Here is a 55292-nt window from a genome sequence, read left to right on the forward strand (position 1 = left end):
CACCCGCCAGCGCAACGGCGGCTTCGCCATCTGCGTCTCGAAGCCCGACGGCTCCGGCGAGCGCGTGCTCACCGAGGGCTTCCACAACGAGGGCCCGACCTTCGCGCCGAACGGCCAGTACGTGCTGTTCTTCCGCGATCCGGGCGGCCAGGGCGGCGGCAAGCTGTTCATGGTCGACATCACCGGCAAGGTGGAGCAGCCGGTCCCGACGCCCGCCTACGCGTCCGACCCGACCTGGTCGCCGCTGCTGTCGGGCCGCTGAGCGCGTCGCGGAGCCCGGCTCACGGGGCGGGCTCCGGGGCCGTTCCCGATTCTGGTGCAACGGTTCGGCAGGACGGCAGGTCCGGTCGAGAGAGCTGCGCCTTACCCCTCCCCCATACGGGAGAGGGGACCCGCGTTTCGTGCGGCGCCGGCTCGCGGCGCCACGATCGCCACGGCCGTCATCCGGGACGCGTCGCGTCCCGAGCCGCGCGAAGGCGCGCTATCCCTGCACCATCAGCCGGTCGCGGGCCCTCAGCGCCGGGAAGAGCCTGCCCCAGAGCAGCGCGACCCCGACCGTCGCGGCGCCGCCGACCACCACCGCCGGGACCGCGCCGATCGCGGCGGCGAGCAGCCCCGATTCGAACTCGCCGAGCTCGTTCGAGGCGCCGATGAACACCGTGTTCACCGCCGAGACGCGGCCGCGCATCGCGTCCGGCGTCTCGCCCTGCACGAAGGTCTGGCGCACGTAGACCGAGATCATGTCGGCGGCGCCCGTGACGAACAGGCAGGCCATCGACAGCGGCAGCGACGTCGACAGCCCGAACGCGACCGTGGCGGCCCCGAACACCGCGGCGGCGCGGAGCATGCGAACGCCCGCGTGGCGCCGCAGGGGGTAGTTCGCCAGCAGCACCGCCATGGCGACAGCCCCGAAGGCCGGCATGCTCCGGAGCGCGCCGAGGCCGAGCGGGCCGACGTGCAAGACCTCCGCGGCGTAGATCGGCAGCAGCGCCGTGGCGCCGCCGAGCAGCACCGTGAACAGGTCGAGGCTGATCGCCCCGAGCACCACCGGCTGGGAGCGGATGTAGTCGATCCCGGCCGAGAGCGCCGCCCAGGTGATCGGCGGCCGCTCGCTCACCGCCGCCGGCCGGTAGCGGATCAGCAGGGTCAGGGCGCTGGCCAGGGCGAAGCTGCCCCCTGCCCCACCGAACACGACGGCGGGTCCGAGGGCGTAGAGGAAGCCGCCGAGCGCTGGCCCCATCACCGACGCGCTCTGCCAGAGGGACGCGTTCCACGCGATCGCCGAGCCGAAAAGCGGCCCGGGCACCAGGGTCGGGAGCAGCGCCTGCAGGGCCGGGTTGGCGAAGGCCCGGGCCGTGCCGACGACGATGACCAGGGCGTAGATCGGCCAGACGGAGTGCACGCCCGCGAGGGCGCAGGCGAGGAGGCCGAGACTCGCCGCGCTCTGGAGCGCGAAGGCGGCGGCGCCGACGAGGCGCCGGTCGTAGGCGTCGGCGACGTGGCCGGTGATCAGCGCGCACAGCACCGCCGGCAGGAAGCCCGCGAGGCCCACGAGGCCCAGCGCCAGGGCGGAATGGGTCAGGTCGTAGACGTACCAGCCGATCGCCACCGCCTGCATCTGGTAGGCGAGGCCCGTGAGGAACCGGGCCGAGCCGAACAGGCGGAAGTCGCCGATGCCGAAGACGGCCCAGCCGGAACGATCATGCGCGGACATGCCTCCTGCTGCGCGGGACCGGCCGCGGAATCAAGCGCTACGGTGACGTTCGCCGGTCGGATGTCGGCGGCTCCGGTCTGCTCGACTGCAGCGTCAGGGTCGGCTTGCGCGGCGGCGGCGGCGGCGGCGGCGGCGGAGGCGGAGGCGGCGACAGGACGGGCGGCTCGGGTTCGAGCGGCGGCGCGCGCCGGCCCTCGCCCGCGAGGTCGGTGGGGAACGTGCAGGTGACGCGGGTGCCGCTGCCCGGCGCGGTCTCCAGCTGCACCCGTCCCCCGTGCAGCTCGACGAAGGAGCGCACGATCGACAGGCCGAGGCCGACGCCCCGGTGGCGGGTTCCGAGGGTGTGGCTCTCGAAGCGGTTGAACACCGAATCGGCGATCTCGGGGGGCATGCCCCGGCCGTGGTCGCGCACGCTGAGGAGAAGCTCCTGCGCGGTCCGGCGGGCATGGACCTCCACGCGCTGGCCGGCATCCGAGAAGCCGACGGCGTTCGAGAGCAGGTTGAACAGGATCTGGCGCACCCGCTTCCCGTCGGCGTGAACGCTGCCGATATCCTCCGGCACGTCGAGGGCGAGGGTGATGTGCGATTCGGCGAGCCGGTCCTCGATGCCGCGGACGGCGGCCTCGACGGTGGCCTGGACGTCGACCTCCTCCCGCTGCAGCTCCAGCGAGCCGGCGTCGATCGAGGCGAGGTCGAGGATGTCGTTGATGATGACGAGCAGCGCCGCCGAGGAGCGCATGATGTGGTCGGAATACTCGCGCTGGCGGTCGTTGAGCGCGCCGACGGTCTCGTCGCCGAGAAGCTGGGTGAAGCCGATGATGTTGGTGAGCGGGGAGCGCAGCTCGTAGGAGACGTGGTGCACGAAGGTGTCGCGCAGCTGCGCGGCCTTCTCCAGGGCATCGTTCTTCTCGGTGAGCGCCCGCTCGACGTTCACACTCGCCGTGACGTCGATCAGGGTCAGGAGCGTCGCGCCCTCCGGGAGCGGCTGCGCGGCGCAGTCGAGCACGGTGCCGTCGACCACCTCGAGGCGGCACGTCCGGGCCGTGCGCGATTCGAGGCCGACCACCGCGTCGCGGATGTCGAGCCACGGCTCCTCGACGGGGGCGAGCGCCCGGCAGGCGGCGATCACCGCGTCCACGTGCGGGCGCTCCTCGATCATCTCCGGGTCGAGCCGCCACACGGTGAAGAAGGCGCGGTTGGCGAGGGACAGGCGCCCGTCCGCGCCGAACACGGCCACCGGCTCGGCCAGCGTGTCCAGGGTCTCGGCCTGCAGGCGGCGCAGGGCGTTGTAGCGGGACTCGGCGTTCAGGCGGTCGGAGACGTCGTCGAACAGGTAGGTCAGGCCGCCCTGCGGGTTCGGGTCCGCGACCACGCGCAGGGTTCGGCCGTCGGGCAGGTACCACCAGGTCTGGTTCGCCTCCGCGGCCCGGTAGGCGGACAGCACGCCCTGCTTCCAGCCGCGGAAATCCGCGTGCTCCTCGAGCTTCCGCTCCGCCCGCAGGTGGTCGAGGATCTCGCCGTCGGAGGGACGCCCGTCGAGGAAGGCCTGATCGAGATCCCAGAGCTGCCGGTAGGCGGCGTTGTGGAAGATCAGCCGCTGCGAGACGTCGAACATCGCGACCGCGGTCGGCAGCTGGTCCAGGGTCCGCACGTTGGCGTTCATCTGCCGCTGCAGGTCGGCCCGGACGCTCTCGAGTTCCGACACGTCGATGGCGATGCCGACGCGGCCGGTTTCCAGCCCGGTCTCGAATACGTCGAGCATCCGCCGGTTCCCGGCCACGATGGCCGAGAGGCGCGGGACGCTCCGGGTCAGGCCGGCGAACCAGGCCGCCTCCTCGCGGGCGATCGTCTCGCGGGCCGGCCGGTCGAACAGCTCCAGGCCGGCGTCGAGGGCGGCCTCGCGGCTCTCCGCCTCGACCGCCGCCACGTAGGCGGCGTTGATCCAGCTCAGACCACCGTCGCGGTTGCGCCGCCAGACCGGCTGGGGGATCGCGTCGAGGAGCCCCGACAGGGCCGAGAGTCCCCGGCGGGTCTCGTCCAGGGTCGCGCGCAGGTCGGCGATCTCGCAGCGCTCCTGGCTGGTCTCGCGCAGGCGCAGGAGCGCCCGCCCCGCCACGGCCTGCCCGTGGGCCTCGATGTTGCGGCCGGTCTGGGTCCGCAGGCTCAGCGCGAAGCTGGTGCCGCGCGCCCGCAGGGTCTCGACGGCGGTCTCGACGGCGGCCGCGTCCGCGGCGACGAGCCACGTGCCGAAGGCCAGGACGCGGCGGGCGTAGCCGGAGGTCGGCCGCTCGCCGTGGATCGCGAGGCTGATGTCGCCCTCGACCACCGGCTCGCTGCGATGATCCCAGGTGACGATGATCTGCCGCTCGGCGTTGAGGAGCATCTCGGCCCGGTCATGGGCGCCGCGCAGGACGTCGAGGGTCGCGGCGAGCTCGCGCTCGCGGCGGGTCCACCGGCCGCGCTCGTAGAGGTGGAGGAGCGACAGGATCACCGCGAAGGCGACGAGGCCGCCGAAGATCGCCAGGGCGGCCACGCTGTGGATCTCCCGCGCGGGATGCGCGGCGGCGGCCTCCGGCAGCTCGGCGAAGGCCGCGCTCGCCGTCGTCAGCGCGAGCGCGCCCACGCCGATCCGAACGTGTGTCGCACGACCGACACCCATGGTTTGCCCCGCCCCCGTACCCGATGGCTGTCCGACCGGCGCGCGTCGCCGCGCGGCGCAGAAGGCACCGTTCCCGCGGCGATTCTCCCGAACCGCCGCAGCCCCATCGATCTAAGATTCGCCCGCACTCTAGGTGCGGCGGAATCGCCCCGGAAGGGGAACGAAGCGTGGCTTTGGGCAAAGTCGGCATAATCAGCCGTTAACGACACACAGAAGACACAGTTCGATTCGGCCGTCTGCGCTTGACAAACGAGAAGGCCCGGCGCAGCGCGCCGGGCCTCCAAATCTCTCCACCGGGCCGCGCCGCCGGATCGCGGCGGCGCGGTGCCGGCCCCGGAAACGAGGCCGTCCGCGCCACCGGCGATGCGGGCTCAGTAGCGGTAGTGCTCGGGCTTGAACGGGCCGCTCTCGGAGACGCCGATATAGGCGGCCTGATCGGGGCGGAGCTTCGAGAGCTTCACGCCGATCTTCTCCAGATGCAGGGCGGCGACCTTCTCGTCGAGGGTCTTCGGCAGGGTGTAGACCTGCTTCTGGTACTTGCCCGGGTTGGACCAGAGCTCGATCTGGGCCAGCGTCTGGTTGGTGAACGAGGCCGACATCACGAAGGACGGGTGACCGGTGGCGTTGCCGAGGTTCACCAGGCGACCCTCCGACAGGAGGATGATGCGGTGGCCGTCCGCGAAGGTGATCTCGTCCACCTGCGGCTTGATGTTCGACCACTTGAGGTTCTTCAGGCCGGCGACCTGAATCTCGTTGTCGAAGTGGCCGATGTTGCAGACGATCGCCCGGTCCTTCATCGCCCGCATGTGGTCGATGGTGATGATGTCCTTGTTGCCGGTGGCGGTGACGAAGATGTCGGCGCGCGGGGCCGCATCCTCCATGGTCACGACCTCGTAGCCCTCCATCGCGGCCTGGAGCGCGCAGATCGGGTCGATCTCCGACACGAGCACGCGGCAGCCGGCGTTGCGCAGGGACGCGGCCGAACCCTTGCCCACGTCGCCGAAGCCCGCGACCATCGCGACCTTGCCGGCCATCATCACGTCGGTGCCGCGGCGGATGCCGTCGACCAGCGACTCCTTGCAGCCGTACAGGTTGTCGAACTTCGACTTGGTGACCGAGTCGTTCACGTTGATCGCCGGGAAGAGCAGCTTGCCCTCCTTGGCCAGCACGTAGAGGCGGTGGACGCCCGTGGTGGTCTCCTCGGAGACGCCCTTGATGCTGTCGGCGAGACCGGCGAACCAGCCCTTCGGCTTCTCGGCGAGCTTGCGCTTGAGGAGCGCGAAGAAGACCTCCTCCTCCTCGCTCTCCGGCTTGTCGAGGAACGCGGTGTCGCCGTTCTCGGCACGCAGGCCGAGATGGACGAACATGGTCGCGTCGCCGCCGTCGTCGAGGATCATGTTCGGCATGCCGCCGTCGTGCCAGTCGAACAGGCGCGAGGTGTAGTCCCAGTACTCCTCCAGGGTCTCGCCCTTCACGGCGAAGACCGGGATGCCGGCGGCCGCGATGGCGGCGGCGGCGTGGTCCTGGGTCGAGTAGATGTTGCAGGAGACCCAGCGGATGTCGGCGCCGAGCGCCTTCAGGGTCTCGATCAGCACGGCGGTCTGGATCGTCATGTGGAGCGAGCCGGCGATCTTGGCGCCCTTCAGGGGCTGCGCAGCGCCGTACTCCTCGCGGACCGCCATCAGGCCCGGCATCTCCGTCTCGGCGATCGAGATCTCCTTCCGGCCGTAATCGGCCAGCCCGATATCCTTGACGATGTAATCCTTGGCCATGAGTCGATGGCTCCGTGTTCGCGTTGCGGGTCGGGGCAACCCCCTACCACCGCGCGGCCTACGAAGCAATCAAGACATAAAGATGTCTTTATGCGTTCTGATCGGCGGGGCGGCCGCGCGAACGCCCGCCCCGCCCCGGATCAGGTCCCGTCCGCCGCTCAGCGGGTCGGCCGCGCCAGCCACCCGAGGCCGAACGCGACGGCGGCCACCAGGGCGAGGGTCGTGCCGCGGTTCTCGTCCGCGCGCGCCGCGAGGGTGCGCCCGTGGCGCACGGCGCGGTCGCGGTAGTGCTGGCCGCGCTCGAGCGCCTCGTCCGCCAGGGCGTGCCCGCGCTCGCTGGCGTCGCGGAACCGGGCGCGCCCCTCCTCGACGAGGTGCTCGCCGCCGTCGCGCAGGTCGCGGACCGTATCCCGGGCCTCGCCGTAGGCGTACTGGGCAGCGCCGGCGGCCTGATCGTAGGCGCCGTCGAGCTGGTCGACGGCCCGGCCGCGCACTGCGCCCGCCGCCGTCTTGATCCGGCCGCGCAGATGGCGAACGCCGCCCTCGAGATGATCCCTGTTCATGCTGTCTCTCCATTCCGGCGCGCGCCCCGGGGGCGCGACGCCTGCGTCGGGGCGGAACGACGGCGGAAGGCTACGGTTCCCTGAGGAGCGGCGGAACGGCCTCAAGTTTCCGTGCATCGGCGAGCCGGCGCTGGAAACAGGTCCGGACCGGCGCAGCGTCCAGGGGCGCCACGGCGTCAATCGCCGGGATCAGATCGAGGCACATCGCGGCCGGGCGGGTGCCCCGATCTCTACGCACGACTCGGCCTGTTCTGGACCGCGCCGCCGCGGTGACTTGCCGGGCGGCGGGAATGTCTCGGGCCGAGGCTAGATCTCGATCTCGGTGCCGACCTCGACGACCTGCCGGGTCGGCACGCCGAAGAAGGCGCCGGTGCGCTCGGCGTTGCGCTGCATGAAGGCGAACAGGTTCTCCCGCCAGGGCGCCATGCCCCGCTTGTCCCGTCGCGGGATGATCGTCTCGTGCCCGACGAAGACGGTCATGTCGTCGAGGACGTGCGGCGGCAGGTGGCGCGATTCCACCGCGCAGGCCAGTCCCTCGGGGATCGAGGCCTCCTCCATGAAGCCGTAGCGGAGGATCACCCGGTAGAAATCCGGCGCCAGGATCGTCACGTGGGCGCGCCGGTCGCGCGGGACGGTGGGTGTCTCCTCGTAGAGCGCCGTGATGATCAGGATGCGCTCCATCAGGGCGTGGTTGCGCTCGACGAAGCGCGAGAGATGCAGAGGGATGCCGTGCTCGGCCGCCGAGAGGAACGCGGCCGTGCCCGGCAGCCGCAGCAGGTCACGGTGCTGGAGACCGCCGAGGAAGACGTCCTCCGGCAGGCGCAGGGCGGCCCTCGCCTCCTCGACCAGCTCGTTTCCCTTCTTCCAGGTCAGCATCATCGCGGCGACGAGCCCGGCGAGCAGCAGCGGAAACCAGCCGCCCTCGAACAGCTTCACGCTGTTGGCGGAGAAGAACACGAGGTCGATGGCGAGGAAGAAGCCGTTGACCGCGAGGACCAGGATCGGGTTGTAGCCCCAGCGGAGCGCGATCAGCGCGGCGAGCAGCGTGGTGATGCCCATCAGCATCGAGACCGCGATGCCGTAGGCGCCGGCCAGGGCGTCGGAGGAGCCGAAGACCACCACGGCCGTCAGGGTCGCCACGGCGAGCAGCCAGTTCACCGCCGGCACGTAGATCTGGCCGCGCTCCTCGTGCGCCGTCTGGACGATGCGCATGGCCGGCAGGAAGCCGAGCTGGACCGATTGCTGGGTCAGGGAGAACACGCCCGAGATGATCGCCTGCGAGGCGATGATGGTCGCCATCGTGGCGAGCGCGACCAGGGGCAGATGGCCCCAGTCGGGGCTGAGGCGGAAGAACGGGTTCTCCAGGGCGTCGGGCGCGGCGATCAGCAGGGCGCCCTGGCCGAAATAGTTGAGCACCAGCGCCGGCAGGACCAGCGCGAACCACGCGATGCGGATCGGCAGGGCGCCGAAATGGCCGAGATCGGCGTACATCGCCTCGCCGCCGGTCACCGCCAGGAAGGCCGCGCCGAGCATCGCGAAGCTGACGTGCCAGCCGGCATGGAGCATGAAATCGACGGCCCGGAACGGGTTGGCCGCCACCAAAATCTCGGGCTTGGCGACGATCCCGGCGATCCCGAGGAGCCCGAGGACGACGAACCAGACGAGCATGACCGGTCCGAACACCCGGCCGATGGCGGCGACGCCCTTGTGCTGGACCAGGAACAGACCGACCAGGATCACCAGCGTGATCGGCACGACGTACGGCCCGAGTGACGGCGCGTCGACCTTCAGGCCCTCGATCGCCGACAGCACCGAGATCGCCGGCGTGATCGCGCCGTCGCCGTAGAGCAGCGCCGCGCCCACCAGCCCGACCACCAGGAGCAGCGCCTTCCACGTGCCGGGCCGGGCCTGACGGGCGCCGAGCAGCGCCAGCATGGCGACGATGCCGCCCTCACCCCGGTTGTCGGCGCGCAGGATCAGCACCGCGTATTTCAGCGACACGATCAGGATCAGCGACCACAGGATCAGCGACACCGCGCCGGTGGCCGCCGCCGGCACCGAGGCGCCGCCGCTGGTCGCGGCCTTCACGGCCTCCTTGAACGCGTAGAGCGGGCTCGTGCCGATATCGCCGTACACGACACCCAGCGCGCCGAACACGAGGGCGGGCCGGAGCCTGTCGCGCGCCGCTTCCGCGTCGACCGCGCCGGTCTCGGATCGGGGACTCGCCGCCGGGGCAAGGGTCTGGCTCACCGCAGGATTCCCCCACGGCGCCACCCGGCCTCGACCATCCGGGCGCCGGGCGCGACGCCGTGGCGGTAAAGCTAGGGGCCACGGCCGCGCCGTCCAGCGACGCTCTCGCGGCGCTCAGATCGAGCCGGTCAGCTCCTCCGGGCAGGCGTCGCCACGGCGCAGACAGAATACGGGCGCGTCGGCATGACGGGCGATGGCCGCGGCCACGGTCGCGGCGGGCGCCGGCGCGCCCAGGCTCTCGCTGACCACCACCGCGCGCAGCGGCACATCGTGGAGCCGCAGGGTCTCGCAGGCCGTGAGCGCGTGGCTGATCGCCCCGAGATAGCTCCCCGAGACGAGGAGCGCCGGGACGCCGAGCGCGCGGAGCCAGTCCAGGCCGGTGGCGGCCTCGGTGACCGGGCTCATGAGCCCGCCGACACCCTCGATCAGCAGCGTGTCCTGGGTGCGGGCGATCTCAGCCTGGCACCAGCCGACGAGGTCGGCGAGGTCCAGGGAGCGCCCCTCCAGCACGGCGGCCTGATCCGGCGAGAGCGGTGCCGAGAACCGCCAGGGCGAGCAGGCCTCCACGGCCTCCTCGTCCAGGGCGAGCCCCTGCGCGTCCAGCAGCCGGGCGGTGTCGCTCTCGACGAAGCCGGGATCGCTGAGCGGCGGGACACCGCTGGCGAGCGGCTTCACCGTCCGGACCGCCCGGCCCTGCGCCCGCAGGCGGCGCGTCAGGGCGGCGGTAACGTAGGTCTTGCCGATCTCGGTCCCGGCCCCGGCGATGAACAGCGCCCGCGCGGGCATCCCCGCCTCAGGCCTGGAGGCTGCCGTGACAGTGCTTGTACTTCTTGCCCGAGCCGCACGGGCACGGCTCGTTGCGGCCGACGCGGCCCCAGGTGGCGGCGTCGGTCGGGTCGCGCTCCAGCACGGCGCCGTCCGCCGCGAGGCCCTGCGCCGCGAAGCCGTAGGCCGGTCCCCCGCCGCCGTCGCTGCCCGAGCCGAGACCGGCGTAGTCCATCTCGTTCTCGCCGGTGACCGGGTCGAGATGCTGGGCGAACATCGGCGGCAGCGCCGGACCGCCGGGCGGGTACTCCTCCTGCGGCTCCTGCATCATGATCTCGACCCGCGAGAGCTGCGCGGTCACCTGCTCGCGCAGGGCGGTCACGAGACCGTTGAACAGGTCGAAGGCCTCGGACTTGTACTCGTTCAGCGGGTCCCGCTGGGCGAAGCCGCGCCAGCCGATCACCTGCCGGAGGTGGTCCAGCGTCACGAGGTGCTCGCGCCAGAGATGGTCGAGCGTCTGCAGGAGGACCTGCTTCTCGATATAGGCCGTGACCTCGGCGCCGTTCTTCTCGGTTCGCTCGGCGTAGGCGGTCTCGGCCGCCTTGAGCAGGCGCTCGCGCATCTCCTCGTCGGCGATGCCCTCTTCCTTGGCCCAGTCCTCGACCGGCACGTCGAGGTTTAGGATCTCCTTCACCTGCTCGCGCAGGCCGGCGACGTCCCACTGCTCGGCGTAGGCGTTCTCCGGGATGTGGCGGGCGACGAGGTCGTCGATCACGCCCTCGCGCATCTCGTCCACGGTCTCGCGGACACTGTCCTGGCCCATGAAGTCGCGGCGCTGCTCGAACACGACCTTGCGCTGGTCGTTCATGACGTTGTCGTACTTGAGCACGTTCTTGCGCATGTCGAAGTTGCGCGCCTCGACCTTCTGCTGCGCCTTCTCGATGGCCTTGTTGATCCAGGGGTGGATGATCGCCTCGCCCTGCTCCAGGCCGAGCTTCTGCAGCATCCCGTCCATGCGGTCGGAGCCGAAGATGCGCATCAGGTCGTCCTGAAGCGACAGGTAGAACTTCGAGCGGCCGGGATCGCCCTGGCGTCCGGAGCGGCCGCGGAGCTGGTTGTCGATGCGCCGCGATTCGTGACGCTCGGTGCCGATGATGTAGAGGCCGCCGGGCAGCGCCTTCTTGCGGCCCGCCTCAGGATCGGCCTGCTCGCCCGAGGCCAGCACCTTGGTGCGGTTCTCGGCGATCTCCGCCTTGATCGCCGCGATGGCGGTGTCGCGCTCCGGACCGTCGGCGAGGTGGCCCAGCTCCTTCTCGATCCGCATCTCGAGGTTGCCGCCGAGTTTGATGTCGGTGCCGCGGCCGGCCATGTTGGTGGCGATGGTGATCGCGCCCGGCACGCCGGCCTCGGCCACGATGTAGGCCTCCTGCTCGTGGAAGCGGGCGTTGAGCACGGCGAAGCGCTTGGTCACCCGGCCCTCGCGGGCGGCGGCGTAGACGTCGGTCAGCGCGTTCGGGTCGGAGTAGTCGAGCAGGCTGTAGCCGGCCTTCTTGAGCATCTCGGCGAGGTGCTCCGACTTCTCGATCGAGCCGGTGCCGACCAGGATCGGCTGGTGGCGCGCATGCGCCTTGTCGATCTCGGCGATGATGCCCTCGTACTTCTCGCCGACGGTCCGGTAGACCTCGTCGTCCTCGTCGACGCGCTCGACCTCCTTGTTGGTCGGGATGTCGACCACGTCGAGTTTGTAGATCTCGGCGAACTCGTCGGCCTCGGTCGAGGCGGTTCCGGTCATGCCGGCGAGCTTCTTGTAGAGGCGGAAGTAGTTCTGGAAGGTGATCGAGGCGAGCGTCTGGTTCTCGGGCTGGATCGTGACCCGCTCCTTGGCCTCCAGCGCCTGGTGCAGACCTTCCGAGTAGCGCCGGCCCTGCATCATGCGGCCCGTGAACTCGTCGATGATCACCACTTCGTCGTTCTTGACGATGTAGTCCTTGTCGCGGGTGAACAGCGTGTGGGCGCGCAGGGCCTGGTTCACGTGGTGGACCAGCGTGACGTTGTGGGCGTCGTAGAGGTCGCCCTCCTTCAGGAGGCCGGCCTCGCGCATCGCCTCCTCGATAAACTCGTTGCCCTCCTCGGTCAGCGAGACCGTGCGCTGCTTCTCGTCGAGGTCGTAGAACTCCTTGCGCAGGCGCGGCATCAGCGCGTCGACCGCCACGTAGAGTTCCGACCGGTCATCCACCGGCCCTGAGATGATCAGCGGCGTGCGCGCCTCGTCGATCAGGATCGAATCGACCTCGTCGACGATCGCGAAGTTGTGCCCGCGCTGTGCCAGCTGGGACAGCTCGTACTTCATGTTGTCGCGCAGGTAGTCGAAGCCGTACTCGTTATTGGTGCCGTAGGTGATGTCGCAGGCGTAGGCCTCCTTGCGCTGCGCATCGTCGAGCCCATGCACGATCGTGCCGACGGAGAGGCCCAGGAACCGGTAGACCTGACCCATCCACTCGGCGTCGCGCGAGGCGAGGTAGTCGTTCACGGTGACGACGTGGACGCCCTTGCCCTCCAGGGCGTTGAGGTAGACCGGCAGCGTCGCCACCAGGGTCTTGCCCTCGCCGGTCTTCATCTCGGCGATGCCGCCCTCGTGGAGCACCATGCCGCCGATGAGCTGCACGTCGAAGTGGCGCTGGCCGAAGACGCGCTTGGCCGCCTCGCGCACCGTGGCGAAGGCCGGCACGAGGATGTCGTCGAGGCTCTTGCCGTTGGCGAGTTCGGCCTTCAGCATGTCGGTGCGGGCGCGCAGGGCCTCGTCCGAGAGGGCCTGGATCTCCGGTTCCAGCGCGTTGATCTGCGCGACGCGCGGGCGGTAGCCCTTGACGCGGCGGTCGTTCGAGGAGCCGAAAATCTTCTTGGCGATGGAGCCGAGCATCATAGACCTGCGGACGCGCGAGCCCGCCCACGGGTGAGCGTGGCGGGCCGGCCTGGACGGAGTTGGCCGGGCTTATAGAGGTAAACATCGCCCGGCGCACCTGGAAGGGGCAGCCCTCAACGCATGCCGGTACGGTCACGGTTCCGGCACCGGTGAAATGGCCGCGCTTGCCTTCTCGCCCGACGCGGGCCACCTGTGCCGCGGCGCGACGCCCGGCCGATCCGGCGCGGCGCCGAGACGTGAGCCGAGGACTTCGCCCGTATGCCGAACACCGCCCTTCTCCGGCGCGTCAGCGCGCTCGCCGTCATGGTCGCGATGCCGGGACTGGCACTGGCCCAGGCACCCCAGAAGGCCCCGACGCCGGCCGCCAACACGCCGGCCGCCGCCTCGCCCGCCGCGCCGGCCGCGGCGCCGAGCGCCGACGCGGTCGTGGCGAGCGTGAACGGCAAGCCGATCACGCAGGGCGACCTCGCCATCGCGGCCGATGACCCGGCCCTGTCGCTGCCCGGCGTCGACGAGGCCCAGAAGAAGAGCCTGCTCGTCGACTACATGGTCGACCTCCGCGTCGGCGCGCAGGCCGCCGAGGCCGCCAAGGTCGGCGACACGCCGGAATTCAAGCGCAAGCTCGCCTACTTCCGCGACAAGCTCCTGCTCGACGACTACCTGGAGCAGGAGGCCAAGCGCGCGGTCACGCCCGAGGCGGAGCACGCGATCTACGATCAGACCGTCAAGCTGATGAAGCCCGAGGAGGAGGTGCACGCGCGCCACATCCTGGTCGACAACGAGGCCGAGGCGAAGAAGATCGCCGCGCGCATCAAGGGCGGCGAGGACTTCGCCAAGGTCGCCGCCGAGGCGTCCAAGGACCCGGGCTCGAAGGCCGAGGGCGGCGATCTCGGCTGGTTCACCAAGGAGCGGATGGTGCCCGACTTCGCCAACGCCGCCTTCGCGATGAAGCCCGGCCAGGTCTCCGACCCGATCAAGACCCAGTTCGGCTGGCACCTGATCAAGGTCGAGGAGAAGCGGACCAAGCCGCAGCCGACCTTCGACGAGCTCAAGGAGCAGATCGACCAGCACCTGATCCGCAAGGCGCAGCAGGACATGATCCTGAAGCTCCGCTCGGAGGCCAAGATCGACCGCGCCGACGCGCCGCCGGCGGCTCAGGCCGCGCCCGAGCCGAAGAAGTGACGGTCCGGGGCTGACCGGCGCGGCCCTGCGGGGCCGCGCCGTGTCGTCAGTACGGCCGATCCGGGACGAGGTAGCTGGATCGCGCCGGGGCCGGCTGGGGCGTGATGCCGAGGGCCGAGAGTTCGGCGCCGCGGCGCCCCTCGGCGATCCTGTCGAGCACCGCGATCAGCAGCCACGGACACGCGATGCCGATGAAGAACGCCATGTGATCCTCCCGCGCCGAACCGATGGGCCCGTTCGGCTTAGGAAAATAATAGGCGGGCCGGGCCGCGCCGCAAGCGGCATCCCGGCCAGGATCTCAGATCCAGCCCTGGAGCTCGCGGCGCACGACGTGCTCGATCACCCGCATGCCGAGGTCGCTGTCGTTCAGGCAGGGGATGTAGGCGAAGCGCTCGCCGCCGTTCTCCTCGAAATAGTGCCGGTTCTCACCGTCGAGCTCCTCGAGGGTTTCTAGGCAGTCCGCCGTGAAGCCCGGGGCGACGATCGCCATCCGCTTCACGCCCGACTTCGCGAGTTCCATCACCGTCTCGTCGGTGTAGGGCTTCAGCCACTCCTCGTTGCCGAAGCGCGACTGGAAGGTGACCCGCATCTTCTCCGGAGACAGGCCGAGCGCCTCGCGGATCAGGCGCCCGGTCTTGTGGCACTGACAATGGTACGGGTCGCCTTTGAGCAGGTAGCTCCGCGGCACGCCGTGGAACGAGGTGAGGATCACCTCCGGCTCGAAGTCGAGCTTGGCCAGGCCCTCGCGGATCGAATCGGCCATGGCGGCGATGTAGACGGGGTCGTCGTGATAGGGCGGCGAGACCCGCACCGTGGGCTGCCAGCGCATGTCCATCAGCGCCCGGAAGGCCTGATCGCAGGCCGTGGCCGAGGTCGCGGCGGCGTATTGCGGGTAGAGCGGCACCAGCAGGATCCGGTCGCAGCCCTGGTCGAGCAGCGCCTGGATCCGGCCGGCGACCTCGGGCTTGCCGTAGCGCATCGCCCAGTCGACCACCACGGACTCGCCCATGGCCGCCTGGAGGCGCTCGCTCTGGCCGCGGGTGATCGTCTTCAGCGGCCCCTCGTTGAGCGCGTTGTTCCAGACGCTGGCGTAGTCGCGGCCCTTCGGCCCGGGGCGCTTCGTCAGGATGATCAGGTTGAGGAGCGGCCACCAGATCAGCCGCGGCACCTCGATCACCCGGCGGTCCGACAGGAACTCCTTGAGATACCGGCGCATCGGCCAGTAGGACGTGCCTTCGGGCGTCCCGAGATTCATCAGGAGCACGCCGACGCGGCCCCAGGCCACTTTCGGGTGGTCGGCCGGAAGGGTGCTCGCCGCGGGCTGCAGCGGTGCGAGGGGCCGGCCATTCGCCAGCGCGGCGGGTTCGACGCGTTCGTTCATGGCAGCGTTCCGGCGCCGCGCGCCGAGATCCTTCCTCTGGCTTCCGATATCCGGCGGCCGGCGCGTACGCCCTGGTACGCCTCGGCTTGGCCGGCGCTTAAACCCCGTCGGGTGCGCTTCCATGTAGGGTGCGAAGCCGCCCGGCGAAGGGCGGACGCGACATGCCGCACCGCGACAGGCCGCGCGCTCGACCCCCGTCCCTAAACACGGGCGGCTCCCGGCCGCAACCGCCGCGCCGATGACGGTGCGCGTCCGCCTCCTATCTCGGCGTGGAAACTGATCGCGAGAGACCATGGCCGCCACACCCGTCGCCGACGCCCTCACGGCCTTCCGCGCCTCCGGTTCGCCCTGGCTGAGCCTGCCGTTCTTCGCCGGCGGGGAGGCCGACGCCGTGGCGGCGCGGGTCGATGCCCGAATCGCCGCGGGCGCCCGCGTCCTGCCGGCACCGGACCGGATCTTCCGCGCCTTGGCCGAGACCCCGCTGCCGGACGTGCGGGCCGTGATCCTCGGGCAGGACCCCTACCCGACACCGGGCGACGCCAACGGCCTCGCCTTCTCGTTCGTGGGCTCCGGTCCCCTGCCCGCCTCGTTGAAGGTGATCCTGGCGGAGGCGGGATCCGACCGCGCCGCCGGCGGCGACCTGACGCCCTGGGCGCGGCAGGGCGTGCTCCTGCTCAACAGCGCGCTCACCGTCGAGGCCGGCAAGGCCGGGGCGCACCTGCGCTACGGCTGGGCCCCGCTGACCGATCAGGCCGTGAGCGCCGTCTCGGCCCGCGCGGAGCCCGCCGTGTTCCTGCTCTGGGGCGCCCAGGCGCGGGCCAGGGCCGCGCTCATCGACACGACCCGCCACGGCGTGTTCGAGAGCGGACACCCCTCGCCGCTCAACCGGGCCCGGGATTTTCCCGGCTCCGACCCGTTCGGCCGGGCCAACCGGTGGCTCGCCGCGCACGGGCGCCCGCCGATCGACTGGCGCCTCGGCTGAGGCCGGCGGCGATCCCGCGAATGGGCTATTGCGGCTTGGCGGGCTCGGCGGGCTTCGCCGGCGCGGCGGGGTCCTGGCCGGCGGGCAGGAGCACGTTCTTGGCCACCGTGCCCTCGGGCCCGTACTCGCCGGCCACCGCGAGGCAGGCCTGGTCGCGGTTCTGCGCCATCTGGTTCGACATCAGCGTGAACATGGTCTGCACCCGGTTGCCGAACGGTCCGCGCGGCTGGACGTCGCCGATCTGCACGTTCTGCTTCGCCAGCAGGGCCTCGAACTGGTCGCTGCCGATCCGGTAGCCGCAGACGTTCGAGGCCGCGAAGATGTAGGCGGCGAATTCCAGGGCCCGCGGCGACGGGGCGTTCCGGATCTGCGCCTGCGCCGGCAGGGCCGCGAGCGTGACGGCGGCGAGGAGTGTGATCCGGGTCGTAGTGGGGCGCATGCGCGGCGGTTCCTCGATCGGGGGCGGCCTCTCGCGGGCCGCCTCTGGCGGGCGGGACATAGGCCGGACCCGCGCGCGCGCCAATGCGACCGAAGATGCGACCCGAGATGTCGGCAATTCACCCGTCCCGGTTCACGGCCCGTTCGCCATAGGTCCAGTCGCCGGCCCGCGCGTCGACGAAAAGACGGTCGTTCTTCGACGGAACGCCCGGGTGAGAGAGAGTGTTAACCTGCTCGCGTCACGCCAGGACCTGCAGTGTGTCCAGATTCAGGCGGTCCGCATCGCATGTACGGCGTCCATCACCCGGCGGCCTCCATCCCACTCCCGGCTCGCGACGCCGACCGGCGCGCCCGGCCGGGTGCGCAAGGAGCCGCCAGCGCGGAGCGGCGCGGCGCGCCGGCGGTGCCGGTCGCGGCGGTCTGTCCGCACCGCGTCTCGCGCTGGGCCTGGGGCGAGGGCCTGTGGGCCGGGCAGGCCGTGGCGCTCCTGGTGCAGGATCTCGGGCAGGTCGAGGCCATGCGCCTCGGCCTCACCCGTCTCGGGCTGCGCGTCGTCTGCCTCGACTGCGCCGGCCGCGACCAAGCGCTGGCGGAAAGCCTCGCGCAGTCGGGCGCCGAGCTGGTCGTGGTCGATACCGCGCTCGCCGACGCCTATGCCGGCGTGATGGGCCGGCTCACCGCCTATCCGGCGGTGTGGTGGAACGGTCCGGGCGCCGACTACGCGAGCCTCGACCTCGCCCTCGCCGAGCACGCCTGACAACCGCCGCATCGCGGATCGCGCGCCGCGGCACCGTCGCGGACCTGAACCCTGCGTGCTACCGTCCGACGACGCGACCGGCCCCGTGCCAGGGAGGCCGGCGCCGGGAGACGTCGCCATGACCGCAGCCCTTGCCACGGCCCACGCCGCCAGCCCGGAGACGCCGGTGCTGTTGCGCATCGACGCCGACGGGGTCGCGACGCTGACGCTGAACCGGCCGCAGGCCCGCAACGCCCTGTCGATGGCCCTGATGGGCGCGCTCCAGGAGCAGCTCGATGCGATCCGCGCGGATCCGTCCGTGCGGGTGGTGATCCTGCAGGGGGCCGGCCCCGCCTTCTGCGCCGGGCACGACCTCAAGGAGATGCGCGCCGATCCGTCCCGCGAGGCGACCGAGGCGGTGTTCCGCACCTGCGCGCGGCTGATGCTGAGCCTCACGCGCCTGCCGCAGCCGGTGATCGCCCGGGTGCACGGGATCGCCACCGCCGCCGGCTGCCAGCTCGTCGCCACCTGCGATCTCGCCGTGTGCGCCGAGACCGCCCGCTTCGCCACGCCGGGGGTGCAGATCGGCCTGTTCTGCTCGACCCCGATGGTCGCCCTGTCGCGCGCCGTATCGCGCAAGGCCGCCCTGGAGATGCTGCTGGTCGGTGAGCCGATCGACGCCGCGGAGGCCCTGCGGATCGGGCTGGTCAACCGCGTCGTGCCGGAGGCGGAGCTCGACGCGGCGGTGGGCGCCCTGGCGGCCCGGATCGCCGGGAAGGCCCGGCGCGTCCTGGCGATCGGCAAGGAGGCGTTCGGCCGGCAGATCGAGATGGGCCTGGAGGACGCCTACGGCTACACCGCCGAGGTCATGACCCGGAACATGATGATGGCCGACGCGCAGGAGGGGATCGACGCCTTCCTGGGCAAGCGGCCGCCCCGCTGGGAGCCGTGAGCCGGCGTCCCGGTCCGCGCACTGGCGCGATACGACGCAGGCCCTCCGGCGCGACGCGCATAGGTGATGGCGCCGCCCTGCCCTAGGATGAGGGGCCTGTCCGACCCTGCCGGGCTCGGCGCCGCCACGCGGAACGGCTGATGAGCACCCTCGACCTGCTCGGTCTGACGCTGTCCTTCTACGGCACGATGCCGCCGCCGCGGCCCCCGCGGCCGAACCGCAACGGCGCCACCTGGGCCGCCGCCGTGATCTTCGGCGGCGTCTGCCTCGCGACGATCGGGCCGATGATCACCATCTGGAGCTTCCACCGGCCCTATGCCGAGGCCAAGGCGCGCTGCATCGCCTCCGGCGGCCGGGTCCTGTACGGGGCCCTCGACGGCAGCGGACCCTATCGCTGCGAGCGGCCCGCGGCCGCCGCGGCCGCCGCGCCCATTGCGCATCCGGCCAAGCCGGCGGATTAATCCGCCCGCCGCATGCGCTTCAGGTCGATCCGGCGCCTCCCGACGCGAACCCGGATAGCCTCACCTTGGAAAACGCGATCACCCGCTGGGTCCAGTCGACCGCCCTGATGCGGTCGGATGTCGAGGCCCTGATCGGCTTCGCGCTGGCGATCGGCGTCACCCTGCACGCCCTGCTGCGCAAGCGCCGGGTCAGCGTGGCGGTGGGCTGGATCGGGCTCGCGTGGCTGTCGCCGATCTTCGGCACCGCCCTGTACCTGACCTTCGGCATCAACCGGGTCTCGCGCCGCGCGCGGCGGCTGCGGACCAAGCCGTCCGACGCGACGCAGCTGCCCGACACCGACGACGCCGTGGTGCCGGAGGCGCTCTGGCCCCTCGACCGGGCGATCCGGCGGATCACGAGCCTGCCGGCCTTCGCGGGCAACACCGTGCAGATGTTCCGCAACGGCGACGCCGGCTATCCGCAGATGCTGGCGGCGATTCGCGAGGCGCGGTCCAGCATCGGCCTGTCGAGCTACATCTTCCGGGACGACGCCACCGGCCGCGAATTCTGCGACGCCCTCGTGGAGGCGAAGGCCCGGGGCGTGCAGGTCCGCGTCATCATCGACGGGATCGGCGGCGGCTATTTCCGCGCGCCGGTCTACCACCGCCTGACGGCCGCCGGGGTGCCGGCCGCCCTGTTCATGCACTCCGCCCTCCCCTGGCGGATGCCGTTCCTCAATCTGCGCTCGCACAAGAAGCTGCTGATCGTCGACGGGCGGATCGCCTTCACGGGCGGTCTCAACATCTCGCACCCGAACCGCGTCGCCCTGAAGCCCGAGCACCCGATCCGGGACACGCATTTCCGCCTGACCGGCCCCGTGGTCGAGCAGCTCGCCGCCGCGTTCGCGGCCGACTGGGCCTTCGTGGACGGCGAGATCCTCGACGGCCCCCCGTGGTTCGTCGACCTCGAGCCCTGCGGACCGAGCGTCGCCCGGGCGGTGACCTCCGGCCCGGACGCGGACGTCGAGAAGATCGAGCAGGTCATCCTCCAGGCGCTCGCCTGCGCGCGCCGGTCGGTGCGCTTCGTGACGCCCTACTTCCTTCCCGACGAGCTGGTGACCGGCGCGCTCGCCCAGGCCGCGACCCGGGGCATCACCGTCGACGTGATCATCCCGCGGGTCAGCGACCATCCCTACATCGACTGGGCGACCCGGGCGCATCTCGACCCGCTGCTGCGGGCTGGCGTGAACGTCTGGCTCGACGAGCCGCCCTTCGACCATTCCAAGGCGATGGTGGTCGACGACATCTGGTGCTTCGTCGGCAGCGCCAACTGGGACATGCGCAGCTTCCGGCTCAATTTCGAGCTGAACGTCGAGATCATCGACGCCGACCTCGCCGCCGACCTCGACCGGTTCATGCGCGGCAAGATGGAGGCGCGGCTCAGCCGGGAGGATCTCGCCGCGCGCGGCCTGCCGATCCGTCTGCGCGACGCAGGCGTGCGACTGCTGCTGCCATACCTTTGAACCGGGCGGGGGCGTGCGCCTCCGGCGCCGGGCCGAGATGGACGACAATCGGCCGGTGATCGGAGCGTCCCCGCGGCAGCACCGCGTGCGCGTGGCAGACGAGCCCGCGGGCGAGGCAGCGGTCGAGCCGCAGCGGCAGCACCTCGACCATCGCGTGGGTCGATTGCCGCGGTCCGACGTCGCGGAAGCCCGGGATCAGCGCCGGGCCGACGATGTTGTAGTCGCCGAGCACAGCCGCTCGCGGCGGCAGCTCGCCGACGATGCGCCGCAGCTGGCGCCGGTTCAGCATCTGTCCGTGCGACAGGTGGACGTTGGCCACGCCGAATTCGCCGAGATCGAGGATCTGGCAGACCCGGTGCACGAGGGCGCCGGAGGGGAGCGCGATGACCCGGGGCGGCGCCGCCCAGGGCTTCGGGCTCCACATGGCGAGCCCGTGGATCCGGCCCGGCAGGGGCGCCCAGGCGTAGTGGCCGCCGATCCGGTCCAGCAGGAAGCCGATGGCGCGCGTCGCCTCCTGCATCAGCAGCAGGTCGGGCTTCTCCTGCGCCACGAGGGCGGCGACGTCGTCCACCGCCGCGCCGGTGCGCCGCAGCAGGTTCCAGCTCACGATCTTGAAGGGCTGGTGCGGCCGCTCGGCGGGGCGGATCGGCGTGACGGGCGACGGTGCGGGGGTGGAGCGGGCCGGGCGTGCAGCAGGATTCATCGGGCCGGTCTCGTACCTCAACGCGCGGCGCTCCCGCCACCGCCACGCTCTAACGCGCCCGGAGCCGGGACGTTCGACCGCTTTCGCGCCGGGCCCGGGCGCGGTCCGACCTGGGCGCCCCACAGCCCATCGCCGGGCGCCGCTTGAGGCGGACCCGGTCGGCGGCCTAAGAGCCGGCATGGCGACGCCGGCCGCTCCGCGGATCGCCGCGCACCGCCATCCCACCGATCCCGTCCGGAGGCCATGACGGCGTTCAGCTTCATCCATGCCGCCGACCTGCATCTCGGCAGCCCGCTGTCGGGCCTCGCCGCGCGCGACGCGGAACTGGCCCGGCGCCTCGCCGCGGCGAGCCGGCAGGCCTTCGAGGATCTGGTGACCCAGGCGATCGAGCGGTCGGTCGCCTTCGTCGTTGTCGCGGGTGACGTCTACGACGGCGACTGGGCCGACACCACGATCGGCCTGTTCTTCGCCCGGCAGGTCGCGCGCCTCGACCGCGCCGGCATCCCGACGATCCTCGTGCGCGGCAACCACGACGCCGAGAGCGTCATCACGCGCTCGATCACGCTGCCGGCCTCCGTCCACGTCTTCCCGACCGCCCGCGCCGGCACCCTGCGCCTCGACGCGCTCCGCGTCGCGGTCCACGGCCGCAGCTTCCAGGGCCGGGCCGTGGAGGAGAACCTCGCGCTCACCTACCCGGCCGCCGTGCCGGGCTGGTTCAACCTCGGGGTCCTGCACACCTCCTGCACCGGCCACGCCGCCCACGAGACCTACGCCCCCTGCTCGGTCGCCGACCTCGCGGCCCGGGGCTACGAGTACTGGGCGCTGGGCCACATCCACGAGTACGCGGAGCTGTCCCGGGATCCCTGGATCGTGTTCCCCGGCAATCTCCAGGGCCGGAGCGTGCGCGAGTGCGGCGAGAAGGGCGCCGTCGTGGTCGACGTCGCCGACGGGCGGGTGACCGGCGTCAGCCGCCTGCCCCTCGACCGGGCGCGATTCGAGCAGATCACGGTCGACCTCGCGGCGGTGGCCGACGCGCGCGGCGCCGTCGAGGCCGTCGAGGCGGCGCTGAGGCCCCTGGCCGGGATCGCGGCGCGCCGGCTGCTCCTGGTCCGCGTCCACCTCGCCGGGACGACCCGGGCCCACGACGCCCTCGCGGCCGATCGCGAGTCCCTGACGGCCGAGATCCAGGCGGCCGCGCACCGGCTGCACGAGGACATCTGGCTGGAGCGCCTGAAGATCGAGACCCGCCGCCCGCGCGCCGCGGCGGAGCCGACCGGCGCCGCCATCGACCCCGCGGCCCTGCTCGCCGACCTCGACCGCGACCCCGAGTTCCGCGCCCGGGCGAAGGCGGCGCTGGCCGAGATCGGCGGCCGGATGCCGGGGACGGCCGCCGCCGAGGCCGACCTCGACGCGGAGTTCGACGCGCTCTGCGCCGAGGCCGAGGCCCTCGTCCTCGGACGCCTCGGCGGCCGGCACTGCTGAGGCGCGCGCCCATGGACCCCCGATGCGCCTGATCCGCCTCGCCTTGGAGCGCTACGGCGCCTTCACGGACCGCACCGTCGCGTTCCGGCCCGACGCGCGCCTGCACGTGGTGCTGGGCGCCAACGAGGCCGGCAAGAGCACCGCGCTGGCGGCGGTCACCGACCTGCTGTTCGGCTTCGGGAAGACGACGCCCTACGCCTTCCTGCACGACATGCCGCAGCTGCGCCTCGGCGCGGAGATCGCCGCCGCCGACGGACGCCGGCTGTCCTTCCGCCGCCGGAAGGGCAACAGCCGCACCCTCATCGACGCCGACGACGCGCCGCTCGCCGACGACGCGCTGGCCCCGTTCCTCGGCGGCCTGTCCCGGACGGTGTTCTGCCGGGCCTTCGGACTCGACGCGGCGAGCCTCCGGGCCGGGGGCCGCGAGATGGTCGACGTGGAGGGCGAGGTCGGCGCGAGCCTGTTCGCGGCGGGCTCGGGCCTGCGCGGCCTCACGGAGCTGCAGACGACGCTCGACGCGGAGGCCGACGCCATCTTCGCCCCGCGCCAGGCCAAGCACCGGACCTTCTACCAGGCGCTGGAGCGCCACGAGACGGCCCGGCGGGCGATCCGCGAGCGGGGCCTGCGCGCCGGCGACTGGCGCGCCCTGAACGACGAGATCGCCGCGGCGGCCGCGCAGCTCGAGGCGCTCCGGTCCGAGCAGAAGGCCGGGGCGGTCGCGCGCGCCCGGCTGGAACGGTTCAAGCGCGTCCGCCCGATCATCGCCGAGATCGACGCGCTGGAGCGGCGCATCGCCGCCGAGACCGACCTCGTCGACGCGGATTCCGCCTGGATCGCCCGCCTCGGGGCGGCCCTGGACGCGTGCCGCGCCGCGGACGCCGAGGCGGAGCGGGCCGAAACCGCGCGCGACCGGGCCCGCGGCGAGGCCGAATCGGTGCCGGTCGAGCCGGGGCTGACCCATCGGGCGGACGAGATCCTGGCGGCGTTCAGCGGTACTCGGGAGTTCGAGAAGGGTGGCACCGACCTGCCCCGCATCGAGGGCGACGCCCACAAGGTCGGGCTGGATCTGGAGCGGCTGCGCGCCCGGATCGGCGTGCCCGACCTCGCCGCGCTCGAGGCCCGCCAGCCCCCGGACGCCGCGCGGGCGCGGACCGAGCGGCTGATCCGCGACGGTCGGACCCTGGCGGCCGCCGAGGAGCAGATCGCCCGCGACCTCGCCGCCGCCCGCGCCGAGCGGGAACGCCTCGCCCGCGAGATGGAGGCGGCGGACGCGGCCCGGGACCCGACCCCGCTCCGCGAGGCGCTGAAACCCCTGGCCCGGCTGCACGAGTGGATCGCCGCCCGCGACACCCTCGAGGGCGCGATCCGCCGGGAGGCGGCGCTCCTGCGCAACCAGGCCGAGCGGCTGTCGCCGCCGGTCGCCGACCTCGCCGCCCTTGTCCGGACGCCCCTGCCCGCCCCCGACACGGTGGCGCGCTACCGTCAGCGCCTCGAGGCCAAGACCCGCGAGCACGAGCGGGCGGCCGACCGGTGCGACGCGGCCCGGCGCCAGGTCGCGGCCACCCGCGCGCGCCTGCGGGAGCGCGAGGCCGGCCGGCCCGTCGCCACCCGGGAGCGCCTCGAAGCCCTGCGGGCAGCGCGGGACGCGGCGCTCGCGCCGCTGCGCGAGGCTCTCGCGGCCGGCCGGCCGGCCGCCATCGCCGGGATCGCGGCCTTCGAGCGGGCGCTCCTCGAGGCCGACCGCGTCGCGGACGAGCGGGCCTCCGACGCGGCCCGGGTCGCCGCCCACGCGGCCGACCTGGAGCGGCTCGCCGCCGAGGAGGCGGAGGCCGCGCAGGCCGACGGCGTCCTCGCCGGTCTCGCGGCGGAGATCGCGGCGGGCGAGGCGGCGTGGCGCGAGGCCTGGCGGCCCGCCGGCCTCGTGCCCGGACCGCCGGCCGAGATGGCGGCCTGGCTCGCCGAGGTGGAGAGCCTGATCGAGGCCGAGCAGCGCCTCGCCGCGCAGCGGATCGAGGCCGACCGCCTCCTGGCGCGGATCGAGACCGCGCGGGGGCCCTTGGCCGACCTGCGCACCCGCGCCGGGCTCGACGCCGCACCGGACCTCGAGATCGCCGCCGCGCTGGACGGTCTCGAAGCGCGCATCGCCGCCCTGGCGAGCCGCTGGGAGGCCAATCTGCAGGCCGGTGGCCTGCTGCGCGCGGCCGGACTGTCCGTCGAGCGGCTGGAGGCGAGCCTCGCCGAGACCGCTGCCCGCCGCGCCGCGTGGCAGGCCGACTGGGCGGCGGCGCTCCTGCCCCTCGGCCTCGACGGTGCGGCCGGGCCCGAGGAGGCCGAGGGCGCGCTGGAGGCGTGGCGGAGCGTGCCGGACCGGCTGGCGGAGCGAGCCGCCCTGCAGCGCCGCTCGGCCGGGATCCGCCGGGATATGGAGGCGTTCCGCGACACGGCGGCCACGCTGGTCGAGGCCCTGGCCCCCGATCTCGCCGAGACGTCGCCCGCCGGCGCGATCCGGTCGCTCCACGGGCGCCTCGTCGCCGCGCAGGCCCGCGAGGCGCGGCGCGCCGAGCTCGACCGTCGCCGCGACGAGGCCGAGGCGGCCCATCGCGCCGCTGCCGAAGGGCGCGACGCGGCGCGGGCGATGCTCGTCCGGCAGGTCGCCGAGGTTATGCCGGACCTCGCCGCGGCACCGACGCCGGAGATCGATCGTCTGTTCGGCCGCCTCAGCGCTCGGGAAGCGCTGCGCGCCGAGCGTCTTCGGCTCCGCGGCAACCTCGCGGGTGCGGCCGACGGACTTCCCGAGGGGGAGCTGCGCGCCGGGCTGGAGACGTTGTCGCCCGAGGCGATCGAGGCGGAGCTGGCGCGTCTGGTCCTCGAGGCCGAGGAGCAGGCCGAGCGCGGGCAGGTCATCTTCGCGGACCGCGACCGGGCGGAGCGGCGGCGGGCGGAGCTCGAGGGCGGCACCGGCGCCGAGCTGGCCCTCGCGGAGCGCAAGGCCGCGGAGGCGGATCTCCAGGCGGCTTCCCGCTCCTGGGCCGTCTTGCGGCTCGCCGGGCTGATGCTCGGGCAGGCGGTCGCCCGCCACCGCGCGGGGCAGCAGGACCCGCTCGTCACCCGGGCGGGCGCGCTGTTCCAGGCTCTCACCGGCGGCGCGTTCTCCGGTCTGGCGCAGATCTACGACGAGGCCGACACGCCGAAGCTCGCCGGGCAGCGCGCCGGCGGCGGCACGGTCGCGATCGAGGGCATGAGCGAGGGCACCCGCGACCAGCTCTACCTCGCCCTGCGGCTGGCCTATCTGGAGGATTACGCCGGCCGCGCCGAGCCGGCCCCCTTCATCGGCGACGACCTGTTCTCGACCTTCGACGAGACCCGGACCGGCTACGGCCTCGATGCGCTCGCGGCGATCGGCGCCCGGGTCCAGCCGATCCTGTTCACGCACCACCGCCACGTCGCGGACATCGCTCGCGACCGGCTCGGCGACGCCGTCGACGTGGTGACGCTCTAGGCGTCGCCGGCGGAGGGGGCCGTTCCGTCCCCTCCCCGGCCACCGCGTCTCAGGCGCCCGCGCCCCCAAGGTAGCGCGCCTCCAGATGGGCCCGGAACGCCGCCGTGCCGAGCCTCGTCCCGGTGGCGCGGGTGAGGAGGTCGTCGGTCTCGAGCAGGCTCCCCACCGCGTGGACATGCGTGCGGAGCCAGTCCCGCAGGGGGCCGAAATCGCCCTGCGCGAGGCAGCCCGGCAGCGCCGGCTCGGCCGCGCGGGCCGCCCGGAACAGCTGCGCGGCCGCCAGGGCGCCGAGCGTGTAGGTCGGGAAATAGCCGAAGGCGCCGCTCGGCCAGTGGATGTCCTGCAGGCAGCCGACCCGGTCGTCGGGCACCGTGAGCCCGAGGAGGTCGCGCAGGCCGTCGTTGAACGCCCCCGGCAGGTCGCGCACCGCGAGGTCGCCCGCGATCATCGCGGTCTCCAGCCGGTAGCGCAGGAGGATATGGGCCGGGTAGGTCGCCTCATCGGCATCCACCCGGATGAAGCCGGGCGCGACCCGGGTGTTGAGCGCGTGCAGGTTCTCCGGCGACCATTCGGGCCCGGACCGCCCGAACGCCGCCTGCAGGAGCGGCGCCAGGAAGGTGAAGAACTCCCGGCTCCGGCAGGCCTGCATCTCGACGATGAGCGACTGGCTCTCGTGCAGGCTCATGCCCCGCGCCGCGCCGACCGGCTGGTTGCGCCACGCCGCCGGCCGGCCCTGCTCGTAGAGGGCGTGCCCGGTCTCGTGGAGAACGCCCATCAGCGCCCGGCCGAAATCGGCCGCGTCGTAGCGCGTCGTGATCCGCACGTCGTCGGTGGCACCGCCGCAGAACGGGTGCAGGCTGATGTCGAGCCGGCCGCGGGTGAAGTCGAAGCCGACCGCCGCCATCAGCTGCAGGCCGAGGTCGCGCTGCACCGCCACGTCGAACGGCCCGGCGAGCGGGAGCGGCGCCGGCCGGGACGCCTGGATCTCCCGGGCGCGGGCGATCAGGGCCGGCAGCCAGTCGGTCAGGTCCGCGAAGAGCGGGTCGATCGTCGCCCGGCGCATGCCGGGATCGTAGCTGTCGAGCAGCGCGTCGTAGGGATCGAGGCCGAGGGCCGCGCCCTTCGCCTGGCCGATCTCCCGCTGGAGCCGCAGCACCTCGGCGAGGTGGGGTTCGAGGCGGCCGAAGTCGGCGTCGCGCCGCGCCTCGCGCCAGACCATCTCCGAGCGGGACACGGCGCGGGAGCTGGCCTCGACGAGGTCGCGGGGGACCGCCGTGGCGTGTCCTTGCGCGCGGCGCATCTCCCGCAGGTTGGCGGCGGGCCAGGGCTCGAGGTCGCCGCCCTGCTCGGCTGCCGCCAGCTCCTCGGCGGCCTCGGGGGCGGTGAGCATCCCGTGGGCGAGCCCGCGCAGGATCGCGAGCTGGTCGCCGCGGGCCTCGGCGGCGCCGTCCGGCATCAGCGTCTGCGCGTCCCATCCGAGGATCCCGGCCGCGCCCTCCAGGGCGGCGAGCCGGGCGAAGCGCTGTTCGAGGGTCTGATAGGCGGTCATGCGGTCTCCGGTCGGGTACGTCTCGCGGCGCGATGCGGCGGGTCTCATCCCGCCTGAAGCATCTCCAGTTCCAGCCAGCGGTCCTCCGCCTGCGACAGCTCGGTCTCGGCCTGGGCCAGCATGGTCGAGGCCTTGTCGAACCGGGCGGGGTCGCGGGCGTAGAGCTCGGGGTCGGCGAGGATCGTGCGGAGCTGGGCGATCGCCGCCTCCAGCTTCTCGATGCGGGCCGGCAGGGTCTTCAATTCGTGCTGGTCCTTGAAGCCGAGCTTGGGCTTGCCCGACGGCTGGGCGGCCGGCGCGGCGGCGCGCTCGCGCGACTCCTTCGCCTTCGGCGCGACGGTCCGCGCCTCGACGCCCTGGCCGCGCTGGACCAGCATGTCGCTGTAGCCGCCGGCATACTCGACCCAGCGGCCGGCGCCCTCCGAGACCAGCACGCTGCCGGCCACGCGGTCGAGGAAGTCGCGGTCGTGGCTCACTAGGATCAGCGTGCCCTGGTAGTCGCCCAGCATCTCCTGGAGCAGGTCGAGGGTCTCGAGGTCGAGGTCGTTGGTGGGCTCGTCGAGGACGAGGAGGTTGGCCGGCTGGGCCAGGGCCCGGGCGATCAGCAGCCGGTTGCGCTCGCCGCCGGAGAGAACCGAGACCGGCGTGCGCGCCTGCTCGGGCGTGAACAGGAAGTCCTTGAGGTAGCCGATCACGTGGCGGCTCTGGCCGTTCACCGTGACGCTGTCGCCGCGGCCGCCGGTCAGCACGTCGGTGACGGTCATCCCGGGCTCCAGCACGGCGCGGGCCTGATCGAGCACCACCGGCAGCAGGTTGGTGCCGAGCACCACCTGCCCGGCATCCGGCGCGAGCCGGCCCATCAGCAGGTTGATCAGGGTACTCTTGCCCGCGCCGTTCGCCCCGACGATGCCGAGCCGGTCGCCCCGCATCACCCGCAGGGACAGCCCGTCGACGATCCTGCGCTCGCCGTAGCTCTTCGCGATGTCGCGGGCCTCGACGACGAGGCTCCCCGAAGATTCCGCGTCCGAGGCCTGCATGCTGACACTGCCCACCGGGCGACGCACCTCGCGGCGGTTCTGCCGGAGTTCGTGCAGGTTGCCGAGGCGGCGGACGTTGCGCTTGCGCCGCGCGGTGACGCCGTAGCGCAGCCAGTGCTCCTCGGCGGCGATCTTGCGGTCGAGCTTGTGCTGGTCCCGCTCCTCTTCCTCGAAGAAGGCGTCGCGCCACGCCTCGAAGCTGGAGAAGCCCTGGTCGATCCGGCGGGTCTCGCCGCGGTCGAGCCAGATCGTGGCCCGCGACAGGGCCGAGAGGAAGCGCCGGTCGTGGCTGATCAGCACGAGGGCCGCGCGGGTGCCCTTCAGCTCCGTCTCGAGCCACTCGATCGCCGGCAGGTCGAGATGGTTGGTGGGCTCGTCGAGGAGCAGCACGTCGGGCTCGGGGGCGAGCGCCTGCGCCAGCGCGGTGCGGCGCCCCTCGCCGCCGGAGAGCTTGCTCGGATCCTCCGCGCCGGTCAGGCCGAGGCTCTCCAGCAGGTAGCGCGCGCGGTGGGTCGATTCGCCCGGCGGCAGGCCGGCCTCGACGAAATCCAGGGTGGTGGCGAAGCCCGTGAAATCGGGTTCTTGCGCGAGGTAGCGGATCGTCGTGCCGGGCTGGACGAAGCGCCGTCCCCGGTCGGGCTCCGTGAGGCCCGCGGCGATCTTCATGAGCGTCGACTTCCCCGACCCGTTCCGGCCGACGAGGCAGGTGCGCTCGCCCGGCGCGATGGCGAGGCTTGCGCTCGTGATCAGCGGCGTACCGCCGAAGGTGAGCGCGACGTCCTGGAGGGTGAGGAGCGGGGGAGCGGCCATGGGCCGGCTTATGGCAGCGCGGGGCGGCCTGTTCAAACAGAGCCGCCCCCGTCGGTCGGCGCCCGGTCAGGCGATCGGGTTGGCCGGTCCCGTCGGCGGGCTGATCTCGGGCACGCCCGGATCGTTGACGGGGATCTCGGGCGGCTGGATGCCCGGCGCCTCCGCCGGGGTGTTCCCGGGGATCTCCGGCCCGGGCGGCTGGGTCGGCGCCTGCGGCGGATCGTAGGGGCGGTCCGGCACCGGCGTCGGCTGCGGCGGCACCTCGGGGACCTGCCCCGGGTCGGCGAGCGTGAAATCGGGCACCGTCATCCTCCGCGAGACCGGTGGTGCACAGCGGCACCGGTCCCGCAGAAACAGAGTGCGGCGGATCCGGTTCCGGAGGGCTACTTCTTCGTCAGCAGGAGGTTGCCCTCCTTGCTCGCCACCTTCTGGATCTTCTCGGCGAACAGGGCGAGGAGGAACGGCAGCTTCACCTCGAGGCGCACGCTCTCCGCGCCCACGTCGATCGTGCCGGCGATCTTCTGCGCCACCGCGGACACGCCGAAATCGAGCCGGTCGCCCGTCCAGGCGAGCTGGTCCACCGTGATTCCGCTCTTGGCCAGGAGGGCCCGCGCCTGATCCGTGCCGTGCTCCAGGCGCCGCTTGGCCTCGTCGCGGCCGAGGTCGTGCGGGATGTCGACGATGAGGGGCTTGGGCATGGGCGGGTGATCCGAGCTGAACCCGGCAGCAGATGGTGCGTCCGGGTCCGGCAGACAACGCCCCGGAGGCCGCCCCGCCCGCGCGGGGCGGAGGCGCGCCGGGGCGCTCGATGCCCGTGAAGGGTCAGTGCACGACCTGCAGCGACACGTAGCTGACGCCGCCCATGCCGAGGGCGCGGGCGGAGCCGCGCGACAGGTCGATGATGCGGCCGCGCACGAACGGACCGCGGTCGTTGATGCGCACGACGATCGAGCGGCCGGTCCGCTTGTTCTCGACGCGGACCCGGGTGCCGAACGGCAGGCTGCGATGGGCGGCGGTCAGTCCGTTGGGGTTGAAACGCTCGCCGTTGGCGGTGCGATGGCCGCTCCCGTACCAGGAGGCCGCTCCGCTCTGGGCGGCGGCCGGGAGGCTGGTTCCGACGACGGTGGACAGCATTCCAAGCGAGACAACGAGCTTACCGAAACCGAACGACATTCTCGACGCATTCCCATTGTTTTTGTCGGGGCGGCGCCAGTCGTGCCCGAAACGGGCCGGAATATGGCAGGCTTTTTCTGGCTGTCGGGGTCACATTTTGGCCGATTTCGCGCTGGTCATCCCCATTACATGGCGGCTTATTTCAGTTTATTTCCGCTCTTGTTGCGGGTGATGCATTGGCGTGTGGTTCTGCGTATTCAGCAAGAACTGCTCGCCTCCGTCGGGGAGGATGCAAAATAGGACATCATTCTTAAGCCTTGCGCGGAGCGTGACCCTGCATCCCGCTGAGGTGGAAGCGCGACCCGCCCGGCGCCCCTGGCACGACGATGATTGTCGTGCGCGGCTGTTTCCCAAGCACAGGCTGCCGCGGCCGCGCGTGACCCGCAGGGATAGAGTGTTGTCGCCCGATCCCGGCGGCGCGGCGCAGCCGGGTAACGGTTGCTTAATCTGTCGGAGGATTGTCCGGGCGCCCGGTCGGCAAAATCTGCAGCCCCAGAACGGGACGCGCCGGACGCGAAATCGACAACGTGACCTTTACCGTACCCGGCGCATGGTCTGCCGGTCAGTCGCGTAACCGGTGTTTGCCATGGCTTCCCCGCGTACCGTGGCTGCCGACGCCGTCGCCCGGAAACAGGTCTCGCGTGCCGGGCGGCCCGCGTCGGCGCCACGGATGGGTCTCGTACCCGCCCAGCGTTCTCTGCCCCTCGACCAGATACTTGTCGGGGACTGCATCGCGGCCATGAACGCCTTGCCGGCGTCGAGCGTCGACTGCGTGTTCGCCGACCCGCCCTACAACCTTCAGCTCGGCGACGCCGGCCTCCTGCGCCCGGACCAGAGCCGCGTCGACGCGGTCGACGACGACTGGGACAAGTTCGCGACCTTCGAGGCCTACGACACCTTCACCCGGGACTGGCTCGCCGCCTGCCGCCGCGTGATGAAGCCGAACGCGACCCTCTGGGTGATCGGGTCGTACCACAACATCTTCCGGGTCGGGAGCGCGTTGCAGGATCTCGGTTACTGGATCCTCAACGACATCGTCTGGCGCAAGGCCAACCCGATGCCGAACTTCCGCGGCAAGCGCTTCACCAACGCCCACGAGACCCTGATCTGGGCCTCGCGCTCGGCCGACTCGAAGGGCTACACCTTCCATTACGAGGCGCTGAAAGGGGGCAACGAGGACCTCCAGATGCGCTCGGACTGGTTCATCCCCCTCTGCACCGGCGAGGAGCGGCTGAAGGATGCGGAGGGCCGCAAGGTCCACCCGACCCAGAAGCCCGAGGCCCTGCTCGCCCGGACGCTGCTCGCGGCGACCAATCCCGGCGACGTGGTGCTCGACCCGTTCTTCGGCACCGGCACGACCGGCGCCGTCGCCAAGCGCCTCGGCCGCCGCTTCATCGGCATCGAGCGCGAGGCGACCTACGCCGAGGCGGCCCGGGAGCGGATCGCCGCCGTGGAGACCCTGTCGAGGGCCGCCCTCATGGTGGCGCCGACCAAGCGCGCCGAGCCGCGGGTCCCGTTCCTGTCGGTGATCGAGGCGGGCCACATCCGCCCCGGCGAGACCGTGACCGACGAGCGCCGCCGGTTCCGCGCCACGGTGCGCCCGGACGGCCAGCTCGACAACGGCCTCGTCATCGGCTCGATCCACAAGATCGGCGCGCTCGTGCAGGGCCTGCCGGCCTGCAACGGCTGGACGTTCTGGCACGTGGAGCGCGGCGGCAAGCCGGTGGTGATCGACAGCTACCGGGCCGGTCTCCGGCAGGCGATGGCCAACGGCTGAGCCAGCACACCGTCTTTGCGAGCGGAGCGAAGCAGTCCAGCAGCGCCACGCAGACAGATGTCGCGCTGCCCTGGGTCGCTTCGCTGCGCTCGCGATGACGGTCGGCTACCGCTTCCGGGCCGGCCCCGGCCGCCGCGGCGATGACCGGGCCCGCGCCGGTGCGGGCGATGGCTCGACCTCGCCTTCGAACAGTTCGTCCGTCTCCTGCGGCGGCACCGGCGCCGCCTTCGGCTGGGGCTTCGGGACGGCCCGCACGCGCGGTCGGGGCTCGGGATCCGGCATCGAGACCGGCGCCTCCATCGCCGCCAGCAGCGGCATCGGCGGCGGTTCCTTCCTCGGGCGCCCGCGCGGCTTCTTCTCGGGCTCCGGCTTCGGGTCGAAGGCGTGCGCCAGGACCTTGCGCATGAGGCCGGGCAGTGGTTCGTCCGCGAGAGCGCTGCGCGGCGTGAAGCGCATGCCGGCCGGAGCCGGCGTCGCCAGCGCGACGCGGGCCACGAACACCGTCAGCTCCAGGGGAAAATGCGTGAAGCCGTGGCGGACGAGGCCCGGGAGCCGCTTCCACCGCGCGTCGAGGGGCGCGTCCAGCAAGGCGGCGGCCACGTCGTAATCCGGCTCCCAGACGCTCCCCGGCGGCTCGGCCATGTTGCCGAGCAGCCCCTCGGGGGCGCGGGTCCGCAGCAGCACCGCCTCGTCGCCGCTGCGGATCGCCACGAAGGCGGCGCCGCGGCGGAGCGTCCCCTTGGCGACCCTGATCTTGCGCGGGAAGGTCTCCTGCGTGCCCAGCGACCGCGCCCGGCAGGGCCGCATCCACGGGCAGAGCGCGCAGGCGGGGCGCTTGGGCGTGCAGATCGTCGCGCCGAGATCCATGAGCGCCTGGGCGAAGTCGCCCGGCCGCTCCTGCGGGACGAGCGCCTGCGTCAGGCGGCGGATCTCCGGCCGGCTGCCCGGGAGCGGCGCCTCGACCGCGTAGGCCCGGCTCAGGACCCGCTCTACATTGCCGTCGACGGCGGCCTCCGGCCGGTCGAACGCGATCGCGGCGATCGCGCCGGCCGTGTAGGCGCCGATTCCCGGGAGCTTGCGCAGGCCCTCGGCGGTGTCGGGGAAGCGGCCGCCGGCCGCCGCGACCGCCTTCGCGCAGGCGTGCAGATTGCGCGCGCGGGAGTAGTAGCCGAGGCCGGCCCAGGCCGACATCACCGCCTCCTCGGGCGCCTCGGCCAGGGCGAAGATGTCGGGGAAGCGCGTCAGGAAGCGCTCGAAATACGGCCGCACCGCCGCGATGGTGGTCTGCTGCAGCATCACCTCGGACAGCCAGACCCGGTAGGGATCGGGGATCGCGCCGGCGAGCGCCCGCCAGGGCAGCACCCGCCGATGCCGGTCGTACCAGGCGAGCAGGTCGTCGGCGCGCGGTCCGGGACCGGCTTCAGGATCCGTGGCTGGGCGAGGCGGCATGGGCAGGTCGACAGGGGTCGCGCTGCATAGCCGGAGCGCCGCGGCGATCATAGGGCGGCGAAAGCGCCGGCGCGCGCTCCCTTCGTCAACCATCCTGCGCTAACCTTCGCGGATCCACGGGGCCGGAACCACCATGGCGCGCGTCAAACCGCTGGCCGAACTGATCGAGAGTTGCATCGGGCCGGCCTTCGCGGCGCAGGGCTTCGCCTCGACCGACATCCTGGCCGCGTGGCCGGAGATCGTCGGCGAGCGGCTGGCCCGCTACTGCCGCCCGTCCAAGCTGGAATGGCCGAAGCGCCGCCGGAGCGAGTCCGCCGCGCCCGAATCCGGCACGCTGGTCGTGCGCGTCGAGGGCGTCTTCGCGCTCGAGTTGCAGCATCTCGCGCCGGTGGTGATCCAGCGGATCAACGCCCATTACGGCTGGGCCTGCGTCTCCCGGATCGTGCTGCAGCAGGACCGGGTCAGGCGCGCCGGCCGGGCGCCCGCCCGCGCGCGGGTCGATCCGGCCGCCGCCGTCGAGGTCCAGCGCGCCGTGGCGGGAATCGCCGATGACGGCCTACGCGCGGCCCTCGACCGCCTCGGCACCGCCGCCGTGGCGACGCGCCCGGAGCGGTGAACGGTCGATTCGGTCACCTTGCCAGGACGGTCGCGCCCGAGTACCGGCATCCGGACGCCACGACTGATCAATCCGGCGGAGCCTGCCCGATGACGACGCGACGCGACGCTCTCAAGTTCTCCGGCCTCGCCCTCGGCGCCGGCCTCGCCCTGCCGTATCTCGGGCGGCCCGCCCGGGCGCAGAATTCCGAGATGGCGGCCCTGCTGCAGCCGGGCCCCCTCGGCGATGTCTGGCTCGGCCCGGCGGACGCCAAGTGCACGATCATCGAGTACGCCTCGATGACCTGCTCGCACTGCGCGGCCTTCCACCGGACCACGTGGCCGACCCTGAAGGAGCGCTACATCGACACCGGCAAGGTGCGGTTCACGCTCCGCGAATTCCCCCTCGACCCGCTGGCCACCGCGGCCTTCATGCTGGCGCGCTGCCAGGGCGATGCCAAGTACTACCCGATCACCGACCTGCTGTTCGATCAGCAGGCGGCCTGGGCCTTCACGCCGAAGCCCGTGGACGCGCTGGAGCAGATGCTCCGGCAGGCGGGCTACAACAAGCAGACCTTCGAGGCCTGCCTGAAGGACCAGAAGATCTACAGCGCGGTCAACGCCGTGAAGCAGCGCGGCCTCGACGTCTTCAAGGTGGATTCGACCCCGACCTTCTTCATCAACGGCGAGCGCTACACCGGCGAGATGACCGTCGAGGGTATGGAGAAGGTGATCAAGCCGATCATCGGCGCCTGATCGACCCGCCGGGGCCTCGCGCGCGGCGCGGCTCCGGCGCATCGCACAAAGTTGGAATACCAAACTAAAATCAATTACTTACGGTGTATGGGGTTCGCCTTGACACTCAAGATAGGCGAAACTATGGTGCGCCCCGCTTGCTGGGGGTGTCCAGCCGGTTCCACAGCCTCCCGCCCGATGAGTTTTGAGCCGTGAACGGCGACGATCCGAGGGACGGGAGAGGGACCGAGCAGACGCCGACGGACAGCGAACTCTCCGCGAGGCTCAGACGTCTCGAGACGCAGATCGAACGGAAGCGGCCGCAGGCTGCTCCCGGTCATTCCACGCGCCCTCGGGACGGCGGGCCATCCTCGCTGGGCCAGGCCATGACGCTCTCCACGGAGTTCGTCGCGGGCGTGATCGCGGGGGGCATACTCGGCTGGATCGTCGATCATGTCTTCGGGACGAAGCCCTGGGGCCTGATCGTCCTCCTGATGCTGGGGTTCGTCGCGGGGGTCTACAACGTGATGCGGGCGTCGGGTTTCGCCGGCGCGCGTCCGGGACGGCGCGATCGGCAGGAGCCATAAGGCGCGCCGGTCAGTGGGGAATGTGGGGCGGCCGACACCCGTCGGCGCGCCGGACAAGAAGGGCGGAAGCGGGAATGGCGGTCACGATCGACCCGATCCATCAGTTCGAGCTGAAGCCGCTCGTGTCGCTGGGCCATATCGGCCACCAGCAGCTCGCGTTCACGCAGTCGGCCCTCTACATGTTCGCCGCCGTCGGCGTGATCGCGCTCATCACCATCGTGGCGACCGCGTCCCGCTCGGTCGTTCCGGGCCGCATGCAGTCGCTGGCCGAGATCTTCTACGAATTCATCGCCGACACCGTGCACCAGGCGACGGGCGACGGCGGCAAGCGGTTCATGCCGCTCGTGTTCTCGCTGTTCATGTTCGTGCTCGTCCTGAACCTGTTCGGCATGATCCCCTACGCCTTCGCGGTGACCAGCCACCTGATCATCACCTTCGGCCTCGCCGCGCTGGTGATCTCCACCGTGGTGATCTTCGGCGTGATGAAGCACGGCACCCACTTCTTCGGCCTGTTCGTGCCGTCGGGCGTGCCGAAGCCGCTCCTCGCGATCCTGGTGCCGATCGAGGTGATCTCGTTCATCTCGCGCCCGATCAGCCTGTCGGTCCGTCTGTTCGCCAACATGCTGGCCGGCCACATCGCGATGAAGATCTTCGCGTTCTTCGTGGTCCAGCTCCTTCTCGCGGGCGCCTGGAGCGTGCTATCGCCGCTCCCGCTGTTCCTGACGATCGCGCTGACCGCTCTCGAGTTCCTCGTTGCGGCGCTTCAGGCCTACGTCTTCGCGACGCTGACGGCGATCTACCTCAACGACGCCCTTCACCCCGGCCACTGATCGGCCGGCTCCACCCGCCGCAAACGTCACCGCACGTTTCGATCTGAAGAGACCTCAGGAGTTACCATGGATCCCGTCGCTGCGAAGTACATCGGCGCCGGCCTCGCCTGCCTCGGCATGGCGGGTGCGGGCATCGGCCTCGGCAACCTGTTCGGTCAGTTCCTCGCCGGCGCCCTTCGCAACCCGTCCGCGGCCGACGGCCAGCGCGCCACCCTGCTCCTGGGCTTCGCCCTCACCGAGGCGCTCGGCATCTTCTCGCTGCTGATCGCGCTGCTGCTGCTCTTCGCCGTCTGATCGGCGCCGGAGGCCGCGGTCCCCGCGGTCTCCTCCCGGGCCCCGGCCCGATGAACGGGTGGACGCTCCCGCGACGGGGCGTCCGCCTTCGTCCGTCACCGCGCCGGCGGTGGCCTCAGCGAACGGTGTCAGTGTAGCGGTCTCATGGCGCAGCCCAATCCCCTCACCACGCCGCCCCCGGGCGCCGACACGCAGGTCGTGCCGGGCCATGTCGAGCATACGGAAGCGCATTCCGGCGCCTTCCCGCCCTTCGAGACCTCGGGTTTCCTGGCGCAGCTGATCTGGCTCGCCCTGGCCTTCGGCCTCCTCTACTACCTGATGGACAAGATCGCGCTGCCGCGGATCCAGTCGATCCTGCACGCCCGCGCCGAGCGCCTGCGTGCCGACCTGGACCAGGCGCAGGCGATGAAGGCCGAGGCGGATGCCGCCGGCGTGGCCTTCGAGACCGCCCTCCGGGACGCCCAGGGCAAGGCGCGCGACATCGCGCAGACCACCCGGAACGAACTGGCCGCGGAGGCCGAGACCAAGCGCAAGGCGCTGGAGGACGAGCTGAACGCCAAGCTCTCCGCCTCCGAGGCGACGATCCGCACGCGGACCGAGGCCGCCATGGGCAACGTCCGCTCGATCGCGGGTGAGGCCGCGTCGGCCATCGTCGAGCGTCTGACCGGGCAGGCCCCGGACCGGACGAGCCTCGACCGCGCCCTCGACGCCACCGCACACTGACGGGATCCCACGATGCTGCTCGAAGCCGAATTCTGGGTCGCCGTCGCGTTCGTCATCTTCATGGGCATCGCCTGGAAGGCCGGCGCCTTCTCGACGATGCTCAAGGGCCTGGACGGGCGCGCCAACCGCGTCCGCCACGAGCTCGACGAGGCCAAGCGCCTGCGCGAGGAGGCCGCCGCCGTGCTGGCCGATTACAAGCGCCGCCGTGCCGAGGCCGAGAAGGAGGCCGAGTCGATCGTCGCCGGTGCCCGCGAGGAGGCCCAGCGCGCCGCCGAGGAAGGCCACCGCAAGCTGGACGATTTCCTGGCCCGCCGCACCAAGGCCGCCGAGACGAAGATCGCCCAGGCGGAAGCCCAGGCCGAGGCTCAGGTCCGCGCCGCCGCCGCGGAGGCCGCCGTGAAGGTCTCGGAGACGATCCTGCGCGAGCGGATGCAGGGCGACGCCGCCCAGAACCTGATCCGCGCGAGCCTCGGCGAGGTGCGGACCCGCATGCGCTCCTGATCCGGACGCAGCAAGCAGCGCGACGTTCACGAAAGCCGCCTCCGGGCGGCTTTTTTCATGGTCGACGGCCCCTGCCGGCCCGTCCCCCGATCCCGCCCGGCGCGGGATCGGGGGACGGGCCGCGCAGGACGCGCTTCCGACGCCGGGCGGAATCGGCGCGCGCCGCGGCGAACATCGAGGCCGTGACCGGCGTTCCCGACCCGAGAGGATGCGGAGACGTCATGGCGGAGAGACCACGGATCGTGATCGTCGGCGGCGGCGTCGCCGGGATCGAGGTGGCGACCAGCCTCGGACGCGGCGGCCGGGCCGACGTCACCCTCGCCGATCGCAGCCTCTCGCACGTCTGGAAGCCGATGCTGCACACCTTCGCGGCGGGTACGGCCCGGGCCGACCGGCAGAAGGTGGATCTCTTCGCCCAGGCGCGCCGCAACGGCTTCCGGTTCCAGCCCGGCGCCCTCGTGGGCATCGACCGGGCGGCCAGGCGCGTCCGGCTCGCGGTCGAGGCCGCGGAGGGGGTTCCGGAAGTGGAGCGCGCCTACGACCTGCTGGTGCTCGCCATCGGCAGCCGCGCCAACGATTTCGGCACGCCGGGCGTGGCCGAGCATTGCCTGACCATCGACGACCTGACCGAGGCCGAGCACTTCCACGAACAGCTGCGGTGCCATCTCCTGGCCCGGCTCGACGGCGGCGGCCTGCTGGAGATCGCCATCGTGGGCGGCGGTGCGACCGGCGTCGAGCTGGCCGCCGAGCTCAAGCACGCCATCAACCTCTTCGCGGCCTACGGCTCGCCCGACCTGCCGGGGCGCCTGCGCCTGACGCTGATCGAGAGCGGGTCGCGCCTGTTGCCGGCCTTCCCCGAGAAGGTGTCGCGCGCCGCCGCCCGCACCCTGTCGGATCTCGACGTGGAGGTCCGGACCGGCGCGACGGTGACGGCCGCGGACGCGGACGGGTTCATCCTGAAGGACGGCCGCCGCATCCCGGCCGGGCTGAAGGTCTGGGCCGCCGGCGTCAAGGCGCCGGACGTGCTCGCCGGCCTCGACGGCCTGGAGCGCTCGCGGGCCGGGCAACTCGTCGTCCGCCCGGACCTGCGCACGACCCGGGATCCGGCCATCATCGCCCTCGGCGACTGCGCCAGCCTCACCGACTCCCGGACCGGCCACCCCGTTCCGGCAACCGCGCAGGCCGCACGCCAGCAGGCGCAGCATCTCGCGCGCCATCTCGGCCGCGCGCTGGCCCGCGGGGACGCGCCCGACGCGGACCTGCCTCCGTTCCACTACGCCGAGAAGGGCGCGATCGTCTCGCTCGCGGATTTCAACGGCTGGGGCACGCTCGGCCGCTACACGTTCGGCGGCGGGCGCCTGAACGGGCTCTCGGCGCGGCTGACGCACGACCTCCTCTACCGGCAGCACCAGATCGGGCTCTACGGGCCGCTGCGCGGGACGATGACCTGGGTCCTCGACGATCTCGACCACCTGATCAGCCCGCCGGTGCGGCTCGACTGAGGCGGCCGGCGCGGATCCGGCGTCGCGGGCAACGCGCGGTGCCGCCCGGCTGCCCGGTCCTCGGCCCGAGTTCTCGGTCTCAGTCCGGACGCTCGCCCTCGACCGCCTTGGTCTCCTCGACCTCGGGGGCGACCTGCCCGTAGTTCAGCACCGCCACCAGCGCCACGCCGCCGAACGTGTTGCCGAGCAGCGTCGGCAGGAAGAACTTCACCGCGTAATCGTGCAGCGACGCGGCGCCCGTGACCACGAGGTAGAAGGCCTCGACGGAGCCGGCCACGATGTGGGCGAGGCTGCAGAGCGCGACCAGCCACGTCATCAGGAGGATCACGAACGGCGCCGCGCTGGCGGTGGCCGGCAGGAACCAGACCATCAGGGCGATCATCCATCCGGCGAAGACGGCCTTGACGAAGGTCGCCCAGAACCCGTGCGCGATGGCGTCGTGGCTGATCTCCGCGAAGGCCCTGAGGACCGGCGGCTCGAAGGCGCCCGAATAGGCCAGCACCGTCGCGATCGCGAGCGTGCCCAGGATGTTGCCCGACAGCACGATCATCCAGAGCCTGACGACGCGGAGCGCCGTCTTCACGGAGCGGTCGTGCAGGAGCGGCAGGATCGGCGTGATGGTGTTCTCGGTGAAGAGCTGCTGGCGCCCGAGGACGACGACCAGGAACCCGACCGCGTAGCCCATCGAGCCGACGATCTTGGCCCAGTCCGTCTCCGGGAGATGGCTTCGCAGCACGCCCGGCACGATCAGCGACAGGGCGATGCTGAGCCCGGCCGCGAAGGCCGAGAGGAACAGCGCGAGGCCGTGGCGGCGCAGCTCCTCGTCGCCCTCGAGCCGGATGACCTCGTGCAGGACGTAGGCGTCGGGCCGGCCGATCTCGGAGACTTCCTTCAGCAGTTCGTCCCGGCGCGTCTCGGGGTCGGCCCGCTTGTCCCTATCCCGCACCATCCGACAGCTCCGCTACGCAACACGATCGATCGGACGGGACGAGTCAGGCCGAGAGCCGCGCCAGCAGGGCCTCGACGGCGCCGCGCGCCTCGGCGAGGGCCTCCGGGTCCCGGCTGCGCACGACGATCCGGTTGCGGAAGCCCTCCGGCGTGATCGCCGGGTACGAGCCGATGGAGACGGCTCGCCGCGCCCTCGCGATCTCGCCGAGGCCGCCCGCGTAGCTGCCCTCCGGGAGGCCGGCCGCCTCGATCGTCTCGGACAGCATCGCGGCGCCGCCCGTCAGCGTCGGGGCGATCGAGTCCAGCATGGCCTGCATGATGCTGGGCACGCCGGCCATCACGTGGACGTTGCCGATGCGGAAGCCCGGCGCCTTCGAGACGGGATTGGCGATCAGGTCGGCCCCGAACGGGATCCGCGCCATGCGCAGGCGGGCCTCGTTGAGATCCTCGGGTTTGTGCCGCTCCAGCAGCATCGCCCGGGCGCGCTCGTCGACGTCGATGCCGACCCCGAAGGCCTCGGCCACGCAGTCGGCGGTGATGTCGTCGTGGGTCGGGCCGATCCCGCCGGTGGTGAACAGGTAGGTGTAGCGGGCGCGCAGGGCGTTGACCGCCTCGACGATCATGGCCGCCTCGTCGGGCACGATCCGCACCTCGCGCAGGTCGATCCCGGCGGCGGTGAGGAAGTCGGCGATGGTGCCGATGTTCTTGTCCTTGGTGCGACCCGAGAGGATCTCGTCGCCGATGACGAGGATCGCGGCGGTGACGGATTCGGAAGGCTGGCTCATGGAACTCTGGCGTCGGGCGGGTCCTGCAGGCAGATAGCGCGACCGCGGCCCGCGACTACGTGAACCCCGAGGATCCCATGCAGTTCGCCGCGTCGCTGGTGCCGGGACGGCTCGTGCAGCGCTACAAGCGCTTCCTCGCCGATATCGACACCGATGACGGCCGCGTCACCGTTCACTGCCCCAATCCCGGAGCCATGCTCGGGCTCAACACGCCGGGCGCGCGCGTGCTGCTGTCGCGCTCGAGCAACCCCGCGCGCAAGCTGCCGCTCACCTGGGAGCTGGTGGAGGCCGACCTCCCCGGCGGGGCGCAGTGGGTCGGCATCAACACGATGCGGCCGAACGCGCTCGTGGCCGAGGCTTTCCGGGCCGGCGCGATCGGGGCGCTCGACGGCCACGACGCGCTGAGGCCCGAGGTGCGCTACGCGGCGGCCAGCCGGGTCGATTTCCTCGCGAGCGGCGCGGCTACGGGGCCATGCCACGTCGAGGTCAAGAACTGCCACCTGATGCGGCGGGCGGGCCTGGCCGAGTTCCCGGACTGCAAGGCGGCCCGCAGCGCCCGGCACATGCGCGACCTGGCGCAGGTCGTGGCCGAGGGCGGTCGCGCGCTTGTGGTCATCGTCGTGCAGATGCGGGCCGAGGCCTTCGACGTCGCCCGGGACATCGATCCCGCCTTCGACCGGGCGTTCCGCGAGGCGCGCGCGGCGGGCGTGGCGGTCCGCGCCTATCGCTGCGCCGTCGCGCCGGAGGGCGTCGCCATCGCCGAGGAGATCCCGGTGATCACGCCGGCCTGACGGCGCCGCGCTCGAACATCAGGTTGAGACGCGAGCGCGCGATCTCGCGGTAGCCGTAGCGCCCCAGATGCCGCAGCAGGTCGAGCTGCCACTGGCCGGTGCCGTTCTCGACCAGCAGGATCCGCGGCAGGAGCGCGTCCGGCGCCTCGCGGAGGAACGGCTCGAGGATCAGGTCCTCGGCGCCCTCGACGTCGAGCTTGATGGCGTCGACGCGGTCGAGGCCCTCGCTGCGCAGCAGGTCGAGGAGCGTCACCGCCGGCACGGTGATCCGCGCGCCCTCGTTGGTGCCGACGATGCGCAGGCTCGACTCGCCGCGGTTGCGCGGATCGATGAACAGGGTCAGCTCGCCGGCCTTGTCGGCCACCGCGCAGGCGACCGCCTTGACGGTGTGGAACGGGTTCTGGGCGATGTTGTAGGTCAGGCGGTCGAACACGTCCGGCTGCGGCTCGACCGCGACGATCCGCGCGCCCGGCCCCGAGAAGGCGGCCACGCACAGCGCGTAGGCGCCGACATTGGCGCCGATGTCGAGGAACACGCAGTCCCGCGGCAGGCGCTCCTGCAGCAGCGCCCGCTCCTCCGGATCGAAGAACTGCGGGGTGAAGAGCACCTTCTTCTCGCAGTTGTTGTTGTACGGGTGCAGCCGCATCCGCGCGCCGTAGCGGGTCACGTCGAGGGGCTTGCCCCCGAGGCGCGCGATCGCGATCCGGCGCAGGAACAGCGCGAGGCGCCGCCCGTACCAGGACTCGGCCGGGATCCGGTTCGTGCGGCGGGTGATCGCCGCCACGAGGCCGGACGGTTCGTAGGTGCCGTAGGGCTGCGTGTCCGTCATGACCGGGGCGGTTTGCCAGCCGGCGCTCCGACCCGCAAGCGGATCGATCCGCGTTGCTCCCGCGCGCCCGGGTGGTCTAAGCCGTGGCCGAGCTTGATAAACACAGGTTGCGCGGCATGGAGACCTTCAATTCCGACGGCGTGCGGATCGCCTATATCGACGTCCCGCCGGCGGACGGTCCGGGCAAGCCGATCCTGCTGATCCACGGCTTCGCGTCGAACCACGCGGTCAACTGGGTCAACACCCAGTGGGTGAAGGCCCTGACTCAGGCCGGCTACCGCGCGATCGCGCTGGACAACCGCGGCCACGGCGAGAGCGAGAAGCTCTACGATCCGGCCGCCTACAGCTCCGAGGCCATGGCCGGCGACGCGGTCCGGCTCCTCGACCATCTCGGGATCGGGCGCGCCCACGTCATGGGCTACTCGATGGGCGGGCGGATCACCGCGCATCTCGCGCTCGACCACGCGGACCGGGTGCGCTCGGCCCTGATCGGCGGCCTCGGGATGCACCTGATCGAGGGCAAGGGCCTGCCCTCCGGCATCGCCGAGGCCCTGGAGGCGCCCGCCGGGACGCCTGCGCCCAACCCCACGGCGGCGGCCTTCCGGATGTTCGCCGAGCAGACCCGGAGCGACCTGCGGGCGCTCGCCGCCTGCATGCGCGGCTCGCGCCAGACGCTCAGCCGGGGCGAGCTCGCGCAGATCGAGGTGCCGGTCCTGGTCTCGGTCGGGACCCTCGACACGGTCGCGGGCTCGGGTCCCGCCCTCGCCGCCCTGATCCCGGACGCCCGGGCGCTCGAGATCGAGGGCAAGGACCACTCCACGGCGGTCGGCGCCAAGCCGCACCGGGACGGGGTGCTGGCCTTCCTGGCCGCGCAGCCCTGAGGCCTCAGCTCTTCAGACGGTAGCCCGTGCGGAAGATGTAGGTCACGAGGCCGAGGCAGATCACCAGGAACAGCGCGGTCATGCCGAGGCTGACCGCGATGTTCACGTCCGCCTTGCCGAAGAACGCCCAGCGGAACCCGCTGATCAGGTACACGACCGGGTTCAGCAGGCTCACCGCGTGCCAGAACGGCGGCAGCATGCTGATCGCGTAGAAGCTGCCGCCCAGGAAGGTGAGCGGGGTCACGACGAGGAGCGGGACCAGCTGTAGCTTCTCGAACCCGTCCGCCCACAGGCCGATGACGAAGCCGAACAGGCTGAACGTCACCGCGGTGAGCAGCAGGAAGCCGATCATCCAGAGCGGGTGGTCGATCCGCAGCGGCACGAACAGGGCCGAGGTGGCCAGGATGATCAGCCCGATCAGGATCGACTTCGAGGCCGCGGCGCCGACGAAGCCCAGCACCACCTCCAGCGGCGAGATCGGCGCCGACAGGATCTCGTAGATCGTGCCGGCGAAGCGCGGGAAGTAGATGCCGAACGAGGCGTTGGAGATGCTCTGCGTCAGCAGCGAGAGCATGATCAGGCCGGGCACGATGAACAGCCCGTAGGGCACATCGTCGACCGCCGAGACCCGGGAGCCGATCGCCGCGCCGAACACCACGAAGTACAGGGTCGTCGAGATGACCGGGGCCAGGATGCTCTGCCCGGCGGTGCGCCAGAAGCGTCCCATCTCGAACAGGTAGATGGCCCGGATCGCCGGCCAGTTCATGCTGAACGCCGCGCTCATGGCTGTGCCCTCTCCTCGCGCACGAGGCCGACGAAGATGTCCTCCAGCGAGCTCTGCTCGGTGTGGAGGTCGTTGAAGCGGATGCCCGCCGCCGCGAGGCCGGTCAGGAGCCCGGTGATGCCGGTGCGCTCGGCGCGGGTGTCGTAGGTGTAGACCAGCTCGGTCCCCTCCCCGCCGAGCGCCAGGCCGTAATCGGCGAGTTCCGGCGGTACCGCGGCGATCGGCTGCTGGAGGTGGAGCGTCAGCTGCTTGCGCCCGAGCTTGCGCATCAGCGCGGCCTTCTCCTCCACGAGGATGATCTCGCCCCGGCGGATCACGCCGATGCGGTCGGCCATCTCCTCGGCCTCCTCGATATAGTGGGTGGTGAGGATGACGGTGACGCCCTGCTGGCGCAGGTCGCGCACGAGGCGCCACATGTCCTGGCGCAGCTCCACGTCGACGCCCGCCGTGGGCTCGTCGAGGAACAGCACCCGGGGCTCGTGCGACAGCGCCTTGGCGATGAGCACCCGCCGCTTCATGCCGCCCGACAGGGTCATCAGCCGGCTGTCGCGCTTGTCCCAGAGGGACAGCGCCCGGAGGATCCGCTCGATATGCCCGGGATCCGGTCGCAGCCCGAACAGGCCGCGGGAGAAGCTCACGGTGTTCAGCACCGTCTCGAAGGCATCGGTGGTGAGTTCCTGCGGGACGAGCCCGATGGCCCGGCGCGCGGCGCGGTAATCCGCCGCGATATCGTGGCCGTCGACCAGGACGGTCCCCGCACTCGCGGTGACGATCCCGCAGACGATGTTGATGAGCGTGGATTTGCCCGCTCCGTTCGGACCGAGCAGCGCGAAGATCTCGCCGCGCTCGATGGCGAGGTCGATGTCACGCAGGGCTGTGAAGCCGGACGTGTAGGTCTTCGACAGCTTCGAGATGGAGATGATCGGCATCAGAGCCTGGTGCGAGCGGGAGCGTGCACGGGTCCGGCAGCCATGCTCAGGCACCGGACACGCGAGGGGCCGGCCGAGCGGGACGCCTCCGGCGGCGGGCGCCCCTATAGCATGGTGAATGACCGGCGCTGACCGAGCCCGTGTGCGCCACCGCACCGCGAGGGCGCCCGCGGCTCACCGGCGACCGAGGCGCTCCGCCAGCGCGAGGCACTCCTTGCGGAGTTCCGGATCCTCGATGCGCGAGAAGGCGGTCAGCAGGGCGGCGCATTCCGCAGCGCTCGGGCCGCCGGCTGCCGGGGACCCCGGCGGCCCGCGGAAGATCGAGACCGGGACGTTCAGCGCGTGGGCGATCTGGCGAAGCAGCACTTCCCGCTCGTGAGCGGAGTTCGCCGTGCCGTCGAGATCGAATCCGCCCGCGTCCGTCATGATCTCTTCGAAACCAGTCCTTCGGCCGAGCTCGGATGCACGGGATGCCCACAGACGCTGCTCGCGCGGCGCGCGGCACGACCATCCACACTTTCTCGGCGGGTGCAACCTACCGTTATGGTATCAGCTTGGCAGGGCCGCACTGTCCAGAACGCGCGGACAGCCGCCCCGGACCGAGATCTTGTACCGCTCATCTGTAATCGGCGAAGTCGGTTCAGCCTCCGTTCCGAATCAACATCCAGAAATACAATTGCCGGTAGCATGGTTCCGGCACTAGGCCGCTCGCCGAAGCGTGATCAGCGCGGCCAGGCCGATCAGGGTCGCTGCACCGAGGATCCGGCGCCAGGGATTCACGCCGCGCAGAAGCTCGTCGATCGCCCACCATGTCAGCGCGATATTGGCCCCGAAGGACAGAGAGGAGGCCGGCAGCCAGGGGGCCAGCTCTCCCCTGTCCTGGGCCAGCCAGGCCGCGAGGCTCAGGCCCGCGAACAGCCAGAGCGGCAGGTTCGGCCACTGCGCCACGGTGATCGCGCCGGTGGTCCGGTCGCGAAACATCCAGTCGACGGCCCGCCCGAAGGTCGTGCGCGGACGTGGAGACATGGCTCGAACCTTCGTGAGTGCCGGCCGGCGCGTGTCGTGCCGCCTCGCCGGACCAGATTGAGCCGGCGGCTCCGGAAGGCGCCTTAACACATCGGTAACGTTAGCAAAGGGAAACCGTCGGTAAATCCCTAACGGATCCTGAAAGGACTCGCGAAAAATTCGTTAATCTGGTGATCATCGGTCATCGGAACGGCGGCCCTTCAGCCGAACATCGAGGATCGATCATGAGCGCCCGTCTCGAAGACCTGAAGTTCATGCTGACGCTCAGCGCCGTGGTCCTGCTCGGCAGCGGCCTCGACGTCATCCTGCGCTGATCGCGCCAATCAACCCGGCCCGCGGCGCCGCGCCGCCGGACATGAAGGCGCGTCCGAGCGCCGCGCGGGCGGCCGACGGCCGAGCCTCCGGAGCACCGCCCCGGCCGGTCGTGTACGGGACGGCGATCAGCCGCGCGGCAGCGTCCGCGGGACGGCGCGTCCCCCCGATCTCGACAATCGGGATCTGTCCGGAGCGAAGGAAGCTCCGCAAGTCCGCGGCCCGCGCCCGCCGCTCCGTCCGCATCTTGAGCACGGCGATCACGAGGCCGGCCAGCCCGGCCGCCTCCAAGAACGCCGCGACCACGTAGCCCGCAGCCATCCGCTTCCACCAACTGTATCGAGGAGAGGCCGCCCTCGCGGCGGCCGCCACCGATCTGCGGGGTCATGGTTAGCGGGGCCTTAACGGCTGCGTAGAAGTCCGCAGATCGCGCCGGCGTCGACACTCGCCGCCCGCGACCGGGGCGCGGTGCGAGCCTTTCCCGTGCAACGACGATCGGGCGCCGCGCAGGGTCCGCGCGTCGCGCCCGGGAGTCCCTTCGGGAAGCCGTGAGGCTCCGCCGGAGCGCTACCACATGTCGAGGGCGACGCGGGCCTCGTCCGACATGCGGCTCTGGTCCCACGGCGGGTCGAAGACCATGGTCACCGCGCAGGACTGGACCCCGGGCACGGCGGACACGGCGTTCTCGACCCAGCCGGGCATCTCGCCCGCGACCGGGCAGCCGGGCGCCGTGAGGGTCATGTCGATCGCGACGACGCGATCGTCGCCGATATCGACCTTGTAGATCAGCCCGAGTTCGTAGATGTCGGCCGGAATCTCGGGATCGTAGACCGTCTTCAGCGCCGCGACGATGTCGTCGGTCAGGCGGTCCAGTTCCGCCTGCGGGATCGTCGAGTCGCCGGCGACGTCGGGGGCGTTCTTGCCGCCCGTGATGGTGGCGTCGGTGCTCATCGCTTCACTCTCCCCGGGCCCGCGCGGGCGGGACCAGCCTCATCCCAGTATCAGGTGAACAGCATTTCTGCTCTGCCGAGCGCCTCGGCAAGGGCATCGATCTCGGCGGTCGTGTTGTAAAGCCCGAACGAGGCGCGGCAGGTCGAGGTGACGCCGAAGCGGTTGAGCAGCGGCATCGCGCAGTGGGTCCCGGCCCGCACCGCCACGCCCTGCCGGTCGATCACCGTGGCGATGTCGTGGGCGTGCGCGCCCTTCATCTCGAAGGCGATCACGCCGCCCTTGCCCGGTGCGGTGCCGATGAGGCGCAGGGAATTCATCGCGCCGAGGCGCTCCTGCGCGTAGGCCGTGAGCTTCGCCTCATGGGCGGCGATCGCGTCGCGCCCGAGATTCATCATGTACTCGAGCGCGGCGCCGAGACCAACCGCCTCGATGATGGCCGGGGTGCCGGCCTCGAACCGGTGGGGCGGATCGTTGTAGGTGATCGCGTCCTCGCTGACCGTCCGGATCATCTCGCCGCCGCCCTGGTAGGGCGGCAGGCGCTCCAGCCATTCCTTCTTGCCGTAGAGCACGCCGATCCCGGTCGGGCCGTAGACCTTGTGGCCGGTGAAGACGAAGAAGTCGCAATCGAGCGCCCGCACGTCGACGGGCTGGTGCACCGCGCTCTGGGCCCCGTCGAGCAGGACCGGCACGCCGTGGGCGTGGGCGATGCGCACGATCTCGGCGGCGGGCGTCACCGTGCCGAGCACGTTCGACATGTGGGTGATCGCCACCATCTTGGTGCGGGGCGAGAACAGCTTCTCGTACTCCTCGACCAGGAAATTGCCCTGGTCGTCGACCGGCGCCCACTTGATCACCGCGCCGCGGCGCTCGCGCAGGAAGTGCCAGGGCACGATGTTGGAGTGGTGCTCCATGATCGAGAGGATGATCTCGTCCCCCTCTCCGATCAGGCCGGCCCAGCCCATCGACGAGGCCACGAGGTTGTAGGCCTCGGTGGCGTTGCGGGTGAAGATGATCTCGTCCGTCGAGGCGGCGTTGAGGAACTGGCGCGTGGTCTCGCGCGCGCCCTCGAAACCCTCGGTGGCGGCGTTGGCCATGTAGTGCAGGCCGCGATGGACGTTGGCGTAGCCGGTCTCCATGCAGGAGACCATCGCGTCGATCACCTGCCGGGGCTTCTGCGCCGAGGCGGCGTTGTCGAGGTAGACGAGCGGCTTGCCGTAGACCTGCTGGCCCAGGATCGGGAAATCCTTCCGGATCGCCGCGACGTCGTAGGTGGGGGTGAGGACGGGTGCGTTCATGGTCGCGACCTTCCGAAGACTTCGCCGATCCCGGGAACAGCCCTCATCCTGAGGTGCCGGAGCGAAGCGGAGGCCTCGGAGGCCTCCGGCTGGCGTTGCGATTCCTGGACCCCGCCCCGAGGCGCGCTGCCGCGGTGGCCTCAGGCCGGGATCAGGCATCGAGAAGGGCCGGTCCGCGGAGCGGACCGGCCGGGTCCGATCAGCCGCGCGCCTGGAGCCAGGCCTCGATCTCGCCGATGAGCGCCGCGCGGGCGCCCTCGTGCGTGACCGCCTCGACGGCCTCGCCGACGAAGGCCTGGACGAGCAGGCTCTCGGCGGTCGCGCGCGGCAGACCGCGGGCCATCAGGTAGAACAGCAGGTCCTCGTCCGGCGCACCGCAGGTGGCCCCGTGGCCGCAGGCCACGTCGTCGGCGAAGATCTCCAGCTCCGGCTTGTTCATCATCTGCCCCTCGTCGGTGAGGAGGAGGCAGTCGGACTTCATCTTGCCGTCGGTCTGCTGGGCGGCCTGACGGACGATGATCTTGCCCTGGAACACGCCGGTGGCGTCGCCGTCGATGATCCACTTGAACTGCTCGCGGCCGACGCCGCCGACCGCGGCATGGTCGGCGAGCAGCGTCGAGTCGGCGAGCTGGCCCTTGCGCAGCATGGCGGCGCCGTTGACCACGACGTTGGTGTCGTCGCCCGCGACGTGGACGAAGATCTGGTGGCGCGACAGGACCGCTCCGGTCACGAGGTTCACGGTCTCGACCTGACCCTCGGCCTCGACCTTGAGCGACAGGGTCGAGAGCGCGATGGCGGCGTCGCCCTGCTTGTTCAGGCGGGTGTGCCGGAAGGCGGCCTTGGGGCCGACCACCACGTCGAGGGCGTCGTTCGGCTGGCAGGTGAGCCCGTCCGGGCCCTCGTGGCTCTCCAGGAGACCGAACTCCGCGCCCTCGCCGATCTGGACGAGCACGCGGGTCGCCGTCGAGAACGGCGTGTTCCCGGCGCCCACGAAGCGCAGGTGCAGCGGCCGCGCCGGCTTCGCGCCGGGCGCCACCGTGATCAGCGCGCCGTCCGCCAGGAAGGCGGTGTTGAGCTGGTAGACCGGGTTCTCCCGGGCCTGCGCCACCGGCGCGAGCTGCTTCAGGTCGACATGCGCCTTCGTCAGCGCCTCGGACATCGTGACGACCGTGACCCCCTCGGGGATCCGGTCGAGATCCGACAGCTCGCGGACGAGATGGCCGTTCACGAAGGTCAGGCGCGCGGCCTCGATGCCGGCGAAGCCCTTCGCCCCGGCGACGGCCGCCCGGGCGACGTCGAGGCTCGGCGCCTCGGCCGGGGGCGCGGCCTCCGTGATGGCGGCGCGCAGGTCCGTGTACTTGAAGGCCTCGACCCGCCGGCTCGGCAGGCCGGTCGCCTCGAAGAAGCGGAAGGCCTCCTCGCGGGCGATCGCCTTCTCGCTGGCGAAGCTCTGGCGGGCCGACTCGAACAGCTTCGACAGGCCGGCCTCGGCGGGGGAGCGGAGGTTGGTGACGTCGGCCATGGCTCAGGCCGCCTCCCCGGTGCGGTACTCGGCGTAGCCGGAGGCCTCGAGCTCGAGGGCGAGCTCCTTGCCGCCGGTCTTCACGATCTGACCCTTCGACATGACGTGCACGGTGTCGGGCACGATGTGGTTGAGCAGGCGCTGGTAGTGGGTGATCACCAGGAACGAGCGGCCCTGGTCGCGGAGCGCGTTCACGCCCTCGGAGACGATGCGCAGGGCGTCGATGTCGAGGCCGGAATCGGTCTCGTCAAGCACGCAGAACTTCGGTTGCAGCAGCGCCATCTGGAGGATCTCCATGCGCTTCTTCTCGCCGCCGGAGAAGCCGACGTTGAGAGCGCGCTTGAGCATCTCCTTGTTGATCTCGAGCTTGTCGGCCGCGCCGTTCACCGCGCGGATAAAGTCCGGGGTCGACAGCTCGGCCTCGCCGCGCGCCTTGCGCTGCGCGTTCAGGCAGGCCTTGAGGAAGGTCATGGTGCCGACGCCGGGGATCTCCAGCGGGTACTGGAAGGCCAGGAAGATGCCGGCCGCGGCGCGCTCGTCGGCGGCCATCTCCAGAACGTTCTGCCCGTCGAGCAGGATCTCGCCGTCGAGAACCTCGTAGTCCTCCTTGCCGGCGATGACGTAGGAGAGGGTCGACTTGCCCGAGCCGTTCGGGCCCATGATCGCCGCGACCTCGCCGTCGTTCACGGTCAGGTTGAGGCCGTTCAGGATGCGGTTGTCCTCGATCTGCACGACGAGGTTCTTGATTTCCAGCATGTCAGTCCAAGTCCTTCAAAACCATTCGTCCCGCATCGCCCGCAGGAACGCGGCGCTCCCGGCCGGGTAGCCGGAGAGGTCGCCGATCACCGCGTCGATGCCGCACCGGGGACAGAGGGCGGTGCCCTCATCGGCGATCCAGCCCGCGATCTCGTCCGGCGCGAAAACCTCGAGGCAGAAGAAGCACCCGCACAGGACGCTGCTCCTGACCTCGTCGGCGTGCCGCGCGCTGTGCCGATGGGCCGCGCGCAGCACGTCGTCGTCGTAACCGCCCAGGCGGTCAGCCCACCGAGCCTTCCAGGCTGATCGAGATCAGCTTCTGGGCCTCGACGGCGAACTCCATGGGCAACTGCTGCAGCACGTCCCGGACGAAGCCGTTGACGATCAGCGCGGTCGCCTCCTCCTCGGAGAGGCCGCGCTGCTGGCAGTAGAACTTCTGCTCCTCGGAAATCTTCGAGGTCGTTGCCTCGTGCTCGAAGACGGCCGAGGCGTTCTTCGACTCGATGTAGGGCACGGTGTGCGCGCCGCACTGGTCGCCGATCAGCAGGGAGTCGCAGTTCGTGAAGTTGCGCGCGCCCTTGGCCTTCCGGTGCGCCGAGACGAGGCCCCGGTAGGTGTTCTGCGACCGGCCGGCCGAGATGCCCTTCGAGATGATCCGGCTCGTCGTGTTCTTGCCGAGATGGATCATCTTGGTGCCGGAATCGACCTGCTGCATGCCGTTCGACACCGCGATCGAGTAGAACTCGCCGCGGGAATCGTCGCCGCGCAGGATGCAGGACGGGTACTTCCAGGTGATCGCCGAGCCGGTCTCGACCTGCGTCCACGAGATCTTCGAGCGCGCGCCGCGGCAGTCGCCGCGCTTCGTCACGAAGTTGTAGATGCCGCCCTTGCCCTCGTTGTCGCCCGGGTACCAGTTCTGGACCGTCGAGTACTTGATCTCGGCATCGTCCAGGGCGACGAGCTCGACCACGGCGGCGTGGAGCTGGTTGTCGTCGCGCTTCGGGGCGGTGCAGCCCTCGAGATACGAGACGTAGGAGCCCTTGTCGGCGATGATCAGCGTGCGCTCGAACTGGCCGGTGTCGCGCTCGTTGATGCGGAAGTAGGTCGACAGCTCCATCGGGCAGCGCACGCCCGGCGGGATGTAGACGAACGACCCGTCGGAGAAGACGGCCGAGTTCAGCGTCGCGAAGAAGTTGTCGGTCACCGGCACGACCGAGCCGAGGTACTTCCGCACCAGCTCGGGGTGCTCGCGTACGGCCTCGGAGATCGGCATGAAGATCACGCCGGCCTTCTCCAGCTCCTTCTTGAAGGTGGTGGCGACCGAGACCGAGTCGAACACGGCGTCGACCGCGACGCGGCGCTCCGGCGCGATGCCTTCCAGCACCTCGACCTCGCGCAGCGGGATGCCGAGCTTCTCGTAGGTCTTCAGGATCTCGGGATCGATCTCATCGAGCGATTCCGGGCCCTGCCGCTTCGGGGCGGCGTAGTAGTAGATGTCGTTGTAGTCGACCTTGTCGTAGGAGACGCGGGCCCACTCCGGCTCCTTCATGGTGAGCCAGCGCCGGTAGGCGTCGAGGCGCCACTCCAGCAGCCACGCGGGCTCGTTCTTCTTGGCCGAGATGAAGCGGACGACGTCCTCGGAGATGCCCTTCTCGGACTTCTCCATCTCGATCGTGGTCTCGAACCCGTACTTGTACTGGTCGAGGTCGATCGAGCGGACCCGGTCGATGGTTTCCTGCACAGCAGGCATCAGCGTCTCCTAGGCATCTCCGGCGTCAAGGACCGGGAAGCGTCTGTCGGAAAGCGGGGAGGCGGCGCTCAGGCCGCCTGGCCTCGCCGTCTATATAGGGTCTCTACGACCCGTTCGAAGGCGTCGAGGAAGCATGCCACCTCCTCGTCCACCGTGTTCCAGCCGAGGCTGACGCGCAGCGCCCCCCCGGCGAGGTCGGAACCGACGCCCATCGCGGCGAGCGTCGCCGAGCGCGCGACCTTGCCCGACGAGCAGGCCGAGCCCGACGACACCGCCACGCCGGCGAGGTCGAGGGCGATCAGGGCCGAGGGCGCGTCGAGCCCCGGGACCGAGAAACTCAGGGTGTTGGGAAGGCGCGGCGCTCCGGCGGCGAACACCACCGCGTCGGGCGCCATGGTGCGCACGCCGGCCTCGACCCGGTCCCGAAGGGCGGAGAGGCGCGCGGCCTCCGCGTCGAGCGCCGCGCGGGCGATCCGGGCAGCCTCACCCATGCCGACGATGGCCGGCAGGCACTCGGTGCCGCAGCGCAGCCGCCGCTCCTGGCCGCCCCCGCGCAGGAAGGCGCTTTCCAGGCTGACGCCCTCGGCTAGGACCAGCGCGCCGACCCCCTTGGGCGCCGCGAACTTGTGGCCCGAGAGGGTCAGCGCGTCGAGGCCGAGCGCCGCCATGTCGAGGGGGATCTTGCCGACGGCCTGCACGGCGTCGCTGTGAACCAGGGTCCGGCCGTGCGCCCGCGCCAGGCCGACGATCTCGGCCAGCGGCTGCACCGCGCCGGTCTCATTGTTGGCGGCGTGGACCGAGAGGAGCAGGGTCTCGTCGGCGAGAGCACCTAGGCGCGCCTCCAGGGCGGCGAGATCGACCACGCCCTCGGCGGTGACCGGGACTTCCTCGACGGCCGCGTCCGGGAACCGGTGACCGGCCGCGACGCAGGGATGCTCCGTGGCGGAGTGGAGCAGCCGCCTCGGGGCCGCCGCGCCGCCGCGACGGAGGGCGCCCGACAGGACCGCGTTCGCCGCCTCGGTCCCGCCGCTGGTGAAGACGACCTGCTCGGGCCGGGCGTTCACGAGCACCGCCACCTGGGTGCGGGCCGCTTCGAGGGCGGCCCGGGCCGCCCGCCCCTCCGCGTGGATCGAGGACGGGTTCCCGGAGAGCGTGAGCGCGCGCGCGACCGCCTCCGCGACGTCCGGGCGGACCGGCGCGGTGGCGTTGTAGTCGAGATAGGCGCGTGCCCGGCTCATCCGCGTTCCGTTAAGCCCTCTGCTGCGGCGCGTCACAATTCCTTGCCCGCGCGCCGGCTCGCCGTGCTAAGGCGCGCCGAGACAATGAGATCCCGCCGACCCGGCACGGTCGGCGTGGCAGCCAACGCGGTGCTTCGGACGGGTTGTTTAGAACAGTTCTAATCGCCTAGAACTGTTCTAAGACTGCTTTTATGGTGCGCGCGCGACGAGTCAAGGCTGCTGCGCCGCCGGGCCGATCGCCCGGCGGGCGATCTCCGGAGCGAGAGACGAGCGATGCCCGAAGTGATCTTCACCGGCCCGGCCGGCCGCCTGGAAGGCCGTTACCAAGCCCCCAAGAAGCGCGGCGCGCCGATCGCCATCATCCTGCACCCGCATCCCCAGTTCGGGGGTACGATGAACAATCAAATTGTGTACAACCTTTTCTACACCTTCGCCAATCGCGGATTCGCGGCCCTGCGTTTCAATTTCCGCGGGGTGGGACGCAGCCAGGGGTCGTTCGACCACGGCTCGGGCGAGCTGTCGGACGCCGCGGCCGCCCTCGACTGGGTGCAATCGGTCAACCCGGAGGCGAAGTCCTGCTGGATCGCCGGAGTGTCCTTCGGCTCATGGATCGGGATGCAGCTCCTGATGCGCCGCCCCGAGATCGAGGGATTCATCTCCATCGCCGCCATGGCGAACCGCTACGACTTCACCTTCCTGGCCCCCTGCCCCTCCTCCGGCCTGTTCGTGCACGGCTCCGAGGACCGGGTCGCGCCCGCCCGCGAGGTCATGCCGGTGATCGAGAAGGTGAAGACCCAGAAGGGCGTCATCATCGAGCACCAGATGGTCGAGGGCGCCAACCATTTCTTCGACGGCAAGGTCGAGGAACTGACAAAGACGGTCGACACCTACCTCGACAAGCGCCTCGGCAAGCGCGAGGAGGCGGCCTGACGGATCCGGCCCCGCGCCTTGACGGGGGGAGCCCCGGAGG

At 71.5% G+C, this 55292-nt stretch carries 53 protein-coding genes (1 of these 53 running past the window's edge); 21 read left to right on the plus strand and 32 right to left on the minus strand.

Going from position 1 to position 55292, the window contains the following annotated elements:
• Positions 1 to 262, plus strand: partial view of a Tol-Pal system beta propeller repeat protein TolB gene (tolB, locus tag BLW78_RS12350; protein WP_091679889.1) — the final stretch only. It extends 1076 nt beyond the left edge of the window; 262 of the gene's 1338 nt are visible here — the last part of the coding sequence; its start codon lies off the left edge, out of view; the stop codon is at positions 260 to 262.
• 219 nt (positions 263 to 481) lie between these two features.
• Here the strand turns inward: tolB and BLW78_RS12355 are convergent, their stop codons facing one another.
• The 7 genes from BLW78_RS12355 to secA all read right to left on the minus strand — a co-directional run bounded on the left by BLW78_RS12355 (position 482) and on the right by secA (position 12643).
• Positions 482 to 1714 carry an MFS transporter gene (locus BLW78_RS12355; RefSeq protein WP_020093366.1) on the minus strand — a complete coding sequence of 411 codons (1233 nt, stop codon included), beginning with the start codon at positions 1712 to 1714 and terminating at the stop codon, positions 482 to 484.
• A gap of 37 nt (positions 1715 to 1751) precedes the next feature.
• The gene (locus BLW78_RS12360; RefSeq protein ID WP_091679892.1) at positions 1752 to 4373 is read right to left on the minus strand and encodes a sensor histidine kinase; all 2622 of its coding nucleotides are present in this window, start codon (positions 4371 to 4373) and stop codon (positions 1752 to 1754) included.
• Between the two features lie 371 nt (positions 4374 to 4744).
• Entirely contained in the window at positions 4745 to 6145 is a 1401-nt protein-coding gene (gene ahcY, locus BLW78_RS12365; RefSeq protein WP_091679894.1) for an adenosylhomocysteinase, read from the minus strand.
• Between the two features lie 158 nt (positions 6146 to 6303).
• Positions 6304 to 6708, minus strand: coding sequence for a hypothetical protein (locus BLW78_RS12370; protein WP_056525297.1), 405 nt, complete (start codon positions 6706 to 6708; stop codon positions 6304 to 6306).
• Between the two features lie 306 nt (positions 6709 to 7014).
• Entirely contained in the window at positions 7015 to 8958 is a 1944-nt protein-coding gene (locus BLW78_RS12375) for a potassium transporter Kup (protein ID WP_091679897.1), read from the minus strand.
• Positions 8959 to 9072: 114 nt separating this feature from the next.
• On the minus strand, positions 9073 to 9744 hold the full coding sequence (gene bioD, locus BLW78_RS12380; protein WP_091679900.1) for a dethiobiotin synthase: 672 nt from the start codon (positions 9742 to 9744) through the stop codon (positions 9073 to 9075).
• 7 nt (positions 9745 to 9751) lie between these two features.
• On the minus strand, positions 9752 to 12643 hold the full coding sequence (secA, locus tag BLW78_RS12385; protein ID WP_091680174.1) for a preprotein translocase subunit SecA: 2892 nt from the start codon (positions 12641 to 12643) through the stop codon (positions 9752 to 9754).
• Between the two features lie 261 nt (positions 12644 to 12904).
• On the opposite strand from secA, the gene BLW78_RS12390 reads away from it, so the two are divergent.
• Positions 12905 to 13828 carry a peptidylprolyl isomerase gene (locus BLW78_RS12390; protein WP_091679902.1) on the plus strand — a complete coding sequence of 308 codons (924 nt, stop codon included), beginning with the start codon at positions 12905 to 12907 and terminating at the stop codon, positions 13826 to 13828.
• Between the two features lie 46 nt (positions 13829 to 13874).
• Here BLW78_RS12390 and BLW78_RS31355 read toward each other — a convergent pair whose 3' ends face one another.
• Both BLW78_RS31355 and hemH read right to left on the minus strand, forming a co-directional pair.
• Complete coding sequence (locus BLW78_RS31355) at positions 13875 to 14033, minus strand: hypothetical protein (RefSeq protein WP_020093373.1); 159 nt, start codon at positions 14031 to 14033, stop codon at positions 13875 to 13877.
• A 93-nt stretch (positions 14034 to 14126) separates the two neighbouring features.
• Positions 14127 to 15209 (minus strand): ferrochelatase, encoded by a 1083-nt coding sequence (gene hemH, locus BLW78_RS12395; protein ID WP_042673806.1) that lies wholly within the window; start codon positions 15207 to 15209, stop codon positions 14127 to 14129.
• Positions 15210 to 15501: 292 nt separating this feature from the next.
• On the opposite strand from hemH, the gene BLW78_RS12400 reads away from it, so the two are divergent.
• On the plus strand, positions 15502 to 16191 hold the full coding sequence (locus BLW78_RS12400; RefSeq protein WP_091679905.1) for a uracil-DNA glycosylase: 690 nt from the start codon (positions 15502 to 15504) through the stop codon (positions 16189 to 16191).
• Positions 16192 to 16216: 25 nt separating this feature from the next.
• Here the strand turns inward: BLW78_RS12400 and BLW78_RS12405 are convergent, their stop codons facing one another.
• Entirely contained in the window at positions 16217 to 16630 is a 414-nt protein-coding gene (locus tag BLW78_RS12405; protein WP_020093376.1) for a hypothetical protein, read from the minus strand.
• Between the two features lie 285 nt (positions 16631 to 16915).
• Here BLW78_RS12405 and BLW78_RS12410 point away from each other — a divergent pair, with 285 nt between their 5' ends.
• The 4 genes from BLW78_RS12410 (at position 16916) to BLW78_RS12425 (ending at position 20280) form a co-directional block, all read left to right on the plus strand.
• Positions 16916 to 17386 (plus strand): AMP-dependent synthetase, encoded by a 471-nt coding sequence (locus BLW78_RS12410; protein ID WP_091679907.1) that lies wholly within the window; start codon positions 16916 to 16918, stop codon positions 17384 to 17386.
• Positions 17387 to 17504: 118 nt separating this feature from the next.
• Positions 17505 to 18317: an enoyl-CoA hydratase gene (locus BLW78_RS12415; protein ID WP_091679910.1), complete on the plus strand. Its 813-nt coding sequence runs from the start codon at positions 17505 to 17507 to the stop codon at positions 18315 to 18317.
• Between the two features lie 140 nt (positions 18318 to 18457).
• Positions 18458 to 18778, plus strand: a complete 321-nt coding sequence (locus BLW78_RS12420) for a hypothetical protein (RefSeq protein ID WP_020093379.1) — start codon at positions 18458 to 18460, stop codon at positions 18776 to 18778.
• 65 nt (positions 18779 to 18843) lie between these two features.
• A complete protein-coding gene (locus tag BLW78_RS12425) occupies positions 18844 to 20280 on the plus strand; it encodes a phospholipase D-like domain-containing protein (RefSeq protein WP_020093380.1) in 1437 nt (478 codons plus the stop codon).
• On the opposite strand, the gene BLW78_RS12430 is transcribed toward BLW78_RS12425, so the two are convergent.
• Entirely contained in the window at positions 20198 to 20983 is a 786-nt protein-coding gene (locus BLW78_RS12430; RefSeq protein ID WP_170855145.1) for an endonuclease/exonuclease/phosphatase family protein, read from the minus strand. The genes BLW78_RS12425 and BLW78_RS12430 overlap by 83 nt on opposite strands.
• Positions 20984 to 21226: 243 nt before the next feature.
• Between BLW78_RS12430 and BLW78_RS12435 the strand changes: the two genes are divergently transcribed.
• Positions 21227 to 22465, plus strand: a complete 1239-nt coding sequence (locus tag BLW78_RS12435) for a metallophosphoesterase family protein (protein ID WP_042673791.1) — start codon at positions 21227 to 21229, stop codon at positions 22463 to 22465.
• A 22-nt stretch (positions 22466 to 22487) separates the two neighbouring features.
• Positions 22488 to 25964, plus strand: coding sequence for an ATP-binding protein (locus BLW78_RS12440; RefSeq protein ID WP_091679912.1), 3477 nt, complete (start codon positions 22488 to 22490; stop codon positions 25962 to 25964).
• 49 nt (positions 25965 to 26013) lie between these two features.
• Here the strand turns inward: BLW78_RS12440 and BLW78_RS12445 are convergent, their stop codons facing one another.
• The 5 genes from BLW78_RS12445 to BLW78_RS12465 form a co-directional block, all read right to left on the minus strand.
• Positions 26014 to 27513, minus strand: a complete 1500-nt coding sequence (locus BLW78_RS12445) for a carboxypeptidase M32 (protein ID WP_091679914.1) — start codon at positions 27511 to 27513, stop codon at positions 26014 to 26016.
• 44 nt (positions 27514 to 27557) lie between these two features.
• Positions 27558 to 29360, minus strand: coding sequence for an ATP-binding cassette domain-containing protein (locus BLW78_RS12450; protein ID WP_091679917.1), 1803 nt, complete (start codon positions 29358 to 29360; stop codon positions 27558 to 27560).
• A 66-nt stretch (positions 29361 to 29426) separates the two neighbouring features.
• The gene (locus BLW78_RS12455) at positions 29427 to 29663 is read right to left on the minus strand and encodes a hypothetical protein (RefSeq protein WP_026604965.1); all 237 of its coding nucleotides are present in this window, start codon (positions 29661 to 29663) and stop codon (positions 29427 to 29429) included.
• A gap of 80 nt (positions 29664 to 29743) precedes the next feature.
• Positions 29744 to 30058, minus strand: a complete 315-nt coding sequence (locus BLW78_RS12460; protein WP_020093387.1) for a polyhydroxyalkanoic acid system family protein — start codon at positions 30056 to 30058, stop codon at positions 29744 to 29746.
• Positions 30059 to 30182: 124 nt separating this feature from the next.
• Positions 30183 to 30533, minus strand: coding sequence for a septal ring lytic transglycosylase RlpA family protein (locus BLW78_RS12465; protein ID WP_020093388.1), 351 nt, complete (start codon positions 30531 to 30533; stop codon positions 30183 to 30185).
• Positions 30534 to 31119: 586 nt separating this feature from the next.
• Here BLW78_RS12465 and BLW78_RS12470 point away from each other — a divergent pair.
• Positions 31120 to 32310, plus strand: coding sequence for a site-specific DNA-methyltransferase (locus BLW78_RS12470; RefSeq protein WP_280142461.1), 1191 nt, complete (start codon positions 31120 to 31122; stop codon positions 32308 to 32310).
• 105 nt (positions 32311 to 32415) lie between these two features.
• On the opposite strand, the gene mutY is transcribed toward BLW78_RS12470, so the two are convergent.
• Positions 32416 to 33759, minus strand: coding sequence for an A/G-specific adenine glycosylase (mutY, locus tag BLW78_RS12475; protein ID WP_091680177.1), 1344 nt, complete (start codon positions 33757 to 33759; stop codon positions 32416 to 32418).
• A gap of 133 nt (positions 33760 to 33892) precedes the next feature.
• Here mutY and BLW78_RS12480 point away from each other — a divergent pair, with 133 nt between their 5' ends.
• The 8 genes from BLW78_RS12480 to BLW78_RS12515 all read left to right on the plus strand — a co-directional run bounded on the left by BLW78_RS12480 (position 33893) and on the right by BLW78_RS12515 (position 39525).
• On the plus strand, positions 33893 to 34375 hold the full coding sequence (locus BLW78_RS12480; RefSeq protein WP_091679922.1) for a DUF721 domain-containing protein: 483 nt from the start codon (positions 33893 to 33895) through the stop codon (positions 34373 to 34375).
• An 89-nt stretch (positions 34376 to 34464) separates the two neighbouring features.
• A complete protein-coding gene (locus BLW78_RS12485) occupies positions 34465 to 35109 on the plus strand; it encodes a DsbA family protein (protein ID WP_020093392.1) in 645 nt (214 codons plus the stop codon).
• 191 nt (positions 35110 to 35300) lie between these two features.
• Complete coding sequence (locus BLW78_RS12490) at positions 35301 to 35675, plus strand: AtpZ/AtpI family protein (protein WP_056525259.1); 375 nt, start codon at positions 35301 to 35303, stop codon at positions 35673 to 35675.
• Between the two features lie 74 nt (positions 35676 to 35749).
• Complete coding sequence (locus tag BLW78_RS12495) at positions 35750 to 36505, plus strand: F0F1 ATP synthase subunit A (protein ID WP_020093394.1); 756 nt, start codon at positions 35750 to 35752, stop codon at positions 36503 to 36505.
• Between the two features lie 66 nt (positions 36506 to 36571).
• Complete coding sequence (locus tag BLW78_RS12500; protein WP_007566773.1) at positions 36572 to 36799, plus strand: F0F1 ATP synthase subunit C; 228 nt, start codon at positions 36572 to 36574, stop codon at positions 36797 to 36799.
• 144 nt (positions 36800 to 36943) lie between these two features.
• On the plus strand, positions 36944 to 37522 hold the full coding sequence (locus BLW78_RS12505) for a F0F1 ATP synthase subunit B family protein (RefSeq protein ID WP_020093395.1): 579 nt from the start codon (positions 36944 to 36946) through the stop codon (positions 37520 to 37522).
• Positions 37523 to 37537: 15 nt separating this feature from the next.
• Positions 37538 to 38023: a F0F1 ATP synthase subunit B family protein gene (locus BLW78_RS12510; RefSeq protein WP_170855147.1), complete on the plus strand. Its 486-nt coding sequence runs from the start codon at positions 37538 to 37540 to the stop codon at positions 38021 to 38023.
• Positions 38024 to 38244: 221 nt separating this feature from the next.
• Positions 38245 to 39525 carry an NAD(P)/FAD-dependent oxidoreductase gene (locus BLW78_RS12515; protein ID WP_091679925.1) on the plus strand — a complete coding sequence of 427 codons (1281 nt, stop codon included), beginning with the start codon at positions 38245 to 38247 and terminating at the stop codon, positions 39523 to 39525.
• Positions 39526 to 39604: 79 nt separating this feature from the next.
• Here BLW78_RS12515 and BLW78_RS12520 read toward each other — a convergent pair whose 3' ends face one another.
• Together BLW78_RS12520 and BLW78_RS12525 are read right to left on the minus strand one after the other, a co-directional pair.
• Complete coding sequence (locus BLW78_RS12520; RefSeq protein WP_091679928.1) at positions 39605 to 40474, minus strand: formate/nitrite transporter family protein; 870 nt, start codon at positions 40472 to 40474, stop codon at positions 39605 to 39607.
• A gap of 43 nt (positions 40475 to 40517) precedes the next feature.
• Entirely contained in the window at positions 40518 to 41258 is a 741-nt protein-coding gene (locus BLW78_RS12525; RefSeq protein ID WP_091679931.1) for a competence/damage-inducible protein A, read from the minus strand.
• Positions 41259 to 41335: 77 nt separating this feature from the next.
• Here BLW78_RS12525 and sfsA point away from each other — a divergent pair, with 77 nt between their 5' ends.
• Positions 41336 to 42049 carry a DNA/RNA nuclease SfsA gene (gene sfsA / locus BLW78_RS12530; RefSeq protein ID WP_091679933.1) on the plus strand — a complete coding sequence of 238 codons (714 nt, stop codon included), beginning with the start codon at positions 41336 to 41338 and terminating at the stop codon, positions 42047 to 42049.
• On the opposite strand, the gene BLW78_RS12535 is transcribed toward sfsA, so the two are convergent.
• Positions 42036 to 42878: an FkbM family methyltransferase gene (locus tag BLW78_RS12535; protein WP_020093401.1), complete on the minus strand. Its 843-nt coding sequence runs from the start codon at positions 42876 to 42878 to the stop codon at positions 42036 to 42038. The genes sfsA and BLW78_RS12535 overlap by 14 nt on opposite strands.
• A gap of 116 nt (positions 42879 to 42994) precedes the next feature.
• Between BLW78_RS12535 and BLW78_RS12540 the strand changes: the two genes are divergently transcribed.
• Complete coding sequence (locus BLW78_RS12540; RefSeq protein ID WP_091679936.1) at positions 42995 to 43759, plus strand: alpha/beta fold hydrolase; 765 nt, start codon at positions 42995 to 42997, stop codon at positions 43757 to 43759.
• Positions 43760 to 43763: 4 nt separating this feature from the next.
• On the opposite strand, the gene BLW78_RS12545 is transcribed toward BLW78_RS12540, so the two are convergent.
• The 12 genes from BLW78_RS12545 to BLW78_RS12600 form a co-directional block, all read right to left on the minus strand.
• A complete protein-coding gene (locus BLW78_RS12545) occupies positions 43764 to 44525 on the minus strand; it encodes an ABC transporter permease (protein ID WP_042673785.1) in 762 nt (253 codons plus the stop codon).
• Between the two features lie 14 nt (positions 44526 to 44539).
• Positions 44540 to 45475 (minus strand): ABC transporter ATP-binding protein, encoded by a 936-nt coding sequence (locus BLW78_RS12550; RefSeq protein ID WP_042673784.1) that lies wholly within the window; start codon positions 45473 to 45475, stop codon positions 44540 to 44542.
• Positions 45476 to 45646: 171 nt separating this feature from the next.
• Complete coding sequence (locus tag BLW78_RS12555) at positions 45647 to 45898, minus strand: hypothetical protein (protein ID WP_056525243.1); 252 nt, start codon at positions 45896 to 45898, stop codon at positions 45647 to 45649.
• Positions 45899 to 46171: 273 nt separating this feature from the next.
• Positions 46172 to 46498 carry a hypothetical protein gene (locus BLW78_RS12560; protein ID WP_091679939.1) on the minus strand — a complete coding sequence of 109 codons (327 nt, stop codon included), beginning with the start codon at positions 46496 to 46498 and terminating at the stop codon, positions 46172 to 46174.
• A gap of 300 nt (positions 46499 to 46798) precedes the next feature.
• Complete coding sequence (locus BLW78_RS12565) at positions 46799 to 47182, minus strand: hypothetical protein (RefSeq protein ID WP_244526928.1); 384 nt, start codon at positions 47180 to 47182, stop codon at positions 46799 to 46801.
• Positions 47183 to 47377: 195 nt separating this feature from the next.
• Positions 47378 to 47761 (minus strand): SUF system Fe-S cluster assembly protein, encoded by a 384-nt coding sequence (locus BLW78_RS12570; RefSeq protein WP_020093409.1) that lies wholly within the window; start codon positions 47759 to 47761, stop codon positions 47378 to 47380.
• A 50-nt stretch (positions 47762 to 47811) separates the two neighbouring features.
• Positions 47812 to 49056, minus strand: coding sequence for a cysteine desulfurase (locus BLW78_RS12575; protein WP_056525234.1), 1245 nt, complete (start codon positions 49054 to 49056; stop codon positions 47812 to 47814).
• 199 nt (positions 49057 to 49255) lie between these two features.
• Positions 49256 to 50578: a SufB/SufD family protein gene (locus BLW78_RS12580; protein ID WP_091679943.1), complete on the minus strand. Its 1323-nt coding sequence runs from the start codon at positions 50576 to 50578 to the stop codon at positions 49256 to 49258.
• 3 nt (positions 50579 to 50581) lie between these two features.
• Positions 50582 to 51334 (minus strand): Fe-S cluster assembly ATPase SufC, encoded by a 753-nt coding sequence (sufC, locus tag BLW78_RS12585; RefSeq protein WP_020093412.1) that lies wholly within the window; start codon positions 51332 to 51334, stop codon positions 50582 to 50584.
• Positions 51335 to 51349: 15 nt separating this feature from the next.
• Positions 51350 to 51589, minus strand: a complete 240-nt coding sequence (locus BLW78_RS12590; protein ID WP_020093413.1) for a hypothetical protein — start codon at positions 51587 to 51589, stop codon at positions 51350 to 51352.
• A gap of 25 nt (positions 51590 to 51614) precedes the next feature.
• Complete coding sequence (sufB, locus tag BLW78_RS12595; RefSeq protein ID WP_091679945.1) at positions 51615 to 53084, minus strand: Fe-S cluster assembly protein SufB; 1470 nt, start codon at positions 53082 to 53084, stop codon at positions 51615 to 51617.
• Positions 53085 to 53152: 68 nt separating this feature from the next.
• The gene (locus BLW78_RS12600) at positions 53153 to 54322 is read right to left on the minus strand and encodes a cysteine desulfurase family protein (RefSeq protein ID WP_091679948.1); all 1170 of its coding nucleotides are present in this window, start codon (positions 54320 to 54322) and stop codon (positions 53153 to 53155) included.
• Positions 54323 to 54595: 273 nt separating this feature from the next.
• Between BLW78_RS12600 and BLW78_RS12605 the strand changes: the two genes are divergently transcribed.
• The gene (locus tag BLW78_RS12605; RefSeq protein WP_091679950.1) at positions 54596 to 55252 is read left to right on the plus strand and encodes an alpha/beta hydrolase; all 657 of its coding nucleotides are present in this window, start codon (positions 54596 to 54598) and stop codon (positions 55250 to 55252) included.
• Positions 55253 to 55292 lie beyond the last annotated feature (40 nt).

The organism is Methylobacterium sp. 275MFSha3.1, assembly GCF_900108435.1.
In the GTDB taxonomy this organism is placed as follows: domain Bacteria; phylum Pseudomonadota; class Alphaproteobacteria; order Rhizobiales; family Beijerinckiaceae; genus Methylobacterium.

What these genes read in the sequence shown, in the direction of transcription:
- BLW78_RS12580 (WP_091679943.1), bottom strand. Translation starts at nt 50,578, where the DNA reads ATGGCCGACGTCACCAACCTCCGCTCCCCCGCCGAGGCCGGCCTGTCG.
- BLW78_RS12560 (WP_091679939.1), bottom strand. Translation starts at nt 46,498, where the DNA reads ATGTCTCCACGTCCGCGCACGACCTTCGGGCGGGCCGTCGACTGGATG.
- BLW78_RS12480 (WP_091679922.1), top strand. Translation starts at nt 33,893, where the DNA reads ATGGCGCGCGTCAAACCGCTGGCCGAACTGATCGAGAGTTGCATCGGG.
- BLW78_RS12415 (WP_091679910.1), top strand. Translation starts at nt 17,505, where the DNA reads ATGACCGCAGCCCTTGCCACGGCCCACGCCGCCAGCCCGGAGACGCCG.
- BLW78_RS12370 (WP_056525297.1), bottom strand. Translation starts at nt 6,708, where the DNA reads ATGAACAGGGATCATCTCGAGGGCGGCGTTCGCCATCTGCGCGGCCGG.
- BLW78_RS12450 (WP_091679917.1), bottom strand. Translation starts at nt 29,360, where the DNA reads ATGGCCGCTCCCCCGCTCCTCACCCTCCAGGACGTCGCGCTCACCTTC.
- BLW78_RS12495 (WP_020093394.1), top strand. Translation starts at nt 35,750, where the DNA reads ATGGCGGTCACGATCGACCCGATCCATCAGTTCGAGCTGAAGCCGCTC.
- BLW78_RS12360 (WP_091679892.1), bottom strand. Translation starts at nt 4,373, where the DNA reads ATGGGTGTCGGTCGTGCGACACACGTTCGGATCGGCGTGGGCGCGCTC.
- bioD (WP_091679900.1), bottom strand. Translation starts at nt 9,744, where the DNA reads ATGCCCGCGCGGGCGCTGTTCATCGCCGGGGCCGGGACCGAGATCGGC.
- BLW78_RS12420 (WP_020093379.1), top strand. Translation starts at nt 18,458, where the DNA reads ATGAGCACCCTCGACCTGCTCGGTCTGACGCTGTCCTTCTACGGCACG.
- BLW78_RS12430 (WP_170855145.1), bottom strand. Translation starts at nt 20,983, where the DNA reads ATGAATCCTGCTGCACGCCCGGCCCGCTCCACCCCCGCACCGTCGCCC.
- BLW78_RS31355 (WP_020093373.1), bottom strand. Translation starts at nt 14,033, where the DNA reads ATGGCGTTCTTCATCGGCATCGCGTGTCCGTGGCTGCTGATCGCGGTG.
- BLW78_RS12540 (WP_091679936.1), top strand. Translation starts at nt 42,995, where the DNA reads ATGGAGACCTTCAATTCCGACGGCGTGCGGATCGCCTATATCGACGTC.
- BLW78_RS12535 (WP_020093401.1), bottom strand. Translation starts at nt 42,878, where the DNA reads ATGACGGACACGCAGCCCTACGGCACCTACGAACCGTCCGGCCTCGTG.
- BLW78_RS12525 (WP_091679931.1), bottom strand. Translation starts at nt 41,258, where the DNA reads ATGAGCCAGCCTTCCGAATCCGTCACCGCCGCGATCCTCGTCATCGGC.
- hemH (WP_042673806.1), bottom strand. Translation starts at nt 15,209, where the DNA reads ATGAACGAACGCGTCGAACCCGCCGCGCTGGCGAATGGCCGGCCCCTC.
- BLW78_RS12520 (WP_091679928.1), bottom strand. Translation starts at nt 40,474, where the DNA reads ATGGTGCGGGATAGGGACAAGCGGGCCGACCCCGAGACGCGCCGGGAC.
- sfsA (WP_091679933.1), top strand. Translation starts at nt 41,336, where the DNA reads ATGCAGTTCGCCGCGTCGCTGGTGCCGGGACGGCTCGTGCAGCGCTAC.
- mutY (WP_091680177.1), bottom strand. Translation starts at nt 33,759, where the DNA reads ATGCCGCCTCGCCCAGCCACGGATCCTGAAGCCGGTCCCGGACCGCGC.
- BLW78_RS12545 (WP_042673785.1), bottom strand. Translation starts at nt 44,525, where the DNA reads ATGAACTGGCCGGCGATCCGGGCCATCTACCTGTTCGAGATGGGACGC.
- BLW78_RS12460 (WP_020093387.1), bottom strand. Translation starts at nt 30,058, where the DNA reads ATGCCCAAGCCCCTCATCGTCGACATCCCGCACGACCTCGGCCGCGAC.
- BLW78_RS12435 (WP_042673791.1), top strand. Translation starts at nt 21,227, where the DNA reads ATGACGGCGTTCAGCTTCATCCATGCCGCCGACCTGCATCTCGGCAGC.
- BLW78_RS12505 (WP_020093395.1), top strand. Translation starts at nt 36,944, where the DNA reads ATGGCGCAGCCCAATCCCCTCACCACGCCGCCCCCGGGCGCCGACACG.
- sufB (WP_091679945.1), bottom strand. Translation starts at nt 53,084, where the DNA reads ATGCCTGCTGTGCAGGAAACCATCGACCGGGTCCGCTCGATCGACCTC.
- sufC (WP_020093412.1), bottom strand. Translation starts at nt 51,334, where the DNA reads ATGCTGGAAATCAAGAACCTCGTCGTGCAGATCGAGGACAACCGCATC.
- BLW78_RS12410 (WP_091679907.1), top strand. Translation starts at nt 16,916, where the DNA reads ATGTACGGCGTCCATCACCCGGCGGCCTCCATCCCACTCCCGGCTCGC.
- BLW78_RS12470 (WP_280142461.1), top strand. Translation starts at nt 31,120, where the DNA reads ATGGCTTCCCCGCGTACCGTGGCTGCCGACGCCGTCGCCCGGAAACAG.
- BLW78_RS12515 (WP_091679925.1), top strand. Translation starts at nt 38,245, where the DNA reads ATGGCGGAGAGACCACGGATCGTGATCGTCGGCGGCGGCGTCGCCGGG.
- BLW78_RS12390 (WP_091679902.1), top strand. Translation starts at nt 12,905, where the DNA reads ATGCCGAACACCGCCCTTCTCCGGCGCGTCAGCGCGCTCGCCGTCATG.
- BLW78_RS12400 (WP_091679905.1), top strand. Translation starts at nt 15,502, where the DNA reads ATGGCCGCCACACCCGTCGCCGACGCCCTCACGGCCTTCCGCGCCTCC.
- BLW78_RS12575 (WP_056525234.1), bottom strand. Translation starts at nt 49,056, where the DNA reads ATGAACGCACCCGTCCTCACCCCCACCTACGACGTCGCGGCGATCCGG.
- BLW78_RS12555 (WP_056525243.1), bottom strand. Translation starts at nt 45,898, where the DNA reads ATGACGGACGCGGGCGGATTCGATCTCGACGGCACGGCGAACTCCGCT.
- BLW78_RS12445 (WP_091679914.1), bottom strand. Translation starts at nt 27,513, where the DNA reads ATGACCGCCTATCAGACCCTCGAACAGCGCTTCGCCCGGCTCGCCGCC.
- BLW78_RS12355 (WP_020093366.1), bottom strand. Translation starts at nt 1,714, where the DNA reads ATGTCCGCGCATGATCGTTCCGGCTGGGCCGTCTTCGGCATCGGCGAC.
- BLW78_RS12465 (WP_020093388.1), bottom strand. Translation starts at nt 30,533, where the DNA reads ATGTCGTTCGGTTTCGGTAAGCTCGTTGTCTCGCTTGGAATGCTGTCC.
- BLW78_RS12570 (WP_020093409.1), bottom strand. Translation starts at nt 47,761, where the DNA reads ATGAGCACCGACGCCACCATCACGGGCGGCAAGAACGCCCCCGACGTC.
- BLW78_RS12440 (WP_091679912.1), top strand. Translation starts at nt 22,488, where the DNA reads ATGCGCCTGATCCGCCTCGCCTTGGAGCGCTACGGCGCCTTCACGGAC.
- BLW78_RS12500 (WP_007566773.1), top strand. Translation starts at nt 36,572, where the DNA reads ATGGATCCCGTCGCTGCGAAGTACATCGGCGCCGGCCTCGCCTGCCTC.
- BLW78_RS12485 (WP_020093392.1), top strand. Translation starts at nt 34,465, where the DNA reads ATGACGACGCGACGCGACGCTCTCAAGTTCTCCGGCCTCGCCCTCGGC.
- BLW78_RS12600 (WP_091679948.1), bottom strand. Translation starts at nt 54,322, where the DNA reads ATGAGCCGGGCACGCGCCTATCTCGACTACAACGCCACCGCGCCGGTC.
- secA (WP_091680174.1), bottom strand. Translation starts at nt 12,643, where the DNA reads ATGCTCGGCTCCATCGCCAAGAAGATTTTCGGCTCCTCGAACGACCGC.
- BLW78_RS12405 (WP_020093376.1), bottom strand. Translation starts at nt 16,630, where the DNA reads ATGCGCCCCACTACGACCCGGATCACACTCCTCGCCGCCGTCACGCTC.
- BLW78_RS12605 (WP_091679950.1), top strand. Translation starts at nt 54,596, where the DNA reads ATGCCCGAAGTGATCTTCACCGGCCCGGCCGGCCGCCTGGAAGGCCGT.
- ahcY (WP_091679894.1), bottom strand. Translation starts at nt 6,145, where the DNA reads ATGGCCAAGGATTACATCGTCAAGGATATCGGGCTGGCCGATTACGGC.